This is a genomic window from Neisseria sp. 83E34 (genome assembly GCF_001308015.1).
Classification (GTDB): domain Bacteria; phylum Pseudomonadota; class Gammaproteobacteria; order Burkholderiales; family Neisseriaceae; genus Neisseria.
On record NZ_LGYH01000005.1, the window covers coordinates 113,530 to 171,200 of the forward strand.

The following is a 57,671-nucleotide window of genomic DNA, read 5'->3' on the forward strand; positions in this document are numbered from 1 at the left end:
TGTGATTAAAGAGATACTCGCCCCAGCCCGGGCACTGGATGTAAAGAATAGTAATATAAAAATGCCTGTCTGAAAACGAGCCACGCGGGTTTCTGCGAAGCTGAAGCTTTTTCAGACAGGCATTGTTTATCAGTCGGTTGAGTCTTAGATCGTACCTTGCGCTTTAATCCGTTCGGCACTTTCCAGCTTGCTCAAAGCGGAAAGATACGCTTTGGCCGTCGCCACCAGCACATCGGTGTCGGCACCCTGACCGTTGGCCACACGGTTGCCGCGTGCAAGGCGCACGGCTGTTTCGCCTTGGCTTTCCGTGCCCTGCGTTACCGCATTAACTGAATAAAGCTGCAAGTTCGCGCCGCTTTGAACAATGCTTTCAATCGCTTTAAAAATCGCATCAACCGGGCCGGAACCTGTGGCAGAAGCGTGTTTTTCTTCGCCTTTCACGCTAAACGTGATTTCGGCACGCGGCTCTTCGCCGGTTTCGGTTGAAATGCGTTGCGAAATGAATTTGTAGCTTTCCGCCATGCCCGCCAATTCGTCCGACACCAGCGCGTGCAAGTCTTCATCGAAAATTTCGCGTTTTTTGTCGGCCAGCTCTTTAAAGCGGGCGAACGCAGCATTCAAAGCTTCTTCGCTCTCAAGCTGAATGCCCAAATCGGCCAACTTGGTTTTAAATGCATTGCGGCCGGAAAGTTTGCCCAAGCTCAAACGGTTGGCCGCCCAGCCTACTGATTCGGCCGACATGATTTCGTACGTTTCACGGTGTTTCAACACACCGTCTTGGTGGATGCCTGATTCATGGGCAAAAGCATTGGCACCCACAATCGCTTTATTCGGCTGAACAGGATAGCCGGTAATGGTGGAAACCAGTTTGGACGCAGGCACAATCTGCGTGGTGTCGATACCGGTTTCAAAACCAAACACATCGTGGCGGGTTTTCAGCGCCATCACGATTTCTTCAATCGAGGCATTGCCCGCACGCTCGCCCAAGCCGTTTACGGTACATTCCACTTGGCGCGCACCGCCCAAAACGGCGGCCAGCGAATTGGCAACCGCCAAGCCCAAGTCGTTATGGCAGTGTGCCGACCATACTACTTTGTCGCTGCCCGGTGTTTTTGCAATCAATTCGCGGAAAAAGGCTTCGGTTTTGTGTGGCACCGAATAGCCCACGGTATCGGGGATATTGATGGTGGTGGCGCCCGCTTCAATTACCGCGCCGCAGATTTCCGCCAGAAAATCAATTTCCGAGCGCAATGCGTCTTCGCATGAAAACTCCACATCGTCCGTGTATTCTTTGGCGATTTTCACGGCTTTCACCGCCGCTTCAATCACCTTTTGCGGCTTCATTTTCAGCTTATATTCCATGTGGATCGGGCTGGTGGCGATAAATGTGTGGATACGGCGGTTTTGCGCCGGTGCGATGGCTTCGCCTGCTTTACGGATATCGTTTTCCACCGCACGCGCCAGCGTGCAGACAGTTGCACGGGTCAGCGTTTTGGCGATTTCGTTAACGGCTTCAAAATCGCCAGGGCTGGCTGCCGCAAAACCCGCCTCAATCACGTCTACACCCAATTTCTCAAGCTGGCGTGCAACACGCAGTTTTTCCTCTTTGGTCATTGCAGCGCCGGGCGACTGCTCGCCGTCGCGCAGAGTGGTATCGAAAATAATGATGCGGTTATTGGTTGGCATAGCGGGTTTCTCCAGTGTGGTTTGTTGGTTCATAAATGCATTCAAATCAAGCGGACGGCCTTGTGCTTCGGCCAGCGCACTTAGCTTTTGCAGCTGGTTAAGCGGCATCGAGCCGCGTGTGCGCCATTTATAGATTGCGGCGGTACTGGCCGCATTATCAGGATCGTATTTTTTCAGCGCTTCAGCCAGCGCATTCACGCCGCCGAAATAGGCAATTAATCGGTCAATATCCAGTTGCATGCTTTACCTGTCTAATATCATCGTGGTTTGTTGCTGCCGATTATACGCAAATTAGACAAAACAGCAATCGTTTTATTCTTTTTTTATAAAATTTCTAATTTTATAAAAAAATATTTATACATATTGTCTAATAAAATTTTCAGACAGGCATTTAAATCATCTTAAAAACAAACAGTTAAAATAAGGCAAACCAGAAAAACAATAAATAAATTGTTGCAGCAACATTTTTTGCATGCGGCGTTCATTGTTATATACTCTTTTCATCTTCTTTCTACGCCAAATTTATGTCGCACTCTGCATCCTCTCACCATCAGCCCCCTCCCTCTCTCGAATGGCGCACAGAAAGTACGCAAAAAGCACCTCAAGCCATTGTCAGCGTTCAAGAGTGCAGCGCAGATGCTGTGTTAAAGCGCGCTTATGCCAACACCGCCACGCTTTGGCAGGGCGATTTCCACAATGCCAAACAAGTGCTGGCCGCCATCAAAAAACGCCTGCGCAAACCCGCCGCTAAAAATAAAACCAAACCCGAACAGGCGGCAGAAATCTTCCACAAACACCGCATGCAACAGGCACAACAAGCACGCCTCATCAATATGCTGGCGGTCGAAATCCAGCCCGGTTTCACGCTCAAACTTTCACGTGCACCGGATATACGCGCCGCGCTTTTAGAAGTGTACGGCGAGGGAAATACCCAGCCCTTCCTGCTACCGCTCAACCAATTACTCGGCTTTATCGGCGCACACGAATGGCATAAAAAGGGGGTGGACATCGTCGCGCTGGGTGCCCGCATTCATGTTCCGTTTGGCGTATTTTCCCCTCTGCGCGGCGAATACCTCGACTTAATCGCCCAAGCGCCTCTGCCGCCAAACTGCCGCACCGCCTTCGACATCGGCACAGGCAGCGGCGTGATTGCCGCACTACTCGCCCAACGCGGCATTCCGACCATTACCGCCACCGACACCAACCCGCGCGCCATCGCCTGCGCGCGTGCCAACTTCGAGCGCTTAGGCCTGTCTGAAAAAATCCTTTTGCAACACGCCGATTTATTCCCATCCGAAAAAGCCGATTTAATCGTGTGCAATCCGCCCTGGCTGCCCGCAAAACCCACTTCCGCCGTTGAAACCGCGCTCTACGACCCCGATAGCGCCATGCTGAAAGGTTTTTTAAACGGCGTTGCAAAACATCTGAACGAATCGGGCGAAGCATGGCTGATTATGTCCGACTTAGCCGAGCATTTGGGCCTGCGGCCCTCTGATGAATTGGCCCAAATCATCGGCAATGCCGGTTTGCAGATTATCGACACAATCCGCACCAAACCCCTGCACAACAAAGCACACAACCCACACGATCCGCTCGCTTTCGCCAGGCTCCGAGAAATCACCCGCCTGTACCGTTTAAAGAAAGTCTGAGTGGTGTTATTCGTACATTTTCAAAAATGAATAAAATCGCAATTAAAAAGCTTTTTCACAGAAAATATGCGTATTTTTCTATATTTTGCTGGACATTTAACAGCAAAATATAGAAAATAGATTATTAAACAAACAACCGGTTATGCCGTAAAACCTACCGTTCAAAATTTCTCTCTGCTGCTTTATCCAAGCAACAGCAAACCCTATCTATATTACGATCTAAGGATAAAAAATGGACTTACGCAAACTGAAAAAACTAATTGATTTAGTTGAAGAGTCAGGTATCGCCGAAATTGAAGTAACCGAAGGCGAAGAAAAAGTTCGCATTACCCGCTCCACTGCTGCACAGCCTGTTTACGCAGCACCTGTTCACCATGTTGCCGCCGCAGCGCCTGCCGCACCCGCACCCGTTGCCGCTCCGGCAGCAGCCGCACCCGCTCCGGCCGCCGATTCGGCAAACGCACAAAAATCACCTATGGTCGGCACTTTCTACCGCGCGCCAAGCCCTTCTTCCCCGCCTTTTGTGGAAGTGGGCCAAAGTGTGAAAGAAGGCGACACACTCTGCATCATCGAAGCCATGAAGCTGATGAACGAAATCGAAGCCGAAAAATCCGGCGTAATCAAAGCCATTCTGGTCGAAAACGGCCAGCCTGTAGAATATGGCGAACCATTGTTTGTCATCGAATAAAATTCTTTTCAGACAGGCATGATGCCTGTCTGAAACATTCTCACAGCATATCTATTTGCCCGTGCAAATACCTATCTTCCGAAGGAATTATTCATGCTGAAAAAAGTATTGATTGCCAACCGTGGCGAAATCGCACTGCGTGTATTGCGCGCCTGCCGCGAGCTGGGTATCGCCACCGTAGCCGTGCATTCCGAAGCCGATAAAGACAGCCTGCATGTCAAACTAGCCGACGAATCAGTCTGCATCGGCCCGGCGCCCTCGCCTCAAAGCTATCTCAACATCCCCGCTCTGATTTCTGCGGCGGAAGTAACCGGAGCCGACGGCATTCACCCGGGCTACGGTTTTCTGGCTGAAAACGACCGTTTTGCCGAGCAAGTAGAACGCTCCGGCTTCACATTTATCGGCCCGCGCCCCGAAACCATCCGTCTGATGGGCGACAAAGTGTCTGCCAAACACGCCATGATTGAAGCCGGCGTGCCTTGCGTTCCCGGCTCTGACGGTGCGTTGCCCGAAGATGATAAAGAAATTCTGAAAATCGCCGATAAAGTGGGCTTCCCCGTAATCATCAAAGCCTCCGGCGGCGGCGGCGGACGCGGTATGCGCGTGGTTGAGAAAAAAGAAGACCTGCTCAAATCAGTGGAAATGACCCGCACCGAAGCCGGCGCCGCGTTCGGCAACCCCATGGTTTACATGGAGCGCTATCTGCAAAAACCGCGCCACGTTGAGATCCAGGTTTTGGCCGACGAACACGGCAATGCGATTTATCTGGGCGAACGCGATTGCTCCATGCAGCGCCGCCATCAGAAAGTCATCGAAGAAGCACCCGCCCCCGGCATCACTCAAGCCGAGCGCGAAAAAATCGGCGAAGCCTGTGTGGCCGCTTGTAAACGCATCGGCTACCGCGGCGCAGGCACGTTTGAATTTCTGTATGAAGACGGCGAGTTTTTCTTTATCGAGATGAACACCCGCGTGCAGGTTGAGCACCCTGTAACCGAGCTGGTAACCGGCATCGACATCGTGCAGGAACAATTGCGCATTGCCGCCGGCCTGCCTTTGCAATACACGCAGAAAGACGTTCAAATCAAAGGCCATGCGTTTGAATGCCGTATCAATGCGGAAGACCCATACACATTCATTCCCAGCCCCGGCCTGATTGAAAGCTGCCACCTGCCCGGCGGTTTGGGCGTGCGTATCGACAGCCATATTTATCAAGGCTACCGCATCCCGCCCAACTACGACAGCCTGATCGGCAAAGTCTGCGTGTTGGGCAAAACCCGCGAACAAGCCATCGCGAAAATGTTGGTTGCATTAGACGAATTAGCCATTACCGGCATCAAAACCAACACCGCCCTGCACCGCGACCTGTTTATGGACGCAGGTTTCCAAAAAGGCGGCGTCAGCATCCATTATCTCGAACAATGGATGGCCGAACACAAAGGCAAAAAATCCTAAAGACCCAACCCGCCTAAGCCCGCTTAGGCGGGCTTTACATTTTTCAGACAAGCATCCTCACCCAAAACCATCACAGGAGATGCCTGTCTGAAACCACGAAAACACACTATGAACCGCTCACTTACTTTACTTTTCTGCACATTCTTATCACTGGCCGGCGCCGTCAGCCATGCCCAAGATATTCCCAGCACATTCCGCGGCAAATGGGTTACCAACTGGGAAGGCAAACCCACCGCCAAAGAAGCCCGCGACTATTGCAAGATGCCCGACATCGAAACCGCCGTTGCATTAACCATCCGCAAAAACACCATGACATACGGCTATTGGGAAGCAGGCGAAGATGTTGACCGCTTGCGCTACACCCGCCGCACCCCCACCGTCATCAAAGGCACGGCGCGCTACACCCAATCAGGATTCGACACCGATGAAAACGGCGACCTGCTCGACACAGAGCGCGTGTTCCGCCGCAATATCAGCTTAGCGCTGAAAAACGGCAAACTGGTCGAATTATTTCTCGATCACACCCCCAAGCCTACTTGGAGAAAACGCATCTGGCACCGCTGCAAATAACCAATGCCCGTCTGAAAAGCTTGCCCATCGCGCCATCCATTTAAAACTCTACTGACAAGCTTAATATGGTTAATAGCTCAATACTCCGCCGACGCTCGAGGATATTAAGTTTCACAGCCATATAGGTTAAAATACAGGCAACAGAAACACCCCCGGACACATCTTATGGCATATCAACAAATCACCATTTTCGTACACGAACGCATCGCCGAAGCCCTTTCCGATGCCCTGATGGAGCATGGCGCGCTTTCCACCGCCATCGAAGACGCCTACGCAGACACCGATGAAGAAGAAGCCATCTTCGGCGAGCCGGGTATGCCTACCGGCCAAATATGGCAGCGCAGCAAAATCATCGCCCTATTCAACAAACAAGACGATGTTTCAAACATTCTCGCCGCCGCATCACAAGCCATCAACATCGAGCCGCCCGCATTCGAATCCGAGCTGCTACCCGAGCAAGACTGGGTGCGCCTCACACAATCCCAGTTCGATCCCATCAAAATTTCCGACCGCCTGTGGATCACCCCGTCATGGCACGCCGCGCCCGATACCAACGCAGTTAACCTCCAGCTCGACCCCGGCCTCGCATTCGGCACCGGCAGCCACCCTACCACCCGCCTTTGCCTGCAATGGCTGGATCACAACCTGAAAGGCGGAGAATCCGTTTTGGATTACGGCTGCGGTTCCGGCATTCTGGCCATTGCCGCCCTCAAACTCGGCGCAGGCAGCGCAACCGGCGTGGACATTGACGAACAGGCCATTCTCGCCAGCAAAGGAAACGCCGTTCAAAATAAAACGGCAGCCGATTTCTACCTGCCCGACGAATTGCCCGAAGGCAGCTTCGATATCGTGATTGCCAACATTCTCGCCAATCCGCTGCGTATGCTCGGCGACATGCTGGCCTCGCGCACCAAAACAGGCGGGCGCATTGTGTTATCCGGCATTCTGGAAGAGCAGGTTGAAGAAATGAGCGGCATTTACAGCCAATGGTTCGACATCGTTCCGGCTCAAATCGACAACGGCTGGGCCTGCTTGAGCGGTACCAAACGGTAATCCTACCCGCTTGAATATGCCTGTCTGAAAAGCAGTTTTTCAGACAGGCATTACTTTTCAACCGGCACATCGTTTTCAAGCACTCCCCATAAACAATGCCTGTCTGAAAACACTTTCAGACAGGCATTCATATCGTTATAGCCAACCAACTTACATAATAACAACACCGTCATACTCGGGTTTGACCCGAGTATCTCCTAAAGTTACTGGAACTCAAGATACTCGGGGGTAAACCCGAGTATGACGAGTGTACTATTTTTAAGTTGATTCGCTATACACTCTGCTAAAACAAAGCTTCAAACCGCAACAGCGCGCCCACATGATGGCTGCGGTTTCGCTTCTTATCGTTCAGATAATTGACCTCGGTCTGCACAAACAGCCAGTCTTTCCACACCGGCTGGCGCCAGCCGGCAAACGGGCCGTAACTGTTGAGTTTGGCTTTGCGGTTTTTGATATCCCCTCCCGTATAAACGCCGTAGTTCAACCGCCTCATACCTTCCAAATCATGTTGGCGGTAAAGGCTGTTGCCCCAAGTCCACAGCTCTTCGTTATCATGCTCATACTGCACGTGCAGTTGATTGGCGATAAAAGGCTTGTTTTCCTCTCCGTGGCGTATTTCCCAGTTGGTACGCGCATGATGTTTGCTGTCCAGCCCGTAGCGGTAAATTTGTTCGACACGGGTATCCAGCTTCGGATTCAGCACCCATTCCTTGCCCAACTTGGCACGCGCGTATATATCGTCGCCGGAGCGCACACCCAGGTCAAAATCGGTTTCTATACCCAAACGCTTGGTTAAATCCGACCAACGCAAAGCCAATGAAGCGTTATCGTCCCTGCTTTGGCGGCGGTCGAACGTTTTGCTCGAATGGCGCGGCTGTTCGCTGTAAACATGCGCATTTTGCTGCGGCTCGTCATCCAGCGAGTCGTCACCGAATATCACATTCAGGCGCTGCTCCAACACCGGCAGCCGCACACGCCCGCGCACACGCGGCTTCACGGAAAAATCATCGTATTTGTTCCATTCCGTATCCAACATTACCCGCAAGTTTGCACTGGCGGGGCGGTTTGGATCGGGCGTACCGAACCAGCCGTCCATATTGTGCGCCAAACCGCGTATGCCGCTCTGCACCGAACCGCGCTGGCGGTCTATCCAAGTATCCTCTTCGACCGCACCCATACCATCCGCCCACGCCGGCCATGCGGCCAAACCCAGCAGCAAAAGTGAATAATCACGGATTCTGTTCATGCGTTTTCTCCTTTTAGAAAAGGTATTTTGATTCTAGCAGCTTAAACATAATGCCTGTCTGAAATTTTTTCAGACAGGCATTATGTTTAATTGCTTCTAAACACACTGTGACAGGATTTGCAGCTTTCCCCTGTTTTCGCATAGGCTGCTTTGATCGCTTCAAAATCGCCGCTTTGCGCTTTCGCATTCAACTCATCCACCGCGGCAATGAATTTTTCCTCTTCCGCTTTGAATTCGGCGGGTTTCTGCCACACCGTCGGCAACGTGTAACCGTTGCCTTCCGGATCGTTTTGAAAGTGCTCGAAAGGCTTGCGCGCGTTTTGTGCAAACGCGGCGGCGTTCGCCCGGAATTTTGCCGCATCAAAATCTTCCTCACCTTTTACCACTTTACCCATGCTCAGATATTCAGGCATCATGCTTTTAAACGCCGCGGTGCGCGATTCCGAAACCGGCCCTCTCGCACCTGCGCCCTCCCCGCTGCCGCCGCAACCGGCCAGCAATAAAACACCTGCGGCCAACGCCGGTAATAATTTGATATTCATTTTGTGTTCCTTCAATACTTAGAGTAATCTTTCAGCTTGCGTATAATACCCGAAAACACGTTAAGAAAAAGGAGAAAATCATGGCTGTTTTAATCACAGGCGCATCGGCCGGTTTCGGCAAAGCGATGTGCGAAACCTTTGTTAAAGCAGGCTTCAAAGTCATCGGTGCGGCGCGGCGTTTGGACAAACTGCAAGATTTGCAAAAAACATTGGGCGCCGGTTTTTACCCGCTGCAAATGGACATGGCCGACACCGCCTCCATTGATGCCGCCCTGCAAAGCCTGCCTGAAGATTTTGCCGAAATCGACTGCCTCATCAACAATGCCGGTTTGGCACTGGGTTTGGACTTCTCCCCCGAAGCCGATTTCAACGACTGGCAGACCATGATTCAAACCAATGTGATCGGCCTGGCCTACCTTACCCGCCAAGTGCTGCCGCAAATGGTGGCGCGCAAAGACGGCTACATCATCAATATCGGCTCCATCGCCGGCACCTACCCCTATCCCGGCGGCAATGTCTACGGCGCCACCAAAGCGTTTGTGCGCCAGTTTTCCCTCAACCTGCGCGCCGATCTGCAAGGCACCGGCGTGCGCGTGAGCAATGTCGAGCCGGGCTTGTGCGGCGACACCGAGTTTTCCAACGTCCGCTTCAAAGGTGACAACGAGCGCGCGCAGAAGCTCTACGAAAACGTACAATTCATCAGCCCGCAAGACATCGCGAACACCGCCTTCTGGCTCTACAACAACCCGAAGCATATGAACGTGAATTCCATCGAAATCATGCCCGTGGCGCAAGCATTCGGCCCGCTGCCGGTAACCCGCGGCTGACGGATTGCCTTTACCGAATGCCTGCCTGAAAATACCTTTCAGACAGGCATTCGGTTATAATGAAACACCCTCGTTCATGATTATTCAGGCCTGCAGAAAGCAAACGGATGAACCAAAAACAAAAAATCCTCAACCGCTGCCGCGAAACCGGCGCCCAAGTTACCGCGTTGCGCGAGCAAGTGCTCGACTTGGTTTTACAGCAAAGCGGCGTGATCAAAGCCTACACCGTTTTATCGCTGATGCAGCAGCAAAGCGACACACCCGTGGCCCCGCCCACCGCCTACCGCGCGCTCGATTTCTGGGTGGAGCAAGGCGTGTTGCACAAAGTAGCTGCCGTAAACGGCTATGTTTTATGCAGCCACGCGCAACACGAATGCAGCAGCCATTGCCATGAAGATTCAATCAATCCGCACCATAGCGCCTTCATTTTGGTGTGCACCGAATGCGGCGCGGTTGACGAGCAATCGCTCAGCAAAGAATGGGCCGCACTGCAAAAAGCCGTGGCCGCCAGCGGCTTTGCCGTAAAAGAAGAACATGTGGTACTCACAGGAATATGCAAACAATGTCAAAAATAAAAAAAGCCAAAGTCCACCTTATTTCGGGCTTTCTCGGCACTGGCAAAACCACTGCCCTCAAAAGCCTGATGGCACAAAAAAATCCTGATGAAAAATGGGTGATTCTGGTGAACGAATTCGGCGAAATCGGCATCGATGGCGCCGTGTTAAGCGACAACGGCATCCCCGTAGCGGAAATCGCCGGCGGCTGCCTCTGCTGCGTGGCCGGCCCGCAGATGGGCAACACCATCAACCGCATGGTTACCGGCAACAAACCCGACCGCATCCTGATCGAAGCCAGCGGCCTCGCGCACGCCGCCACTGTAATCGACGAGCTCAAAGCCCCGCCTTTCGACCAAATGCTCGAAATCGGCGCCGTGTTTACCGTGGTTGACCCGCGTCAGTTTACCGACCCCGATTACGCCCAACAGGCGCTTTACAAAGACCAAATCGGCGTATGTGACGTGCTGGTCGCCAGCAAAACCGATTTGTGCACACCCGAACAAATGGCGGCATTCCGCGAGCAGGCGGCCAAACTGTTTCCGCCCAAAGCCAAAGTGGTTGAAGTGGACAACGCGCAAATGGACATCGCCTGGCTCGACATTCCCGTGGTCGAAAAATCGCGCTACCGCATCAAAGCCCTGCCGGACAACACCATGGGTTTCCAATCACAAGGCTTCACTTTCCCCGCCGACCGCGATTTCGACGGCGAAAAACTCACCAATTTTTTCAACGACCTGCCCAAAATGACCGAAGGCCTCGTGCGTGCCAAAGGCGTGTTCCGCGTACTCGGCACTTGGGTTTGGCTCAACTGGGTTGACGGGCAATGGGGAGCCAACCAAGTTTCATGGCGCCGCGACAGCCGCTTCGAACTGATTGCCAAATCGTTTGATGCCGATGCGATTGAGCAAAGGTTAAACGACGCATTGGAATAAGCTTTACACCCCAAACAACATGCCTGTCTGAAAGATTTCAGACAGGCATGTTCATACTTATCGCCATACAAAGCTTAAGGCTGTTTTGATTGAAGCTTAACACCGTCAACCGGCCGGCTCAGTCAAATCCACACACAAATACTTCAATTCCAGATATTCATCCACACCGTATTTGCTGCCCTCCCGCCCCAAGCCGCTTAATTTCACGCCGCCAAAAGGCGCGACTTCGTTGCTGATTAAACCGGTATTCACGCCGACCATGCCGTATTCCAGCGCTTCGCCTACCCGCCATTGGCGGGCTGTATTTTCCGTATAAAAATAAGCGGCCAGGCCGAATTCCGTATTATTGGCTGCGGCTATCACTTCTTCTTCGGTTTCAAACCGGAATACGGGGCATAAAGGGCCGAAAGTTTCCTCGGCAGCCACTTTCATACTGGCATTCACATCGCATAACAAAGTCGGCTCGAAAAAAGTGCCGCCCAAACTGCTACGCTTGCCGCCGGCCAAACATTTTGCGCCTTTTGCCAACGCATCTTCGATATGTTCTTCCACTTTGGCAACCGCTTTTTCATCAATCAACGGCCCCTGGTTTACGCCCTCTTCCAAGCCGTTGCCCAATTTGAACGCGGTCATGCGCGCCGCCAGTTTGCTGCAAAACGCATCATAAACCGAGGCGTGTGTATACACCCGGTTCGTGCAAACACAAGTTTGGCCGCTGTTGCGGAACTTGCTGGCCAATACGCCTTCCACAGCTTTATCCAAATCGGCGTCTTCAAACACAATAAACGGCGCATTGCCGCCCAGCTCCAAGCTGAGTTTTTTAATCTGTGGTGCGCTCGCTTCAAAGATTTTGATCCCGATTTCAGTCGAACCGGTAAAGCTGATTTTGCGCACGGTTTCACTTTCGGCAAATGTTTGACTGATTTCGCCTGCGTTACCGCTCACCACAACCAGCAGAGCCTGCGGGATGCCCGCTTCGTATGCCAATACTGCCAGCGCATAAGCGCTCAACGGTGTGAGGCTGGCCGGCTTAACCAACATCGCACAGCCTACTGCCAAAGCCGGAGCCGCTTTGCGGGTAATCATTGCGGCCGGGAAATTCCACGGCGTAATGGCGGCGGCCACGCCGATCGGCTGGCGGAGCACCAACATTTTCTGCGTGGGTTTCACACTGGTCAGCACTTCGCCGTCGATACGCCGCGCTTCTTCGGCAAACCAGCGGATAAAGCTCGCCGCATAATCGATTTCGCCGCGCGCTTCCGTGAGGCTTTTGCCCTGTTCCATCGTCATTAGCCGGGCGAGGTTTTCTTTATTGCTTTTAATCAAACCATACCATTGCCACAAAATATCGGCCCGTTCCAATGCGGTTTTGGCCGCCCAAGCTTTTTGCGCTGCGGCTGCGCGTTTAATCAACGCATTGAGCGCGGCTTTATCGGTTTTGCGCACGTAAGCCAGCGTTTCGCCTGTGGCCGGGTTGTTCACTTCAATTCCCTCTGCCAACGGGGAAAACGAAACATCGGGATGCATTAATAATGGTTTTATCGTTTCCATATACCCTCCAAATGGTTATGCCTGTCTGAAACCTCTTTCAGACAGGCATCATCATGAAAGCGGATGCGCTTTAATAGTTGAACCACTTAATCACACGGGTGTGCTGTTTTTAAATTGATTCTCTATCGCGCAGGTTGCATCCATCATACGCCCCACGGAATCGGCATGCAATTTATCGGCCGAGTATGATGCCGCAGTAAAGAGCAGAGAGCATCACAGCGATTCATGCTATATTTGAGGCCTGTCTGAAAAACATTTTCAGACAGGCCTTTTTCATTTTCCCGATACACCCCATGAGCAAACACATTCTTCTCGGCATCAGCGGCGGTATCGCCGCCTATAAATCCTGCGAACTCGTGCGCTTGTTGAAAAAACAAGGCCACCGCGTAACCGTTGCCATGAGCCGCGCAGCGGCGGAATTCGTATCACCGCTAACCTTTCAGGCGCTCAGCGGCAGCCCCGTTTTATCGGAAACACACAGCGGGAAATTCGGCGGCAACGGCATGGCGCATATCAACCTTACCCGCGAAGCGGATATTTTTCTGATTGCACCCGCCAGCGCCAACACCATCGCCAAAATTGCCAACGGCATTGCCGACAACTTGCTGACCAACCTCGCCGCCGCGCGTAAATGCCCGCTGGCGGTTGCGCCCGCTATGAATGTGGAAATGTGGTTCAACCCCGCCAACCTGCGCAACATTTCCCGGCTTCAGGCCGACGGCATCACCGTGTTCCAGCCCGCATCCGGCGAGCAAGCCTGCGGCGAATTCGGCGTGGGGCGTATGCCCGAAGCAGCCGAGCTAGCCGAGTTGCTGCCCGATTTATGGGCTGAGAAATCCTTGCAAGGCAAAAAAGTGCTGATTACGGCCGGTGCCACTTTTGAAGCTATCGATCCCGTACGGGGCATCACCAATATTTCCAGCGGCCAGATGGGCATGGCGCTCGCCCGCGCCTGCCGTGCTGCCGGCGCCGAAGTTTCGCTGATATACGGGCAGATTCAGACAGGCATTCCCGCAAGTTTGGCGCATACCGAACAAGCCATCAGCGCCGAAGGCATGTATCAGGCGGTAATGAAACAAGTGCCGCAGCAAGACGTGTTTATCTCGGTGGCCGCCGTGGCCGATTACAAAGTCAAAAACAGCAGCACGCAAAAATTAAAAAAAGAAAGCGGCAAACCGCCCGTAATCGAACTGGCCGAGAACCCCGACATCCTCGCATCCGTTGCCAAGCTCGACAAGCCGCCTTTCTGCGTGGGCTTTGCCGCCGAGAGCGAAAACATTATCGAACACGCCCGCGCCAAACGTTTGCGTAAAAACATCCCCATGCTGGTGGCCAACGATGTGGCCGTAGCAATGGGCAAAACGGTCAACCGGATTACCATTATTGACGAAGCGGGCGAAACCGCATTTCCCGAAACCGATAAAAATCAGGCAGCAGCAGCGATTGTGGCCCGGCTGGCAGAATTGCTGTCACCCGCAACCCCTGTCTGAAAAATAAGCCCATAGGCCAACCATCAAATCTGAACGGTTTATTGCCGCCCGAACTTGGGCGCGCATAAAACATTGCCAATAGAAACGTTTCAACTGCCAGCCGTAACCGGCAATGCCTGTCTGAAAACCGCCAAAAGCCTTTCAAGCTCCGTTAAGCATGTTTCAGACAGGCATTGATAGCGATTATGAACCCACGCAAAATCATCCATATCGATATGGACGCGTTCTATGCTTCAGTAGAACTGCGTGAACAGCCGCATCTGAAAGGGCTGCCCGTAGTCGTGGCTTGGGAAGGGGCGCGCTCGGTGATTTGCGCTGCGTCTTATGAAGCCCGCCGCTTCGGTTTGCACTCCGCCATGTCGGTTGCCGCCGCCAAACGGCTCTGCCCGCAAGCCGTGTACATTCCGCCGAATTTCCCGCTTTATCGCGACATTTCGCAACAAATCCATGCTATTTTCCGGCAACACACCGATTTAATCGAACCTTTGTCGCTTGACGAAGCCTATCTCGACGTAACCCAAAATTTTCAGAATATCCCTTACGCCAGCCAAGTTGCCAAAACCATACGCACCGAAATTTTCCGGCAAACCGGGCTTACGGCTTCTGCCGGCGTGGCGCCGAATAAATTTTTAGCCAAAATTGCTTCCGATTGGCGTAAGCCGAACGGGCAGTTTGTCTTGCCGCCTAAGCAAGTGGCAGAATTTTTACACACCCTGCCGCCGGAAAAAATCCCCGGTGTGGGCAAAGTAACCCGCCTCAAAATGCAGTCTTTAGGCATCAATACAGTGGGCGACCTGCTGCGTTTCGAACGCGGCGAATTGGCCAATCTGTTTGGCAAATGGGGCTACCGCCTCTATGATCTGGCGCGCGGCATAGACAACCGCCCCGTCAAGCCCAGCCGCGAACGCGTGCAGATTTCCACTGAAATCACACTGCCCGAAGATTTGCCGCTCAATCAAATCCTGCTGCACTTACCACACCTTTCCGATGATTTATGGCAACAGGCCGCGCGTAAAAAAGCGGCCTTCCGCAGTGTAACGCTCAAGCTGAAAACTGCTGACTTCCGCATCATCACCCGCTCGCAAACATTTTCCTCCCCTCTGTCCGATGCCGCGTCGCTCTTGCAGGCAGCGCATCAGATTTCCACTCGCCTACCGCACACCCTCCACGCCACCTACCGCCTAATCGGGCTGGGCGTGAGCCATTTGGTACCAGACAACCAACAAACCATGCTGTGGTCTTAAATGCCGCCATACGGCAAAATTAAATTTCACAGCTATACAAAACATAAAATATTAAATTTCCCAGTTACAAAATATTTTCAAAAACACCCAAAAATTAAAACATGTTCAATAAAATCATATATTTGTAAATATGCTATAATATGCGCACCAAATATAAATAAAGCGCTTAACGCTTTATCCGTATTTGCTGTCATTGCGACCAAAGGTCACTCACTAAAAACAACCATGCCGACACCTGCACGGTTATACACTACAAATGAAAGGAGCAGACATTGACCGCCAAATCCCCCTCCCCCAAACCACACAAAGAAACATCATTCAGGGACGCATCGCAAGCCCCCTCACCGATTAAGTCAGACCAACCGGATACCCGAATCGATAAATTTACCTTTTTCGGAGTATTGTTCATTCTTCTCGGCGTAACACTGCCTTTAATTGCCTTTCCCGAGCAGGGTGCCGAATGGGTGGCGCAAACCAAAAATTTCGTTACCAACAAACTCGGCTTCGCCTATCTGGCCTTCGGCATTGTTTCCGTTATTTTTGTGATTTACATCATCTGCTCCGACATCGGCAACATCAAACTGGGCCGGCCGGAAGAAGACATCGAATACAAGACCAGCTCCTGGGCCGCCATGATGTTTTGCGGCGGTATCGGCGCCAGTATTCTTTACTGGGGCATTCTTGAGTGGGCTTATTATTATCAAGGCCCGCCTTTCAACGTCGAACCCAAATCGCCGGATGCTGTCCGCTGGGCATCTTCTTACGGCATTTTCCACTGGGGTCCGGTAGCTTGGGCGATTTACATGGTGCCCGCCATCGGCATCGCCTATTTCAGCCATGTGCGCAATTCGCCTGTTTTAAAAGTGAGCCACAGCATGATGCCGCTCTTAGGCGAACGCCTCGCCCGCAGCAATTTGGGCAAGCTGGTTGATGTGTTTTTCGTATTCGGTATGATAGGCGGCGGAGCCACCACCCTCGGCCTGGCCTCTCCCATGATTACCGAAGGGTTGCACACGCTGCTTGGCACACCCAACTCCATCCATATGCAGCTGGGTGTCCTGCTGGTTACCACCATGATTTTTGCCTACAGCGCATATCAAGGCATGAAGCAAGGCATTCAGAAACTCTCCAACATCAATTTCTATCTTGCCATTGGTTTTGTTATTTTCGTCTTGATCTGCGGCCCCACCGTATTCATTCTCAATACAGGCATCGAGTCCGTCGGCCGCTCGATTACCAATATCGTGCCCATGATGACCTGGACCGAAGCTTTCGGCGAATTCGGCAACCACGGTTTCAAACAAACCAATTTTCCGAAAGACTGGACCGTGTTCTATTGGGCGTGGTGGCTGGTTTATGCCCCTACCATCGGCCTCTTTATCGCTAAAATCTCACGCGGTCGCACCATCCGCCAGATGACGGCAGGCTCCATCTTCTTCGGCTCGCTCGGCTGCGCCGTGTTTTTCATCGTGTTGGGCAACTATGCCATGTATCTGCAATTGAGCGGCTCGCTGGATGTAGTGTCGATACTCAACAACCAAAGTGCCAACGCCGCCATCTTCGCCGTATTGAACACTCTGCCGATGGCAAAAATCGTGATTGCCACATTTGTGTTTTTGGCAATTTTGTTTACCGCCACCACATTCGATTCGATTTCCTACATCCTCGCTTCCGTGGTGCAACACGAAGTAGATGACGAACCACACCGCTGGAACCGCCTCTTCTGGGCATTCTCACTCTGCTTTATGCCCGCCGCACTGATGTTTCTCGGCGGCTTATCCACCCTGCAAACCGCTTCGATTTTCGCCGGCGCGCCGCTGCTGATTATCATGTCGCTCATGATGGCTTCCATCATCAAAGCCGCCAAATACGACCTGCATTACCAGCCTGATTACTCGCTGCGCACCATCCACATCGAAGAGCTCCCCGACAACGCCCCGTGGGAACACGGCGAAACTTCAGAAGCACCCGAAGGTTCCGTATTGGCTCAGATGGCTATCTACGAAGAACAACGCCAGCAACAGCTACAGGCGCAACAGGAAAAAGAATCATCATAAAGCGTTGCTCTCCCGCTTAATACAACAATGCCTGTCTGAAAAGCCGTTTCAGACAGGCATTGTGTTGATGGTCTTATAAGTGGATTACGGTGTGAAGCCTATAGTTAATCCACTTACATAATTAAAGATACCGTCATACTCGGGCTTAACCCGAGTATCTTGAGTTCCAATAATGTTGTGAGATACTCGGGTTAAGCCCGAGTATGACGAGTGTACTATTTTTAAGTTGATTCACTATAACCCAACCTATGCTTCAGAAAGTTTGATTTTTTAATCTAACCCGTTCTTCCCATATTTCCCTAGGCACAGAATAAACATTTTCGGCCTCATCCTCGGTTAAATCGCTTATTCCTTTCATAAACAGATTTGGCCAACTGTCATCTTCAGGGATATAGGCAAAGCGCATATTTAACTTTCCGGAATCTGATAAACTGATATGGCAATGCGTCCATGGTTCGTTTTTAAAAATTGTACACTTCTGTAATTGTTCTAATAATGTATTGATATTATCCTCTATCTGTTCTATGGGATTATCAAATCCACTATAAAAACTTTCTTCACCATTATCTTTATTGATCCAATGAGCACCTGCTTGTTTCATGTCATCATAAAACATTCCGATATAAATAACTTCTAAAGCATCAAACGGCGTAATAGACCAAAGTAATTTGCCAATTTGCTGATAAATAATTTGATCATCTGTAAACATTTTTATATTCCATATTTTCCGATAGAAGTATTTTTAAACTCACTTAAACGCCGTTTGAAAACAAGATAAATTTTCATGCGGTTTCAATTAATGATTGAAGATACAATGAACAACATAACAAAACGCCGGTAAGCTTCAACTTACCGGCGCCGAAATGAGGGTGGCGAGCCTAGCCCCTGGCACTGATTCCTCAGAGTGGGCTGCTAGCTTCCGCTCCTGACCCGTTGCTCCAAATTACCATGCAGGGAGACCCGCCGTAAAGAAAGCGAATTATATTGGGTTTGCAGCAAAATGCCAAGCGGTAAATGGCAATTTCGCCGCCCGATCCTTATGCCTGTCTGAAAACGGGCAACGCAGGTTTTCTGCAAAGCTAAAACGGTTTTTCAGACAGGCATAAAAAACTTCACCAATTGCCAAGCCGCCCAAGCGGCAACCAACAGGCCGGTTATCAGACGGATGCTGCGCTTTTGCAACAAATCTTTCAATTGTGCGGCAAACCAGCCCATAGCCAGCAGGTTCGGCAGGGTGCCAAGCGCAAACGCCAGCATATACAGCCCGCCTTTGGCCGCACTGCCGCTGCCCAAAGCATAAAGCGAGGCACTGTAAACCAAACCGCAAGGCAGCCAGCCCCACAAAAGCCCCACGCCGAAACAGGCCGGAACACTTTTAATGGGCAATAATTGATTCAAAACCGGATTCAAGCGCCGCCAGATGGGGCGGCCTAAATTTTCAACTTTCCGCACGGCACCGGAAAGCCCCGCCAGATAAAGCCCTAAAAACAACAGTAAAACATTAGCCGCTATCAGCAAACCGTTTTGCAACACTCGTGTTTGGTCGAGCGAAGCACCGACTTGGCCGAGCGCACCTACCAGTATACCGATCAAGGTGTAGCTGCTTATCCGCCCGAGATTAAGCAACACAATCAGCCAAAAGCGGTTGATATGCGGCGGCAACTGAAGCGCAAACGCCGAAGACAGCGAGCCGCACATGCCCACACAATGCCCGCCGCCGAAAAAGCCGATGATAAAAAGGGATAAAAGGGTGATATGGTCGCTCATGGTTTGGTTGGTGATATATTTGGTTGGATGCTGCTTCGGGATACAGGCCCTTATTGTAGCGGCTTTTGAGTTTAATCAAATCCGGCGCATCATTTAATTCGTTACCGTCATGCAAAACTGTTTATAATGCCTGTCTGAAACAGCCTATGGCTTCAGACAGGCATTATCGCCAAACGGCTGTTCGACAGCCAAGCCTTTTATCAAAAATTTCACTTAACGCACTGTTATCAGGTAAGATGGTGCGTTTTTATTATTTACTGTTTTATGTCGCCGAAAATTTACCCGCTTACCCACCGCCAAAACACTGCTGTGATTGTGTCCAGCATGGTTATGGCGGGGTTTGGCCTGATGTGGGTGCTGATCGGACTAAACCTTCTCGCAGGCGGCGGCCACACGCAGAAATACATGCTGTTTGCCCTGCTCACAGTTTTATTATATTTTTCCTATATTACTTGGCGTTCCGCACGCAAACACCGCGCCAAAGCCGACAGTCTGCGCCTTTTGGTAATGATGGACGAAATCGGCATACGCTGGCTCTATTATGACGCATATAACGCAGCGATTTACGACTATAAAGAAGATGATGACGAGCGGTGTTATGTGCAGCAAGATATGCCGTGGAAAAGCATTCTCGATGCTTATGTTGAGCACCCGAAATACTACCATACCATAGGCAAGCTGGTGGTAGAGCTTAAAGGCGAGGATGACCGGCCGGTCAGATGGGAGCTGCCGCTCAATTATTTTGAAGACAAAGAAATCGCCCAGTTATTTGTAGACGAAATGCTGTATATGCTGGTGATTACCAGATAGGCACACTTAAAACTTTTCAGACAGGCATTGATGCCTGTCTGAAAAGTTTTGAAGCGGAGTTTTTATGTTGTTGGACATCAACCGCCACTCTCCGGCGGTTTTCAGAAAAGAAACAAAATCACTGATTGCGCTGGCATTACCCATGATGCTGGCGCAAATTGCTGCGGTAGGTGTGGGCTTTGTCGACACGGTTATGGCGGGCTCCGCGGGTAAAGACGACTTGGCCGCCGTGGCGTTGGGCAGCTCGGCCTTTGTTACCGTATTCATTACCTTTATGGGCGTGATGAACGCGCTCAATCCCATTCTCTCCCAGCTGTTCGGCGCAGGAAAACATGCCGAAGTAGGCGAAACCGGCAGGCAGGGCCTGTGGTTCGGACTGCTTCTCGGTTTGGCCGGCATGGTACTGTTACTGGCTGTTATCAAGCCATTCATGTGGTATCTGACTTTATCGGACAATGTGGAAACCATGTTGGCGCAATATCTTTTTTTCGTAGCGCTCGCCATGCCCGCTGCTATGCTACACCGCTCGCTGCACGCTTACGCCTCCAGCCTGAACCGCCCCAAGCCGATTATGTGGGTTAGTTGGGCGGCATTGTTTCTGAATATCCCGCTCAATTATATGTTTGTGTACGGCAAATTCGGCATGCCCGAGCTTGGCGGCGCAGGCTGCGGCTTGGCTTCGGCTCTGGTGTTTTGGTTCAACGCAATCGCCTTGTGGTTGTATGTGAAAAAAAACGCTTATTTCAAACCGTTCGGATTAAGCGACGGCTTTTCCCGGCCGGATTGGGCGGCCTTGAAACAAATCTGGAAATTGGGCTGGCCGATTGGCTTGTCTTTCTTTCTGGAAGTAAGCTTGTTTTCGTTTATCGTATTTTTAATTGCCAAATTCGGTGAAGACTATGTCGCAGCGCAGCAAGTAGTTATCAGCCTAACCAGCGTGATTTACATGATTCCGCAGGCCGTCGGCGCCGCAGCAACGGTGCGCGTGGGTTATACTTTGGGAAAATTGCAAAAACAGCGTGCCCGCTATATCTCAGGTGTATCTATGGTATTGGGCGCGGTTTTGGCCGTATGCACGCTGCTTCTGCTGACCTTGCTGCGCCACCCTCTGGCAGCCATGTATACCGACGATGCCGGCGTGTTAGCGATTGCCACGCAAGTGCTGCTGTTTGCCGCCGTTTTCCAGCTGGTTGACTTCACACAATGTATCGCTTCTTATGCCTTACGCGGCTATAAAGTTACCAAAGCGCCCATGGTCGTACATGCCATCGCTTTCTGGGGGTTAGGGCTGCTGCCCGGTTATATTTTGGCCGATGCCGCCGGCATGGGCATCTACGGATACTGGACCGCATTGGTACTCTCGCTCAGCGTAGCGGCTTTTGTATTGGTGTGGCTTTTGGAAAAACACAGCCGTCAAATGGCGCAACGGAGCCGCGCATGAATATTGAGCACAACATTGATCTGCAACCCTTCAACACTTTCGGCCTGCCCGCCCGGGCGCACCATTTTATCGAATTAACCGACGCACAAGACTTACCCGAATTATGCCTCCTGCCCGAATTTAAGCGAGACACCGTATTGTGGCTAGGCGGCGGCAGCAACATTTTACTCACAGAAGACTATCCCGGTTTGGTCGTTAAAATGGCCAACACCGGCATACGCGAAATCAAGCGTGAAAATGGCTTGGCCTATATCGAAGCACAAGCAGGCGAGGTATGGCACGATTTTGTATTACACACAATCAACATGGGCTTGAGCGGCTTGGAAAACCTGAGCCTGATTCCCGGCACAGTCGGCGCATCGCCCGTACAGAATATCGGCGCATACGGCGTAGAGGTGAAAGACGTTATCCAATCGGTGCGCTGCTTTGATTTAGACACTCAGCAATTTATCGAGCTGGATAACGCCGCCTGCCGCTTCAGCTACCGGGAAAGCCTGTTCAAGCAGGCAGGCAAAGGACGCTATGTGATTGTTTCCGTGGTGTTCGCATTAAAAACCGAATTCTCACCCAATATACGCTACGGCGATTTGGCCGCAGTGTTGGATGAAACCTGCGGCAGCCGCGCCCCCGAAGCCATAGACGTTTCCCGAGCAGTGTGCACCATCCGTTCGGCCAAATTACCCGACCCGAAAGTGTTGGGCAACACGGGCAGCTTCTTCAAAAACCCCGTTGTATCCTCCGAACAGGCAGCCAAACTCGCTGAACAATATCCCAATATGCCCGCCTACCCGCAGGCCGACGGCTCGGTCAAACTCGCGGCTGGCTGGCTGATAGACCAATGCGGCTTAAAAGGCCACACCATAGGCGGCGCGGCCGTGCACGATAAGCAAGCCTTGGTTTTGGTTAACAAAAATCACGCATCGGCAGAAGATGTGCGCCAACTCGCACTGTATGTCCGGCAAACCGTATCCGATAAATTCGACGTAACCCTACATACAGAACCTGTGTGGCTGCCGGAAAAAAACGCGCTTTAACAGACTCTAAAGCACTCAAACCGTTTCCCCATCAAACGGCAAGCCGCAGAAACAACATAAACACCCACAAAACAAATGCCTGTCTGAAAACAAGCAACAAAGGGGCCAAGAAGCTAAAACCTTTTAGCCCGGCAACAAAATAAGTTACACTTCATCATATAAATACAACCGTTCCAACCAATAAAAATATCAAAGCGAGATTCTATGAGCATCAACCTAAAAAACCGCCATTTTCTCAAACTCCTTGATTTCAACCGCGAAGAAATCAACTACCTGCTTGATTTATCCGCCAAACTCAAAGCCGACAAAAAAGCAGGCTGCGAAACCCGACAGCTACAAGGCAAAAACATCGCTTTGATTTTTGAAAAAACCAGCACCCGCACGCGCTGCGCCTTTGAAGTGGCCGCCCACGATCAAGGCGCCCAAGTTACCTATCTCGGCCCCAGCGGCTCCCAGATCGGCCACAAAGAAAGCATGAAAGACACCGCCCGCGTGCTCGGCCGCATGTACGACGGCATCGAATACCGCGGCTTCGGCCAAACCATCGTAGAAGAATTGGCACAATATGCCGGCGTGCCCGTGTTCAACGGCCTAACCGACGAATTCCACCCCACCCAAATGCTGGCCGACGCCCTTACCATGCGCGAACACAGCGACAAACCGCTCAACCAAATCGCCTACGCCTATGTGGGCGATGCCCGCTCCAATATGGGCAATTCCCTACTGCTTACCGGTGCCCTGCTCGGCATGGACGTGCGAATCGGCGCCCCTAAACACCTTTGGCCGGCCGAAGAACTCATTAACAAAGCACACGAATTAGCCCAACAAAGCGGCGCACGCGTATTGCTTACCGAACACGCCGAAGAAGCCGTAAAAGCCGTTGACTACATTCACACCGATGTTTGGGTATCCATGGGCGAGCCTGAAGAAGCATGGAAAGAACGCATCACCCTGCTCAACCCGTTCCGCGTCACTCCCGAGCTAATGGCCGCTTCTAGCAACCCAAAAGTCAAATTCATGCACTGCCTGCCCGCCTTCCACAACCGTGAAACCACCGTAGGCGAATGGATCTACCAAAACTTCGGCCTCAACGGCGTGGAAGTGACCGAAAGCGTGTTTGAAAGCGAAGCCAGCATCGTATTCGACCAAGCCGAAAACCGCATGCACACCATCAAAGCCGTGTTGGTTGCGACGATGGGAGGTTAAACTGCGTAACAAAACAAAAATACCTGTCTGAAAAGATTTCCACGGGATTTTTTCAGACAGGCATTGCATCTTGCCATATTCAATAAGCAATATTAAACCAAGCCGCCTGATTGAAACTTAGGCGGCTTTTCGTTTTCCGAAGAAGTAAATGCTTGTCTGAAAAGATTTCCATAGAGTTTTTTCAGACAAGCATTTTCAATTTTAGTCAGTCTAAACAATAAATTTCAACTGTATTAAATTAATCTAATTTAAATAAAATAACCAATGTTATTAAACACTTGAAAATATTTGAAATTAATTTAATTGGGTGTTATTTTGGTTTTTGATTGATTATAAAAAATCATGGCTAGTCTAGTAGTTTTTATTATAGTATTTCAGTAAAAACATAATAATTTCATAGTTTTTAATTGAGTTTTTAGAATTATGTTAACCATAACCATTTTTGTATATATTATTTCTAACTTTTTATATAGAAAATTAACAAAAGAACTTAAGGCGGAATTGAATTTCGAATCCGATTCAAGTTTTGATATTTGGGATATGGTAAAAGAAGAGAGCAAAAAAGGGAATGTGAAAGCAATAATAGCTGCTGTTTGTTATATATTAGAAATTCTTTGTATGTCTGTTGTAGGAATTATGTTTTTATTAATGAATATATAAAAATTAGAATTTTTTATTTTATAAAGTTAGGAAAAGCTATGGGTATGCAAAATAAACTTGATATAGTTGTTAATGGTATAGCATTAAAAGATAGTTTTAAATATGGAGATATTCCAGGAGGTGTCGCAGCATTAGGAGGTATGGCATCAACTGCTCATAGCAAAACAACAGCCATAGTATTTTCATGGTTGGCCGTTGCAGGATCTTTCACATCACTAGCTGATAAAACTGCAAACAACCAAGGGATTAAAGTGTCTGACGTGATGGCAACCCAAGCAGCTTTGGGAAGTTTGCTAGGCAATGCTGCGCAATATGCGGGAGATGCCATCGGTTCAAGGAATAAAGCAGCGGGTAAAGCTTTGGAAACAGTGGGGAATGCTAATAGCAAATTAGCTTCAGCCTATGCCGCCAGCGCATTAGCTTTAAATAAAACTAAGGCTGATTTAGCTGTATGGGATCCCCATGATAGGACAGGGCTACCTAAAATTACGGATTTGGACGCTAGCACTGAAACATTAAAAAAAACAGGCGACATCTTAAAAGATAATGTTAAATCTGAATTTGAGAAATCGTTTAATGATGTGAAGGATATTGTTAGAGATATAGATAAAGGAGGTAAAGATTTATTAGATAAAGGAGGAGAGGCTATATTGCCCACATTATTAGATATTTCTAAAACACTAGATAAAGCTCTTGATCCGAATACTTGGAAAGAGAAAGCTAGAGAATTTTTTGAAGAAATTGATAAAGGATGGGCAGAGCTACGAGAGGCGATGGAACAAAAACTGTTGCCTAAAATTCTTGATTGGGCTTCAGACTGGGGAACAAAAGAAAAACACTGGTGCACCCCTGAAGACTGGAAAGAATGGCAAGATGCCAACCGTAGCGGTAAATTCCATGTCTTACGTCCAGATCCGCTAACACTTGACCTCGATGGTGACGGCATAGAAACCGTCAGCACCAATGCCTATAAAGGCGCGCTTTTCGACCATGATAAAGACGGCATTCAAACCGCCACCGGCTGGGTGGCTGCCGACGACGGTTTTTTGGTTATCGACCGCAATGAAGACGGCATCATCAACAACGGCAACGAACTCTTCGGCGACAACTACACACTGAAAGACGGCAGCAACGCACCAACAGGCTTTGCCGCTCTGGCCGAATTCGACAGCAACGGCGATGGTGTGGTGGATGCCAAAGACGAAAACTTCGCCAAACTGCGCGTATGGCGCGATTTGAACCAAGACGGCGCCAGCCAAAAAGACGAACTGTTTGCTTTGCAGGATGTGAATGTACAGTCCTTAAATGTGGCGCATCAAAATGCTAACAAAAATCTGGGAAACGGTAACCGCTTGGCACGCTAAGGCAGCTATACCACCTTAGACGGCAAAACCCAAAAAATGGGCGATCTGCTTTTGGCCGACGATCCGATCTACAGCCGCTTCACCGATACGGTGGAAATGACCGAAGAGCAAGCCAAAGCCGCCAATTTGCGCGGTATGGGCAGGGTGCGCGATTTGCGTGAAGCAGCAGTGTTATCCGAAGAATTGGCCGCCGATCTAAAAGCCTATTCGGCAGCCGAAACCAAAGAAGCGCAAAAAGCCATGATCGACGGCTTGATCGACAAATGGGCAAAAACCGATCCGCTTTACGGGCAGGGTGTGCAGTTTTCGGCACCTTATATTCAAACTGCCAATGAAGGTAGGGCTATTGTTCGTGCCGGTGATACTGGTAATGGCAATATGACGGTTAGCGGCATTTTATTGGATCCGCCAAAAGAATACCTCGACCTGATTGATTCCGCCCTCGCCAAAATTGCTGCGCTGGATTCTTTTACCGGCCGCAAGTCCAACACCATTTATGTAACCTCAAATCAGGAAATCGCCAATTTCCACCACACCTCAACCTTAAGCTACAACCAGCTTGCCGAAGGCGTGTATAAAGGACTGTTGTTCCAAACCCGTTTGAAACCTTATTTGGAAGAAATCAGTTTTACTATTGAAAACAACGAATTCAAACTGGATTATTCTAAGGTTTTGGCTAAATTCAACGAAGTACACGCCAAAGACCCGCAAAAAGCATTTGTGGATTTGGGCGAATTTATTGCCTACGGCAAACCAGGCGCAGATTTAGGCGGATTGTCGGGATTGTTTGCGGAGTATGTTTTCAAAGCATCCGAAGCAGGCCATTGGGAAAAATATGCAGAAGCTTTGGGCAAAGATGCTTTGGACATCCAAAAAGGCACTGAACAGAATGATTCTTTGAGCAGTAAAAAATCATTTAATTACTTGTCGGGCGGAGCAGGTGATGATTCGCTTAGCGGGCAAAGTAGTATTGATATCTTAGACGGCGGCTCGGGTAACGACAAACTTTACGGTTATGGCGGTGCGGATACACTGTTCGGTGGAACGGACAACGATTATATGGAAGGCGGCAGCGGAGCAGACACCTATGTATTTGCCAAAGGCAACGGTCAGGACGTGATTTATGATAGTAGTTCTGACGGTAAGGAAGACACCATCCGCTTAAGCGACATCACCGTAGCAGAAACCAAATTCCGCAAAGACGGAGCCAATCTGATTTTATCGGGTTACAACGGTACCGATTCGGTAACGGTTGAAAATTTCTTCAGCGGCGGTTCTTATGAAATCGAGCGGTTTGAGTTTAAAGACCAATCCGTTACATTGGAGGAGCTCCGCAAAAACGGCATGACTTTCACCGGTACGGACAGTAATGAAACAATCAGCTCATGGAGTGGTAAAAGCATTATTTATGCCGGTAAAGGCAACGACAGTATCTCAACATATAATGCAGATGATATTTTAGACGGCGGAGAAGGCAACGACACCTTAAGCGCCGGAGGCGGTAACGACGTATTGATCGGCGGAGCGGGTAACGACTACTTGGAAGGAGGACGTGAAGCCGATATTTATGAATTTGCCAAAGGGCACGGTCATGATGTGATTTATGAAGACGACGGCAATGGCTACTCAATCGATACGATCCGTTTAAATAATATTATGTTGGCGGAAACTAAGTTTACCGTAAAAGAAAACAACTTAATTTTATCTGGCTATCACGAGGGCGATTCCATTACAATTAAAGACTTTTTCCCAGCCAGCAAACATCAAATTGAAGCATTTCAGTTTGAGGATAAGCTCGTAACCCTTGCAGAATTTTCTCAAGAAGGAATCAAATTAGAAGGTACCAATGGTGATGATTCGATGAGTATGTATCATTGGTACCATACAACATTCTCTTATCAAACTTCGGTTGATGCCGGAGAGGGTAATGATTTTGTTTCAACAGCTGATGCAACTGACTTTTTAGACGGCGGTGCCGGCGATGATACCCTCTATGGAAACGGAGGAGATGATACGCTTGTCGGTGGAGCCGGTAATGATTATTTGGAAGGAGGCAACGGTGCCGACACTTATGTATTTGAAAAGGGGCACGGTAAAGACGTTGTTTGCGGTAAACCGGACGGGGATATGATCCAGTTAAATGATGTTACTTTACAAGAAGTGAGGTTTTCCAAAAATAATAAAGATTTAATCCTGTTCGGTTACAATGAAAACGACTCCATCACACTTAAAGACTTTTTCGTGAATATGTCTTATGAAATTGAAAGGTTTAAATTCAAAGATCAAGAAGTGGTTTTCTTTGATCTGATAAGAAGTTATGAAGGTGTGAAATTGGAAGGTACTGACGGTGATGATTCTATCAGCTTCAGCCCAACCCGCTGGCTCGGGAAAGGTATCGTTGATGCAGGTGATGGAGATGATACGGTTACGGGAACCACAACAGCAGATATATTAGAAGGCGGTGCGGGAAATGATAAGCTTTACGGTAAGTTGAGCGTAGATAAATTGATTGGCGGAACAGGTGATGATTATTTAGAAGGAGGAGAAGACGGAGATATTTATGTATTTGCCAAAGGGCATGGACATGATGTGATTTATGAAGGCAAGGACAAATCAAAAGATGAAATGATATTAACGGATATTAATCTTGATGAAACTCAATATCGTAAAGACGGCAATGACTTAATTCTATTCGGTTATAACGAAGGGGATTCAATTACTGTTAAAGATTTCTTTTCAGACATTAATCATCAGATTGAATTATTTGAATTTAAAGATGAGTCGGTGTTCGCGCCCGAGTTTGATAAGTATCTCAGTACCGGAAACAATATGACGAATTCTATGTCTGTATTCAGCTTTAAATATGATGAGGAGAAAACTTCGTTAGAAGCTGTAGTTGGTTAATTGCTTGAAATCTAATCAATACCTGTCTGAAAACAGTTTTGGCTTCGCAGAAACCCGCGTCGCTCGTTTTCAGACAGGCATCGTTATTCATCTCCCAAATGCTTTAACGGCAAGCCCGTAAGCACTCTTTCACCAGTTCCGACCCGCGGTAAACCAAGCCGCTATACACTTGTACTGCGGCAGCACCCAACCGCATTTTCTCCGCCGCATCGCCGCCCTGCATAATGCCGCCCACGCCGATCACCGGCAGTTTGCCGTCAATCTGTGCCACCAATTCTTTCAACACGGCATTGCTTTTTTCCCGAACCGGCCGGCCGCTCAAGCCGCCGGCTTCGTTTGCCTGTTTGTGGTTGCCCAGAATGGTTTTGTCTATGGTGGTATTGGTGGCGATGATGCCGTCCATTTCCACTTGTTTTACCACATGGACAATGTCGGCGATTTGTGCGTCATCCAAATCAGGCGCGATTTTCACGGCCAGCGGTACATATTTGCTGTGCTGCGCGGCCAGATTGGCCTGCTTGTTTTTCAAAGCTTCGAGCAGCGCACTTAATTCGTCGCCTCCCTGCAGCGCGCGCAGGTTTTTTGTGTTAGGCGAGGATATGTTTACGGTGATATAGCTTGCATGCGGATAGGCTTTTTCCAGGCAGATTAAATAGTCATCGGCGGCCTGTTCAATCGGGGTAACGGCATTTTTGCCGATATTGATACCTAAGATTCCTTGAAATTTGCTGCGTTGAATATTGCGTATCATCGCGTCGATGCCGTGATTGTTGAAACCCATGCGGTTGATTATTGCCATATGCTCCGGCACACGGAACAGGCGCGGCTTGGGGTTGCCTTCTTGCGGTTTGGGCGTAACCGTGCCGATTTCGATAAAACCGAAACCTAATGCGGCCAACGCGTCAATGTGTTCGCCGTTTTTATCCAAACCGGCCGCCAAACCGACGGGATTGGGCAGGCTCAAACCCATAAGCCGGGTGGGGTTGGTTTGATTGTCGGTTTTGCCGAGTATACCGAGACGGTAGGCCTTGTCCAATGCGGCCAGCGTAAAATGGTGGGCTTTTTCGGCATCGGTTTGAAACAGAAACGGTCGCAAAAATGAATACATGGCACTTGGCTTTCATAAAGAAACAGGATAAGCACATTTTAACCGAATAATGCCCGTCTGAAACGGCTTTCAGACAGGCATTATTACTGCTTCGGCGAATCAATTCAAAACAGTTCCTTCGCCGCAGCGCAATAAAAAACCGGATTCTCAAAAGAATCCGGATTCAGCAAATCCTTGCGGCTGCTTATTTTTTCTTCAGGGTAGCAGGTGCGCTAGCAGCATCTACAGGCGCGCTGGCAGCGTCAACAGGAGCGCTGGCAGAACCTACTTTTACAGGTACATCGCCTTTAGGAGCAGCCAAAACCACACCAGACACTAAAGCAGCAGCAACGATAGCAACATATTTTTTCATAAGTTCTTCCTTCTCTATTAAAGTTACAATTCACATTTTTTGATAAAACAACATAAAACTTATGCTATTTGCAAGATAAGAATGTATTCAGAGTAAAAAGTTCCTGTTTTTTCAGATTTAAACGGTTTTTACATTTCCCAAGCCATACCCAAACAATAATGCCTGTCTGAATAATTTCAGACAGGCATTATTGTAGAAACAACAGCTTATCCCAAGCTTACCATCTCCAATTGTTCTAAGCTTCTACCCAAAAAACGCTCCCCGATTGTTTGGAAACGTAAAGGAATATCGCTCACATAAAAACGGTAATCTGCCTGCATACCGCCATTATCATTGAGCAAACCGTTCTGCGCCAACGCCTGCGCGGTCGCTTCGGCAGTGGTTAAAGCCGAATCCACCAGCGTGATGCCCGGCGCTTCCTCGCGCAAAAGCGGCTTGAGCAGCGGATAATGCGTACAGCCCAACACCAGCGTATCAATGTCTTCCGCCAAGAGCGGTTTCAGATATTCGCGTGCCGTGAGGCGGGTTACCTCATGATCGAGCCAGCCTTCTTCCACCAGCGGCACAAACAAAGGGCAGGCCTGCGACTGCACGCGCGTTTGCGGATTGTGCAAATGAATGGCGCGGGCATAGGCATTGCTGTTGACCGTGGTGTTGGTGGCAATCACGCCGATACGGTTGGTTTTCGTAACCGCAAGCGCCGCTTCCGCGCCGGCGGTAATCACATCCAGCACCGGCATATTGCCTGCCATCTGGCGCACACGCTGGCCTGCCACCGCAGCAATGGTGTTGCACGCAATCACCAGCGCCTTCACTTCGTTTTGCAGCAGAAAATCGACAATCTGCGCCGTAAACGTTTCAATCGTGGCACGCGATTTCACGCCATACGGCACGCGCGCGGTGTCGCCGAAATAAACAATATTTTCCATCGGCAAACGCTCCATCAGCGCGCGCACTACGGTAAGCCCGCCCACGCCGGAATCAAATACACCGATAGGACGCTGGTTGATTGTGTTCATAAATTCGCTCTTAACTTTTCAGCAGCAAGACAAACGGTTAATCGGAAAGCTGCTATTGTACACCGATTCGCCGACGCAATTTTAATCAAATTTAGCAATCGGCAAGGGTTTGCAAAGCGTGCCAATTCACGCATAATTAGCATTTTATAAAGTTTCAACCTATTACATATGGCGTTTTCCCAACCACACACCGTTTTTCTGCCCGATGAAGCGGCTACCGCCGCACTGGGCGCCGCATTCGCCCCGGCGTTAACGGCGCCTTTGGTGGTTTATCTTCAAGGCAGTTTGGGGGCAGGGAAAACTACATTCACACGCGGCCTTTTGCGCGGCACAGGCTATACCGGCACGGTAAAAAGCCCCACATACGCCTTAGTCGAATCTTATCCGCTGGATAAATTCACCCTGCACCATTTCGACCTCTACCGCTTTGCCTCACCCGAAGAATGGGAAGACGCCGGGCTGGACGAGCTTTTCGGCACCGACAGCGTGTGCCTGATCGAATGGCCGCAACAAGGCGGTGCACTGGTGCCCGCGGCCGACATTACCGTAAATATCGAGCATCAGGAAACCGGCAGATTGTGCACGCTAACCGCCCACACCGCTGCCGGCCGGCAAAGTTTGGAAACATGGAAAAAAAATTAACCCGCCGCCAAATCGTCCGAGGCGCAGCAGCCAGCCTGCTTTTAAGTGTGTCGCCTATTGCCTTGGGCAAAAAGGCCGCACCGCAATTTATTGCCGTGCGCATTTGGCCTGCCAGCGCCTATACCCGCCTCACCATCGAAGCCAGCCAGCGGCTCGAATACAAATTCTTCACGCTGGATAACCCGCGCCGCCTGGTTATCGACATCAGCGGCGTTACGCTCAACAGCGCGTTGCAAGGGCTGGGCAGCAAAGTCCAAAGCAACGACCCGTATATTTCCGGCATCCGCGCGGGGCAGAACTCGTCTAACGTAGTGCGCGTGGTAATTGATTTGAAAACAGCGGTCAACCCGCAGGTATTCGGCCTGAATCCGGTCGCCAATTTCAAACACCGCCTGGTGGTCGACCTCTACCCGACCGTCGCACCTGATGCACGCGACCCTTTGATGGCGCTTTTGGAAGACTATTCGCAAGGCAAAATCACCAACCAAGGTACCGGCAGCGGAACGCCGCCCGTGCAGCAGCCCGACACCGCCGATTACGAACCTTCCGCACCATCCAGAGGCAGGAAGCGCCAAGCCATTGTGGTGCTTGATCCCGGGCATGGCGGTGAGGATCCGGGCGCAATCGGCCCGAGCGGCCTGCGTGAGAAAGACGTGGTGCTCGCCATTGCACGCATGGCTAAAAAACGATTGGATTCAATGGGCTATAAAACTTACCTCACGCGTAACGAAGATGTATTCATACCGTTGGGCGTGCGTGTGGCCAAAGCGCGCAAATTGAAAGCCGACGTATTCGTTTCCATTCACGCCGACGCTTTCACCAGCCCCAGCGCACGCGGCACAGGTGTGTATGCGCTCAGTACCAAAGGCGCCACCAGCGCGGCGGCCAAGTTCCTCGCTCAAACACAGAACAATGCCGACTTAATCGGCGGTGTACGCTCCGCAGGCAACCGCCACGTCGACAACACCATTCTCGACATGACCCAAACCGTAACCAACAAAGACAGCCTCATCCTAGGCGAGGGCGTACTGGGCGAGCTGGGCAAGCATAACAAACTGCACAAAGGCCATGTCGACCGCGCCAACTTCGCTGTGTTGCGCGCGCCGGATATTCCATCGATTCTGGTGGAAACCGCGTTTATCTCCAACCCGACCGAAGAGCGTATGCTGGCGGGCAACAATTTCCGCGAAAAGTGCGCCGATGCCATTTCCGGCGGCATCAAATCCTATCTGGCAAAAGCAGTATTACGCCGTTAACCTTCTGAAACACCAATGCCTGTCTGAACATTTTTCAGACAGGCATTTGCTATATAAACCTGACTTTTATGACTCCCGAACATCTGCTCCACATCGACCGCGAACACATTTGGCACCCCTACGCAGCCATGCCCAACACCCTGCCCGTGTATCCCGTTTCACACGCGCAAGGCTGCACGCTCACGCTGACCGACGGCACGCAGTTGATAGACGGCATGTCATCATGGTGGGCCGTCATCCACGGCTACAACCACCCCCGCCTGAACGCCGCCGCGCAGGCGCAGCTGGAAAAAATGTCGCATGTGATGTTTGGCGGGCTGACTCACGAACCTGCCACACGTTTGGCAGAGAAACTCGTTACCCTGCTGCCGGAAAGTCTGAACACTATTTTCTTTGCCGACAGCGGCTCCGTCGCCGTAGAAGTGGCCATGAAAATGGCATTGCAATATCAGCAGGCAAAAGGCCTGTCTGAAAAGCGCCGCTTCGCCGCCGTCCGCTCCGGCTACCACGGCGATACTTGGCACGCCATGTCGGTGTGCGACCCCGTTACCGGCATGCACGGCCTGTTTGGCAGCAGCCTGCCCGTGCAATATTTCCTGCCCCAACCCGCCGCACGTTTTCACCAACCCTGGCAGCCCAAAAGCATGACGCCTTTGCGCAACCTGCTGACCGAACATGCCGACACCATCGCCGCGCTGATTTTAGAGCCCATCGTGCAAGGCGCCGGCGGTATGTATTTCTATCATCCCGAATATCTGCGCCAAGCCCGCCTCCTGTGCGACGAACACGGCGTGTTGCTGATATTCGACGAAATCGCTACCGGCTTCGGCCGTACCGGCAAGCTGTTTGCCCTTGAACACGCTGCCACCACACCCGACATCATCACGCTCGGCAAAGGGCTGACCGGTGGTTATCTCACGCTGTCCGCCACCGTTACTACCAAACAAGTGGCACACACCATCAGCCGAAGCGCCTCATCCTGTCTGATGCACGGCCCCACCTTTATGGCCAACCCACTGGCCTGCGCCATTGCCGCCGAAAGCATAGACCTGCTAATCGAAAGCGGTTGGCAAAACCGAGTCAACGCCATCGAGGCCTGTCTGAAAACCTTGCTCGCGCCTGCGGCACACTGGCCTATGGTGAACGACGTGCGCGTGCTGGGCGCCATCGGTGTGATTGAACTAAACGAACCGGTAAAGATGCACACTTTACAGCCCCGCTTCGTTGCCAACGGCGTGTGGGTACGGCCGTTTGGCAAACTGGTTTACATCATGCCGCCTTTTACCATCAGCCAAGAAGAGCTTGCCCGCTTGGCAGAGGGCTTGCTCAAATCATTGCAGCAAGAATACGGGGTGTAGCATGCAATATTTCCAAAGCCGGCTCGAACAATTGGCGGCGCAAAACCAACTGCGCCGCCTTTCCCGCATTCCCGAGTGCCGCCTCAATTGCAGCAGCAACGATTATCTCGGTTTAAGCCGATCCGCCGAATTACAAACCGAGTTCCTCAATCGTTTTTCAGACAGGCATTTGCCTGCATTCGGCAGCACCTCATCCCGCCTGCTCACCGGTAATTCCGAATATCACGAAGCGCTCGAAGCCACGCTTCAACAAGCCTACGGCCGCCCCGCCCTGCTCTTCAACAGCGGCTACCACGCCAATATCGGCATCCTGCCCGCCATCGCCGACAAACACACATTGATTCTGGCCGACAAACTGGTACACGCCAGCCTGATAGACGGCACCCGCTTATCCGGCGCACCCTACAAACGCTTCCGTCATAACGACACCGTCCAACTCGCCCGCCTGCTTAACGAGCATGCCGCCGAATACCGCCATATCATCGTCGTAACCGAAAGCATTTTCAGCATGGATGGCGATTTCGCCCCACTCGCCGAACTCGTCCGCCTTAAAAACCAATACAATAATATATTGATTTATTTAGATGAAGCTCATGCCGTGGGTGTGTACGGCACAAGCGGCTTAGGGTTGGCGGAACACGATGCCTGTCTGAAAAGCATTGATATTTTAGTCGGCACTTTCGGCAAAGCCGCCGCCTCAATCGGCGCTTATGCCATTTGCAACAATACTTTGAAAACCTACCTCATCAACACCATGCGCCCGCTGATTTTCAGCACCGCCCTGCCACCGATAAACGCAGCATGGTCGGATTTCGTGTTTCAAAAATTCCCTTTGTGGCAAGCAAAACGCTTACACCTCAACCACATCTCAACCAAATTAAGAACCGCCGTCCGGCAACGCGGCCTGCCCATGCCCAGCCAAAGCAATGTTGTGCCCTATATAGTCGGCAGCAATCGAAAAGCCGAACAACTGGCGGCACAGCTGCAACAACAAGGCTGCTACGTTTTACCCATCCGCCCGCCCACCGTTCCGCCCAACACCGCCCGCCTGCGCTTTTCGCTAACCGCCGATATGCAGGAAAGCGATATCGATTGGCTGATTTCTTTATTGCCTGCCTGAAAAAGTGTGGAGCCAAACAGTGTAACCACTAATAATTTTCACTTTAATAAACAATTATTTTTGATTATCTACCCCCAAGAAATAACATCTTTCGAATAATAAAATTTTGATATAAAAATGCGTTCAATCGCTTATTTAAAATAAATAAATTGCGAATTTACCCCTTATCCGAGGAATCGGCTTGCAGATTGCATCTCCTTGTGGCACCTTGAGCACATCAATGCAAAACAGTAAGCTATAGAAACGCATTGATTATTAAACAGATTAATTTATAAAAACTACACAAGGAGCAAAACAATGGCAACACAATTCTTCATGCCCGTACAAAACATTTTGGGCGCCAACGCCTTAGCGGAAGCAATGGACGTTATTGCTGCTCTCGGTTTGAAAAAAGCCCTGATTATTACCGATTCCGGCTTGAGCAAGCTCGGCGTTGCAGAGCAAATCGGCAGCCTGTTGAAAGGCAAAGGCATCGACTATGCCGTATTCGACAAAGCCCAACCCAACCCAACCGTATCCAATGTAAACGCCGGTTTGGAGCAGCTGAAAAATTCAGGTGCCGAGTTTATCGTTTCTTTGGGCGGCGGTTCGTCACACGACTGTGCCAAAGCGGTTGCAATCGTAGCGGCAAACGGCGGCAAAATCGAAGATTACGAAGGCCTGAATAAAGCCAAAAAACCCCAGTTACCCCTGATTTCCATCAACACGACCGCCGGCACAGCATCCGAGATGACCCGCTTTGCCGTCATTACCGACGAATCGCGCCATGTGAAAATGGCCATCGTTGATAAAAACGTTACACCCCTGCTATCGGTAAACGATCCTTCTTTAATGGAAAACATGCCTGCGCCGCTAACCGCCGCCACAGGTATGGACGCATTAACCCACGCCGTAGAAGCCTACGTTTCAACCGGCGCTTCCCCCATCACCGATGCCTGCGCGGTGAAAGCCATCGAGCTGATTGCCCGCTACCTGCCCACCGCAGTACACGAGCCGAAAAACAAAGAAGCGCGCGAACAAATGGCTTATGCGCAATTCTTGGCCGGCATGGCGTTTAACAACGCTTCATTAGGTTATGTACACGCCATGGCTCACCAGTTGGGCGGTTTCTACGACTTACCTCACGGCGTTTGTAACGCCCTGCTGCTGCCGCATGTGGAGCGCTTCAACCAACAAGCCGCCAAAGAGCGTTTGGATGAGATCGGCGAAATCTTGTGCAAAAACAACAAAGATCTTTCCGGCTTGGATGTAATCGACGCCATCACCAAACTGGCGCACATTGTAGGTATTCCTAAATCACTAAAAGAATTGGGTGTGAAAGAGGAAGACTTCGATGTATTGGCCGACAACGCATTAAAAGACGTGTGCGGCTTAACCAATCCGATTCAAGCCGACAAGCAACAAATCATCGGCATTTATCAGGCCGCGTTTGATCCCGCATAAAGTTTCAAACGGTTTCTACCCGAAATACCTTAACTCCTAACTATTACCTGCCAAATGCCTATGGATTTGGCAGGCTTTTTATTGACCGCACAACAAACAATGCCTGTCTGAAAACTTTCAGACAGGCATTGTTCAAACTTAAATATCCGTTTAATCAAAAAGCATTCGAACGCGCTGACATTAAACGGTTTAACAATTAATGATGATGGCCGTGTTCGCCATGCACATGACCGTGTTCGATTTCTTCGGCAGTAGCCGGGCGAACATCCTCAACCGTGGCTTTAAAGCGGATTTTCATACCGGCCAAAGGATGGTTTCCATCCATCACCACTTTACCGTCTGCCACATCTGTTACACGGAACACAATCACACCAAATTCCGGATCATCCGCTTCAAACATCATGCCTACTTCAGGTTTAGTAGGAAGCACATCGGCATGCTCAATACGAACCAATTGAGCATCTTGCTCGCCAAACGCCTCATCCGGCTGCATGACCACATCTACCGTATCACCTACTTTTTTCTCGTGCAGCGCTTCTTCCACCAAAGGGAAAATACCATCATATCCACCGTGCAAATAAGCAATCGGCTCTTCGGTTTTATCAATTAATTGATCATTGGCATCAAACATCTCATAATGCAGCGTTACCACAGTGTCTTTTACAATACTCATCTGTATATATTCCCTCGGTATTAATTTAGGTTTGAGCACGCATTGTAACACACCCCAACCAATAAACACGATGTCATATAAAGCAAAGCTTTTTCAGTAATTTGTTATATTCCGTATCAGTATCCAAATGAAGATTCAACCATAATTAAGGGCTGCTTAGCAGTAAAAAACAAGATGCTATTAAATAGCCATAATATTCCTATATTATTGTGTTTTATTATTGTGTTTGTTATGCTATAAACTGCTGTTGCCAATCAACAACACAATCTATGCAAAGACTGCTGTTTTATTTCATGACAGCATAATTTTACACTTCATCACAACAAAATAAACTATTGAAATTAATCGATAAAAAAATATCAATTCTGTAAATATGAAATTATTTCACTTAAACAGGGAACTCTTGAGGCCTTATTACTGACTAATCTGCCATAATCCAAAATTAAGCACGTTTACTTGAACTGATTGCATTGCAATCAGCGCTCGTGCATAATTACGGAAAATTCAGTAATGAATTTGTAATCAAATTTAGTTAGGCATTTAATATGTTTAACCTTTTGATGGTTTTAACTCCCTTAATTGATCAAATAAGAGAAGGTACATTAAAATGAAAAAAACTTTGTTTGCTGCTGCCCTGATGTCTTTGGCTTTGGCTGCCTGCGACACTAACAAACCGGCTACCCAAGCTGCTAGTGAAGCTGCTGCTTCTGCCGCTTCCGTAGCTGAAACTGCCGCTGCTTCTGCCGCTTCTACAGCTGAAACCACTGCTGCTTCTGCTGCTTCTACTGCTGATGCTGCCGCTTCTAAAGTTGAAGCTGCTGCTGATGCTGCCGCTTCTAAAGTTGAAGCTGTTGCCGATGCTGCCGCTTCTAAAGTTGAAGCCGCTGCTGCTTCTGTTGCTTCAGCTACTAAATAAGCAAGTGCATATTATTCTTTAAGTTTTTAAGAATAAACAAAAACGGAATGCTTTAAAAAGCATTCCGTTTTTGTTTTCAGACAGGCATCCAATTTATAAAGCCGAAAACTGAATACTACCTAAGCGGTAAAGCAAAACTGTAGGACATCAAGCTCTTAGCCATTCAAATGTCTGTCTAAAAAACTTGAGCTTTCAACCCTCTATCTATTAATATGACGGTTTTATCCCACAGAACACACTCCATGCCCGTCAGCAACCCTTTCTCTAGCCTTAAAAACCTGCTGGACGCATCTGAAATAGTAACCGACCCCATTCCCCTGCTCACAGACCAGCGTAGCCGCTACACCGGTTCGGCCGATATCGTACTGCAACCTAAAAGCATTGAAAACGTGCAAAAAATCATGCGCTTTTGTTTTGAACACAAAATTCCCGTTACCCCGCAAGGCGGTAATACCGGATTATGCGGCGCAGCGGTTCCAAATGGCGGTGTACTTTTGAATTTAAGCAAACTTAACCGCATCCGCGATATCAACCTTGCCGACAACAGCATAACCGTTGATGCGGGCTGCATCCTGAAAACCGTACAAGAAACCGCCGAAAAAGCAGGTCGGCTTTTCCCGTTGAGCTTGGCCAGTGAAGGCTCCTGCCAAATCGGCGGCAACATTGCCTGCAATGCGGGCGGGCTGAATGTTTTACGTTACGGCGCGATGCGCGATCTGGTTATCGGTTTGGAAGTTGTACTACCTGCTGGTGAACTCATTGAGCATCTTACCCCTTTGCACAAAAATACCACCGGCTATGATTTGCGCCATTTATTTATCGGCAGCGAAGGCACATTAGGCATTATTACAGGCGCCACGCTTAAGCTGTTTGCCCGCCATCAGAGCAGATCCACTGCTTGGGTGGGCATACCTGATATAAAATCCGCCGTACGTCTTCTGTCTCTTGTACAAGCCAGCTTTGCCGAACGCTTAATCAGCTATGAGCTCATCAGCAATTTTGCATTAACATTGTCTTCAGAATTCAGCAAACTCAGCCCGCCCACCCAAGCGCCTTGGCATGTGTTAATTGAATTGGCCGATTCTCTACCCCATCAGAATTTGGACGACATCCTGGCCGAATTTCTTTATGAACAAGGCTTTGAGAATGCCGTATTGGCGCATTCCGAAGCAGAGCGTATGGATTTATGGATTTTGCGTGAAAATATTTCCGCTTCCCAACGCAGGCTCGGTGCCAACATCAAACACGATATTGCTCTGCCGATTAAACATACCGCCGAATTTATCGAACGTTGCGCTGCAGCTTTAAAAGCGGCTTACCCCGAAATCCAAATCGTCGTATTCGGCCATCTGGGCGACGGCAGCCTACATTACAATACCTTCCTGCCGCAGGTTTTAAGTAACGAAGTGTATCGATACGAAGATGCCATTAATACCATCGTTTACAATCATGTTATTGATTTAGAAGGAACCATTGCTGCAGAACACGGCATCGGCCAAGTGAAAAACCAATGGCTGCCACAAGTACGCTCTAAGGCTGAAATTGATTTGATGCGTGCTATAAAGGCTCAGCTTGACCCTCACAACATCCTTAACCCAGGAAAACTGCTTCCCTAATTTTCAGACAGGCATTACGAACATGTTTAAAAAGCTCACTCTTCTCTGCACCTTACTGGCCGGTAGCGCGTTAGCTTCGGCTTTCAACTGGTACACGCCCGAAATAACCAGCCGCTTATGGAAAATCAGTAAAACCGGACAACCTGATTCCTATCTGGTCGGCACATTCCATATCGGCACAGCCCAACACGGCACACTGCCGCCCAAACTCGACAATATCGTCAAACAAAGCGATTTATTCATTTCCGAAGTGATCGTCCCCATCAAACCCAATCGGACGCTCACCAAAGACATCCAAGCCATGCAGAAGCAAATGTTTGACTTCAGCGGCAACACACTCAGCCAAAAAATCGGCAACCACCGCGTTCAACTGCTGACACAGCGCTTAAACAGCGCGCCCAAACTCAGCGCGTTCACCCAAAATATCGAACGAGCCGAGCCGTGGGCCGCCATGATGATGGATATGAATATCCGCCCCCAAGGCTATGAATCCGAATACGGCGTGGACTATCTGCTGAGTCAAGCCGCAATCCGCCACAACATCAAACGTGACAGCTTGGAGCGCTACACGGAGCTTCCCTATCATTTCAAAAAATTGCCCTTGTCCCGCATCATCGAGCAAATGGATTTTTCGGAGCGCTATAAAAAAGAAAGCCACGACATACTAATCAAAATGTCCGGCTTATATTACGATAAAAACTATGCCGAATTATTCCGTTTCAACGCCGATTACAACCGCTACAACCATATTCCCGATTTCCCCAAAGAAAGCATTCGCTTTTGGCAGGGCTGGCTGGAGCAGGATTTGCTTGTTTCCCGCAACCAAAAATGGATACCTAAACTCTTACAGGTATTGCCCAATCAAAAAACTCTGGTTGCCGTGGGTGCAGCGCATCTGGTCGACGACAGCGGCTTGATTCTCCAACTTCGCCGACACGGTTACACGGTAGAACCTATCGCAGAATAACCCAAAGCACACCATGGATAAAACCGTATATCTTTATACAGACGGCGCTTGCAAAGGCAACCCCGGCGCAGGCGGCTGGGGCGTATTATTACGCTACGGCAGTCACGAAAAAGAACTGTTTGGCGGCGCAGCTGAAACCACTAACAACCGTATGGAGCTTACCGCCGTTATCGAAGGGCTTAAAACCCTCAAACGACGTTGCCGTGTGGTCATCTGCACTGATTCGCAATATGTCAAAAACGGCATGGAAAACTGGATACACGGCTGGAAAAAAAACGGCTGGAAAACTTCTGCCAAAAAACCGGTTAAAAACGAAGATTTATGGCGCGAGCTTGATTTACTGATCAGCGGGCATGAAGTAGCATGGCAATGGATTAAAGGCCATGCAGGGCATCCTGAAAACGAACGTGCCGATGAACTGGCTAATAAAGGAGCTGCACAGTTTTTAAGCTGAATAGATAAACAATGCCTGTCTGAAAGTTTTGGCTTCTAAGAAGTTTCGCTTTCAGACAGGCATTGTTTTTGAAAAGCAGGCGCTTTAACACCTATTGATTTGCAATCGCCTTAACCGCATCCTCACGGCTCTCAATCACTTGATCAATCAAACCGTATTCTTTGGCCGCTTCAGCCGACATAAAATTATCACGGTCAGTATCGCGCTCCACCTTTTCTAAAGGTTGGCCGGTATGCTTCGCCAGGAAATAATTCAATTTTTCCTTAATTTTAATCAACTCGCGCGCATGAATTTCAATATCGGAAGCCTGACCGCCCAAACCGCCACTAATCAGCGGCTGATGAATCATAATCCGGCTATTGGGCAATGCAAAGCGCTTGCCTTTAGCACCGGCCGACAGCAAAAACGCACCCATACTGGCCGCTTGCCCCAAGCAAAGTGTCGACACATCGGGCTTAACAAAATTCATGGTGTCGAAAATCGACATACCGGCTGTTACCGAGCCGCCGGGTGAATTGATATAGAAATAGATGTCTTTATCCGGATTTTCGCTTTCCAAAAACAACATCTGGGCAACCACCAGATTGGCTGTGTGATCATTAACCGGACCTATCAAAAAAACAATGCGTTCTTTAAGCAAGCGTGAATAAATATCAAAAGCGCGCTCACCTCGACCGCTTTGTTCAATCACGGTAGGAATCAGGGTGTTGGCTGTAATTTCGGGAATCATCACAACTCCTTATTTAAAAAATCGGAAAGCACCAAAGCGTTGCCACTTCGGTGCTTTGTATTATTTCGGCACCGCTTGCGCGGCATAATCGGCCTTAAGCTTGTGCGCCCATTACTTCGTCAAACGACAAAGCTTTTTCATTCACTTTTGCCTTACCCAGCACATAATCCACCACATTGGCTTCCACGGCTAGAGAAGTCGGGCCTTGTAAACGTGATTTGTCTGCAAAATACCAATCAATCACTTCTTGCGGATCTTCATAGCTTTCTGCAAACTCGCTCACAATAGCTTTGATTTGTTCTTCGGTGGGTTCCAGTTTGTGCTCTTCCACCAAAGCAGCCAGAATCAGGCCCAGTTTTACACGGCGCTCTGCTTGCTCGTTAAACATTTCGGCAGGCAGATCCAGTTTGGCAGCATCGGCCATACCTTGGTTAACGAAGTTTTGTTTCATTTCCTCGGCCAAACGCTGGGCTTCTTCGCTCACCAATGCTTTCGGAACTTGCAAACCTTCGGTTGCAGCCAACAAGGCTTCCATAGCAGCTTCTTTGGTTTGCGCGTCAACGCGGCGCTTCACTTCACGCTCTACGTTTTTCTTCACTTCTTCACGCATTTTGGCTACATCGCCATCGGCAATGCCCAAAGCTTTGGCAAACTCTTCGTCCACTTCCGGCAATACCGGTTCAGACACGTTTTTCAATGTGATGGTAAACACAGCGGTTTTACCGGCTACGTCTTTACCGTGGTAATCTTCGGGGAAACTAACTTCCACGTCTTTTGCTTCGTTTTCTTTCATGCCCAAGATGCCGGCTTCAAATTCAGGCAGCATCTGACCCAAGCCTAAAACGAAAGGATAGTTTTGCGATGTACCGCCCTCAAACGCTACACCGTCGATTTTTCCTTCAAAATCAATAATCACACGGTCATCATTTTTCGCTTCGCGTTCAACGTGGTTATAGCGGGTACGTTGCTTACGCAGAATATCTACGGTTTTTTCTACTTCTTCATCGCCTACTTTGGCAGTTACTTTTTCAACTTCCTGAGCAGACAAATCACCTACTTTCACTTCAGGAAACACTTCAAAAACGGCAGCTACTTTGAGCGAATCTTTATCGTCTTGCTCTTCAACCGGCTCCAAACGGGGGAATCCGGCCACTTTCAATTCTTGCGCCACCACAGCATCATAAAATGCTTTTTGAGCCATTTCGTTCAACACTTCGTTTTGAACGCCAGCACCATACATGGACTCAACCATTTTCAAAGGTGCTTTACCCGGGCGGAAGCCATCAATACGCACACGGCGCGCGGTTTGTTTCAAACGCTTTTCCACTTCGGCATTCACTTCGCTCCAAGCCAGCGACAAGATGGCTTTGCGTTCTAAATTTTCTAATGTTTCAACAGTTACGCTCATCGTAAACCCTTAATTCTTTTTGTGTTAACAAGCAAGCAGGCGTTTGAGCCGCTTGAAAATATCCGTATGCCGCCCAAAGGCAGACAAAATTCAAAACGCAAATTGTATCATAATGTTGGTAAGAATGATACGGAAAACGGCAACGGCCTCGCGAGATGTCTTGTTGTTGGAAACCCTTTTCAGACAGGCATCAAGCTAAGCTATCCGGCCGGTTTCATTATGCGCAGAATTTCGTGCATCATGCCGTCCGGCCGTTTCTCCATCAAAGCAAATAACACATCAGATGATGATGTGATTGCCGAATTGTCGCAACATTGTTCGAGCCCCACTCTCGCCGGAGCAAGCCAATCCATTTGCGGCAAAATATAAAACAACGCCTCGTCTTTTAAAGGCAACACCTTTCCTGGCCCGAGATAACGCCCATGCCAACCGTTTGGGTTAAGCGGCGCCGACTGAAACGCTTGCCCCTCTGCGGCAAAACCCACTCCTCTCACTAGCGATACAGACAGGCATTTATCCGCCTCGATTCCGGCATCCCAAAGCGCAACTTTACCCGGCTCACAGGACGATAAAGCAAGCTGTTTTACCAACTTGGCCGCTTTGTCGGCCAGTCTGTCGGCGGCATTCAGGCCGACCATCTTGCTCGGATCGGCTTGAATGCTGCCATAATATTTACATGTTAATTCAATGTGATAGCATACACCATTAAGTTTTGCTGCATAATCCAGCGCACCTAAGGTCTGTTTACCGGATTCGTCCCGAACCGGCAAATTGCGCGCCAATAGCTGTGCATGCGGCGCACTGGCCAGCCAAAAAGCCAGCAAACTTTCGGCATAAAATCCCAAACGGTGTCCGAACGGCGCTTCGGCAGCCAGATGTTGTTTGAGTGGTTCCGGGTTGTTATCCAGCTCGAGCAAATAACGGAAGCCTTGTTCGCCCAATAGTTGGCGCACCGGCAATTCGCAGCCGGTTTCCCACAATGCGGGCGCGGTAAGAATGCTTGCCAGCGCACGTACATCTTTATCCGTAAGCCGCCACCACAGTGCGTCTAAAGCATAATTCATAATTATTCGGCTTAAATATCAAAGTTTTCAGACAGGCATAATATAGCCGGGAAAGAATCTTAAAATTTTTTTTCCAAACTCATAAACCATTGCGACTGCTCACGAGACGAAGAATCCACATTGCTGTCGATTTTGGAATAGCGGTAATCGATTTTAGGCGCTACGCCTTTCCAACGCCGCGGCTGGTAAGAAAGCGAGGCACTGGCATTGTATTCGTTGTCTTTCCTGCCGATGCCGTACAGCGGCTCCGAGTGGCTGAATTCGCGCCGGCCATACTGAACGGAAGCGCCTGCTTTAATGCCGCTTTCAAACTGGCGCGAGATACCGGTACGAAAGACTGTGCGGTCAGACGCACGTGTTTCGTTGCGCGTGAGATCGGCTCGGTAATCCGCACCTGCACTGATTGCCCATGCGCTATTGGGGCGCCATTCGGCAGTGCCGGATATGCTGTTGATGTTGCCATCATAATATTTTGCATGGTCGGGATTGTTATAACTGCGGTTGACGCTGGAAGCGGAAAGCGACACGCGCCAGTTATCGTTGAATTTATTATTGTATGCCGCAGATGCGCCGGTGTTGAGCGTGTATTTTTCGCTGCCCAGCCAGCTTTGTTCAGTGTATGGTGTAAACGACCAACTTTGTTTGCCTGCACTGCTGCGGTAGCCCGCGGCCAGGCGGACGGAACGGGTGCCACGGTCGTAATAATCCCAATAGTGCGTACCGCCGCTGGTCAGCCCTAGCCGCAGGCGGTGGTTGCCTTTCAGGCTGAAATCATGCTCGGCTCCCAGATTGTAGCGCAAAGCATCATTATTTTTGTCCGGATAACGGTCACCGGCAAGCAGTGTTTTTCGATCGCGCGGGATATACCCTTGATTATTGCGGACATGGCTCAGGCTGACAGGAAGCTGCCAAACATCGGATGCTTGCAAACGCTTGCCGAAATCACCGGCACGCGGTGCGGAGCGTGCGGCAGAAAGATTGTTGATCGTAGCCGCCCGGGCTTCCTGCCAATCAGGGCGTTGAGCCAACACGCGACGGTATAAGGCTTGCGCCTGCATATATTCGCCTTGGCTGCTGCGCCAGCGGGCTTCTGCATAATCTGCGAACACTTGATCAGCCAGAAAGCGGCTGCGGTATTGCTTAAGCAACTCGGGCATATTTTGCCAATCTTGTTTGGCAAGCGCGGCTTCCAGCTCGGATTTCAGCTCGCTATCGGAAGGTGGCGCAGCTTCTGTCTGGCGGTACGGCAAGTCCGAAGCTGGCCGTAATTCGCCATCCGCGGCAACAACTCCTCGGAACGAAGAAAATAAAATCAATAGCAAGACTGCACGCTTCATAACAAATATGCAAATAGGATTTTTAAAAAAGAATTGTGCCTAAAGCTTGGGCGTAACACAAGTATGTCGGATTTTCGGTTGTGAAACAGGGTTGTTTTAAGTTGGAAACCACAATAGAAATGCCTGTCTGAAAAGCTTTTCAGACAGGCATTCAGTATAAGTAAAAGACTGTTTACAAGCCGAAGTTAGGCTGCACCAGCGCACATTTTTGGCGTTCCCGGCGACTGCGGCGGCTGCGCCCCGCAATTTTGCCGCAGGCGGAACCGGCGTCTTTTTCTTCTGAGCGGCGACTGCGTGATTCGCTTCCTGAACCTGCTCGTTCGGCACGCTCGCTTCTCTCGCTTTTTTCACGGCGCGGGGTGCGTTGTTGCGTTTGGCTTTCTGCTGCATCATTGCCCCAACGCGGCTCGAAGCCCTCAATCCGTTCAAGAGGGATATCGTTGCCGGTCAGCGCTTTGATGGCTTCAAACATCTTCTGCTCGTTTTCACCCATCAAAGAAATCGCCACACCGTCGGCACCTGCGCGGCCTGTGCGGCCGATTCGGTGCACATAATCTTCCGGCTGGGTGGGCATTTCGTAGTTAATCACAAAAGGCAGCTCGGCAATATCCAAACCGCGTGCGGCAACATCGGTAGCCACCAGAACACGCAGACTGCCTTCTTTAAAAGCGTTCAGCGTTTCCAAACGGGTTTGCTGCGATTTGTCGCCGTGGATAGATTGGGCGGAAATCTCGCTGCGCACCAGATTGCGGGTAACTTGGTCAACGCTTTGCTTGGTTTTGCAGAACACGATCACTTGATTCATGTTCAAATCCACAATCAAACGCTCCAGCAAGCTGCGTTTTTTGGCGGTATCAACCGCGATCACGTGCTGCTCCACATTGGCATTGGTGGTGTTTTGCGCAGCCACTTCGATTTGCTCGGGGCGGTTCATAAAATCATTGGCCAGTTTGCGGATGGCCGGGGCGAAAGTGGCGGAAAACAGCAGGGTTTGCCGCGGTTTGGGCAGCATTTGCATGATGGTGCGGATATCGTCGATAAAGCCCATGTCCAACATACGGTCGGCTTCATCAAGCACCACGATTTCCACTTTGTTCAGATTGATGTTTTTTTGTTTGACGTGGTCAAGCAGGCGGCCGACGGTGGCCACGACGATTTCGCAGCCTGCGCGCAGCTCGGCGGTTTGCTTGTCCATGCTCACACCGCCGAATAAAACGGTATGGCGCAGCGGCAGGTTTTTGATATAGCCCTGCACGTTTTGGTCAATCTGGTCGGCCAACTCGCGTGTGGGCGTCAACACCAGCATGCGCACCGGATGCATGGCGGGCGAAGTGCTTGCTGTGGCATAGCGTTTCAGCCGCTCGAGGCTGGGCAGCATAAATGCGGCGGTTTTTCCGGTGCCGGTTTGGGCTGCGGCCAGCAAATCGTGGCCGGCCAAAGCTTTGGGAATGGCGGCTTCTTGAATGGGCGTGGGGGTTTCATAGCCCTGTTCGGTAAGTGCGGAAACGATTTCGCCGCCCAAGCCGAGTGCAGAAAATTGATTCACGTTGTTCTCCGTTGGAATAAGTGTTGTTACGCCTGATGCGCTGATAGGGAGAAAGTGAAATATTATGACACACTTTGCCTGTATCCGCCTGTATTGTGCTCAATTTGCTCAAGTATGCTCACTTTACTGGGTAGGCGCAAAGGTTAAATAATTCAAGGTATTGTTTTTATAACGCTTTCAGACAGGCATTATCCAGTTTTATAACATTTCTTTTCATTTTATTACTCATATTGGTTTTCAATATATTTTTCCAGAAATAGCAGGCACTTAAATGTATTTCGGCAGCCGCTGCGGCCAATTTTTACACTGACCCAAAGAAACTAATAGCCAATGCCGCACTCTGAAAACGAAGTGTTTACGAAGATAAGTAAACCTTGATATTTCAAACCAAATGAAGGAACTGTGATTATGATGAATAAAATGCTGATTGCCGCTATCTCTGCCGGCCTGATGCTGAGCGCCTGCTCTTCGATGGGCGGCAAAGACAAAGCTCAGGCTAAAGAACAAGCGCCTCAAGCCAGCGTAGAGCAGGCTTTACAAGAGTGTAAACAAACTGTTGGCCAAACTGCCGACCGCGCCGCTTTCGACGCTTGTATGAAATCTAAAGGTTTCGAGCGTCCGGCTCCTCAGGCTCCGGCTCAACCTTAAGCCGAACCTAAAAAAATCGTGTGTGCAAACAGCCCTGTTCCTCCGGCAGGGCTGTTTGTTTTGCCGTATTTGGAACGGAGCAATGCCTGTCTGACAGCGTTTCAGACAGGCATTGCTTAATCAACACCATACTTGTGCAACGATACTCCTGACAGAAACTGACACATCCTGTTTTTATAATGCCTGTCTGAAAAACTTTTACAAACAGACATAGCAAGGAGGCAGCATATGAAAACATTCACGCTTTACACCGTTAACCCGTCGCGCGGCAGCATGGTTCGCTGGATGCTTGAAGAATGCGGCGCGGATTATGATACGGTTACCATGTCGTTGGGTGAGGATTTGAAAACACCCGAGTATCTGGCTGTCAACCCGATGGGCAAAGTGCCTGCGCTCAAGCACAAAGGCGAAGTGCTCACCGAAACCGTCGGTATCATCACTTACCTTGCCGAGCAATTTCCTGAAAAACACCTGATTCCCGAAGCAGGCTCGGTTGAACGCGGGCAATATTACCGCTGGCTGTGTCTCTCGCTACATCTGGAATACGCGGCGGTGGATAAATGGCGCGGTATCAGCAACAATGATATGCAGCAGCAAAGTATAGGCTATGGCGACTTAAACACTGTTTTAAATACCCTGCGCCAACATCTGCAAGGCAGAGAATATATGATAGGCAGCCGCTTCAGTGCGCTGGATATTTATTACAGCGGCCTGTTGGAATGGTTGATTGCCCACACACAAATCATCCCTGCCGAACCTGTGTTTACCAAATATATGTCGCGCCATCTTGCGCGCCCTGCATTTGCCCGAGTGCAGGAATTGGAAAAACCGTAAAACCACACTATGACCCGCTCCGAACGCCTGCTGATTCTGCTGCACCTTCTGCGGCAAAGCCGCTACCCTGTTTCCGCCGACCAGCTTGCGGCGCAACTGGATATCAGTGCACGCACGGTTTACCGCGATATTGAAACGCTGCGGGCTCAAGGTGCGGAAATCGAAGGCGGCGCGGGCGTGGGCTTTGTGTTGCAGAAAGCGGGCTTTGTGCTGCCGCCTTTGATGTTTGACGAGAACGAAATCGAAGCGGTAGTGTTGGGCATGCGCTGGGTGGTGGCCAATGCAGACGGCGCATTGGCCGAATCGGCCAAATCCGCGTTAAACAAAATAGACGCAGCGCTACCGCAAAGCCTGTCTGAAACACTGGGCAAGCAAGCGCTCTACCCTGCTTCTGCCTGCCAAAACAGCTATTCCGAGCAAGAACATTCTATTTTGGAAACCATCCGGTTCGCCCTGAGAACCAACCGTCGCTTGTCTTTCGACTATACCGACGTTCATCAGCATACCAGCCGCCGCACCGTTTGGCCGCTGGCAGTGGGTTATTTCAACGAGGCACGCCTGCTGGTTGCCTGGTGCGAACTGAGGCAGGATTACCGCCACTTCCGCCCCGACCGCATCACCCATGTACGCGCCGGCGACACGTACCCTACCCCGCGCAAAATCCTGCTCGACGAATGGCAGCGCAGAGAAGGCGTGGATTTGCAGGAATTCGATTTCTGATAAAATCTCCACTCAAAAACGCAATGCCTGTCTGAAAAACTTTCAGACAGGCATTGAGATTATCAGTCTTTGTGTACCATGCAGCTTGGAGCCGGTTTACCCCCAAGCACCATCAATCTTTTTACGCCCTTTCCTAAACCAAAACACATAGCTCACCGGCAACCAAAGCAAAGCCAACATGCCGCCAAACAAAAAGCCCAAGTCCGGCGCAATCATCTTCCCGCCCCACACATACAAGGCCACGGTAATCACCACACTGTAAAACAGCCATGCGCCGATATTAAGCAGCCAATAATTGCGCACGTTCACTTTCGGGTTCCACACCAGCCAAATCAGGCTGTAAATACTGGTTAAAAAACCGCCTGCCGCATAAGCGACCATCAGGTAATCTCTCGGGCGGGGGAACAGATTCATGGATAGGGTTACACCCCAAATCACAGCCATGGGAATCGCATGCAGAATAACAATCGGCAGCAACAGCTTCAAACGGTTCATCATAATCAAGCCTGTATCTTCTGTTTAATCATCATCGGGCTGATGCCTGTCTGAAAGGTTTCAGACAGGCATGGCTTATTTCAGGTTTTTCTTTACTGTATTAAAAAAACCCCTCAGCAAATCAATATCTTCGGTTTCCGTTCCGGCACGCGCAAACAAACTCTGCATGCGGCGCATCATGCGCTCGCCGTTGCGGCGGTTGAAAAAGCCGATATCTTCCATCAAACTTTCCATATGCTTGACCATGCCCGCAATCTGCTCATGGGTAGCCGGATGGGTTTCCGCTGCAAGGTGGTCCATCGGCAAACCGACTTGGCTGAAGATTTCATAGCTCACTACCTGCACGGCTTGTGCCAGATTCAGTGAAAAATAATCCGGATTCCCGCTGATAGTCATCAGTCGGTTGCAGCATTGCACTTCTTCAATGCTCAAACCAAATGTTTCATTGCCAAATACCAAAGCCACTTTGTGCCCGGCCGCCGCCGTTTGCAGCAACTCAGGCGCCAACTCGCGCGGGGTTTGCAGCGGCGCAGTCAGCTCGCGCTTACGGCTGGTCAGCGCGCAGCTAATCACAGTATCCGATACGGCTTCTTCCAAAGTGGCAAAAATGCGCGCGTTTTCCAACACATCCACCGCGCCGGAAGCCAAAATAAAACTTTCCTCCGGCAATGTAAAACTTCGCGGGTCGGCCGCATCAAATTGCGGCGGTTCGGCCGTCATCGGCGTTTGCATCAATTGGGGGGCTACAAGATCCAGATGATGCAGGCCCATGGTTTTCATTGCGCGCGCAGCCGAACCGATATTGGCAGGATGGCTGGTGCGGGTTAATACGATGCGTATATTGCTCAGATAATCGGGAATAGTCGGTTTTGTCATTGTATCTAGTGGTTATTTTTCCAATCAGGCGTATAATACGGCTTTCAAACAGCAAAAGGCCAGCCGCCTGCGCTGAACCTGTTCTTTAAAAATCGTTAAACGTTTGCCCGCCCGTTATTCCCAAGCCGGCTTCTTAAAGCAATGACTGTTTTAAAATGATTCGGCTCTATTGTAACGGCTTGCCGCAATATTTTATATAGGATATCCCGATGAACCCGATTCTCAACACCGCTCTGAAAGCCGCCCGTAAAGCGGGCAGCATGATGACCCGCGCTTCCAATAATCTTTCCAACATCAAAATAGACAGCAAAGCGTTTAACGATTTTGTTTCCGATATCGACCGCGAGTCCGAGCGCATTCTGATTGAAACGCTCAAAGAAGCTTATCCCCATCATAAAATCACCACCGAAGAAACCGGCGCACACGGCAATGCCAAAGCCGAATACGAATGGATTATCGACCCTTTGGACGGCACTACCAATTATCTGCACGGCCATCCGCAATATGCAGTTTCTATGGCGCTGCTGCATAAAGGCCAGTTGCAGGAAGCCTTGGTGTTCGCCCCCGAACGCAACGATTTATACATGGCATCCCGCGGCCAAGGCGCGCTGTTAAACGACCGCCGCATCCGCGTTTCTTCCCGTATCGACTTAAACCAATGCCTAATCGGCACGGGCTTTCCCGTAGTCGACCAAAGCATGATGGATGATTATCTGAACATTCTGCGCGCTTTTCTGGAACGCACGGCAGGCGCACGCAGAGAAGGTGCCGCCTCACTGGATTTATGCGCACTGGCTTGCGGCCGCTTTGACGGTTTCTTCGAATTCAACCTGAAACCTTGGGATATTGCCGCCGGTGCACTGATTGCCAAAGAAGCCGGTGCCATCATCACCGATATGCAGGGCGAGCAAACTTGGCTGGAAACCGGTAACATCGTAGCCGCCAATCCGAAAGTTTTGGCGCAAATGCTGCACATTATCGGCGCACATCTGAAATAATTGAATAACTGCTCCGGTTCAAAAGGCTGTCTGAAATTGATTTTCAGACAGCCTTTTCCCACACGACGCCAAATCCATTACAATACCTGAAATCATCGTTCTCCAAGTGCATAAGGCAACACCATGATCGCAATCATCGGCGGTAGCGGCCTAACCCGCCTGCCCGAAATCAACATCATACACCGGCAAATTATCCGCACACCTTACGGCCTACCCAGCTCTCCCGTCATCACCGGCAGACTGGGCAGCCATGAAATCGTTTTTCTGGCACGGCACGGCCTCGACCACACGCTCGCACCGCATGAAATCAACTACCGCGCCAACATTTGGGCACTGGATTCACTCAACGTGAGCGGTATTATTTCCGTATCCGCCGTATCCGCCCTAAACGGTTTGCCCGTCGGCGCATTGGTGCTGCCCGACGATTTAATCGACTATACCTATGGCAGAGGCGACACTTTTTTTGAAGGCTCAAATTGCGAAGTAACCCATATCGACTTTTTCCATCCTTACGACGCTGAGCTACGGCAACGTCTGCTGGAGCATGCCAAGGAGCGGAACATCACCATCCATTATCAGGCTGTATACGGCTGCATCCAAGGACCGCGCCTACCCACTCAGGCAGAAGTGCGGCGTTATAAAAAAGACGGTGTAGATATTCTGGGCATGACCGGCATGCCCGAAGCCTCACTGGCCCGCGAACTCGATTTACCTTACGCGCACCTCTGCGGCGTTATCGGCAAAGCCGGTTGCGAAAACGAATCGCCTGACTTTAGAAACAATCAAGAGCACCATGCGATGCAGAGCATCCGTCAACTTTTAGTGAATATGTAACCCAAGGAAAGCTGTTTGATATGCAATGCCTGTCTGAAATCAAAATCGGTTTAATCTCCACCAGCGACCGCGCCAGTAAAGGCATTTACGCCGACGAAGGCATTCCCGCATTGAAAAGCTGGCTGAAACGCGCCGTAAAAAACCCAATCCGTTTCAGTGAAGCGCTGATTCCCGATGAACAACCAGAAATCGAAGCCACACTCAAGCGCATGGCCGATGAAGACCGTTGCGATTTAATCTTTACCACAGGAGGCACCGGCCCCGCCCTGCGCGACATCACACCCGAGGCTACCCTTGCCGTTATCGATAAAGAAATGCCCGGTTTTGGCGAACAAATGCGCCAAATCAGCCTGCATTATGTGCCCACTGCCATCTTATCCCGCCAAACCGCCGGCATCCGCGGCAAATGCCTGATTGTTAACTTACCCGGCCGCCCAAAAGCCATTGAAGAAACGCTTGGCGGCGTACGCGATGAATCAGGCAATATTGTGGTGCACGGCTTATTCAGTGCCATACCTTATTGCATAGATTTAATCGGCGGCGGCTTTATCGAGACCGATGAAACTGTGTGCAAAGCATTTAGGCCGAAACAGAAATAAAGCAAATACTTTATATATAATAATGAGTCCACTTAGGAATAGTATGTAACAGCGCCGTCACACTGGCTTGACCCGAGTTGACGAGTGTGCAAAATAATAAAAATGCCTGTCTGAAGTTTTCAGACAGGCATTCGGCTTATGTATGAACCAGTTTATTTCTGCTCATTGCCCTCAGAAACCCGACCAATGATTTCGGCCAAAGTTTCACTCATATCCAGCCACATTATAGCAATCCGGGTTGGCCTAAAGCAGGGTCGCTTTCGCGGGCGGCGATGGCATCTGCCACGCTCAGGCCCAAGGCTTTGGCTACGCCTTCACCGTAAGCCGGGTCACAGGCATTACAGTTGCGGATGTGACGGTATTTGATGAAGTCCGGCGCATCACCCATAGCAGCGGCTGTGTTGTTGAACAAGGTTTCTTTTTGTTCGCAGCTCATCAGGTTGAACAACGCGCGCGGTTGGCTGAAGTAGTCGGCGTCGTCTTCGCGGTAGTTCCAATGTGCCGCATCACCGTTGATTTTCAAAGGCGGCTCGGCATATTGAGGTTGCTCTTGCCATTGGCCGAAGCTGTTCGGCTCGTAGTGCAAGTTGCTGCCGTAGTTGCCGTCAACGCGGCCGTAACCGTCGCGGGCATTGCTGTGTACAGGGCAGCGCGGTGCGTTTACCGGAATTTGGTTGTGGTTTACGCCCAAGCGGTAGCGTTGCGCGTCGGCATAGTTGAACAAGCGGGCCTGCAACATGCGGTCGGGCGATACGCCGATACCGGGAACCAAGTTGCTCGGCGCAAAAGCAGACTGCTCGACATCGGCGAAGAAGTTTTCAGGGTTGCGGTTCAACTCGAACTCGCCCACTTCGATCAGCGGATAGTCTTTTTTCGGCCATACTTTGGTCAAGTCAAACGGATGGTAAGGCACTTTTTCGGCATCGGCTTCAGGCATGATTTGTACATACATGGTCCATTTCGGGAAATCGCCTTTCTCGATAGACTCGTACAAGTCGCGCTGGTGGCTTTCGCGGTCGTTAGCAATAATGGCAGCAGCTTCTTCGTTGCTCAGGTTTTTAATGCCTTGCTGGGTGCGGAAGTGGAATTTCACCCAGAAACGCTCGCCCGCTTCGTTCCAGAAGCTGTAAGTGTGCGAACCGAAACCGTGCATGTGGCGGTAAGAAGCAGGAATACCGCGATCACTCATCACAACCGTTACTTGGTGGAAAGATTCGGGCAGCAGCGTCCAGAAATCCCAGTTGTTGGTAGCAGAGCGCATATTGGTGCGCGGATCGCGTTTAACCGCTTTGTTCAAATCGGGGAATTTACGCGGGTCGCGCAGGAAGAATACGGGCGTGTTATTACCCACCATATCCCAGTTGCCTTCTTCGGTATAGAATTTCAAGGCAAAACCGCGGATGTCGCGCTCTGCATCGGCTGCACCGCGCTCGCCGGCTACGGTAGTAAAGCGGGCAAACATTTCGGTTTTTTTGCCAACTTTGCTGAAGATGGCCGCGCGGGTGTATTTGGTAATGTCGTTGGTTACAGTGAACGTGCCGAATGCGCCGGAACCTTTAGCGTGCATACGACGCTCAGGAATCACTTCGCGTACGAAGTTGGCCAGTTTTTCGTTCAGCCACAAATCTTGCGCCAACAAGGGGCCACGCGGGCCGGCAGTCAGGCTGTTTTGGTTGTCAACAACGGGCGCGCCGTTGTTCATCGTTAAATGGGTTACAGGACATTTGCTCATGGTTTGCTCCTTTTATCAGCAATGGGTGGTTATGTTTATTTGTTTGAAAGCGTAAAAATAACAAGTATCTTCGGTATTCATATCTTGGTATTTCATTTTATTTCCCTCTTCGGGTAAATCATGGGGCGAACTATAGCAAAAAATTTTTGCTATGAAAACTATAAACCAGATTTAGAATTTAAATTATTTATGATTATTCCAATGTTGATATAAAAAATTACTTATTAAAAATAATGATATATATTTACCTTCAAATAGCCGGTACATATTGAGGGTTAATCCGCGAAGGCTGGGTTAATAATGATACAGTAAAAAAACCTGATATTCGATATAAGGAAAACGCAGTCTTAGATAGCCCTCTAAATTCAAATAGCATATCACAGTAATTACTTAAGAAAATATCGTGAAATATTAAGTTTCTTAGCTACATCCTCAATCATGCCTGTCTGAAAACAATCTTTGCCGAAACTAAAACTTTTCAGACAGGCATTTGACATTACGCTAAAATAGGCGCACTTAATCTTTTGTTTTCAAGGATATTCCCCAAATGACCACACCACTGACCATTGCGTTTTCCATAGACGGCAACCACCCCATCGATATTATCGGCAGAATGTGCAACCGCCACGGCCTGATTGCCGGCGCCACCGGTACTGGTAAAACCGTGACCCTGCGTAAAATGGCGGAAACTTTCAGCAATCAAGGCATTCCGGTATTTTTAGGCGATGTGAAAGGCGATTTGTCGGGCTTGTGCCACGCCGGAGAAGGCGGAGGAAAAGTGGGCGAACGTATGGCCGAATATGGTTTGGATTCATCCTATTTAAGCGCATTTCCGGTGCGCTTTTGGGATGTATACGGCGAAACCGGCATTCCCGTGCGCGTAACCATTTCACAAATGGGCCCGATGTTGCTCTCCCGCTTAATGAACCTGAACGACACGCAAGAAGGTCTGCTCAATCTGGTGTTTAAAGTGGCCGACGACAACGGCTGGCATTTAATCGACTTGAAAGACTTGCGCGGCATTCTGCAACACGTTTCGGATAACGCCAAAGAATACCGCTCACAATACGGCAATGTGTCTGCCGCCAGCGTGGGCGCCATTCAGCGCCAGCTTCTGGTGCTTGAAAACGAAGGTGCCGAGCGTTTCTTCGGCGAGCCGGAGCTGAACCTGCAAGACTGGATGCAAACCGAGGGCGGCAAGGGCGTTATCAATATTCTGAATTCGGAAAAACTGATGCGCAGCCCGCGTATGTATAGCGCATTTTTATTGTGGTTTCTGGCGGAATTGTTCCAAACGCTGCCGGAAGTAGGCGATTTGGATAAACCCAAATTCGTGATGTTTTTCGATGAAGCGCATCTGATGTTTGACAACGCTGCGCCCGCTTTAGTGGAGCAGGTCGAGCAAGTGGTTCGGCTCATCCGTTCCAAAGGCGTGGGCGTTTATTTCGTTACCCAAAACCCGTTGGATTTGCCCGACGCCATTCTGGGCCAGCTCGGCAACCGTGTGCAACATGCCTTGCGTGCCTTTACCCCGCGCGACCAGAAAGCCGTGCGTGCTGCTGCCGATACATTCCGCAGCAATCCCAATTTAAAAGTGGCCGAAGTGATTACCGAATTGGGAGTGGGCGAAGCATTAGTATCTTTTTTGGATGAAAAAGGCATGCCGGGTATTGTGGAACGCGCCAATGTGATGCCGCCGCAATCCCAGCTTAACCCGATCAGCGCAGACGAACGCAACAGAATGTATCAAACTGATACGCTTTATACCTCCTATAAAGATGCCATCGATAATTACTCGGCCTATGAAGCTTTACAAGAATTAAACACACAAAAAGCAGCGGAAACGCAAGCTCAGGCAGAAGCAAAAGAACAAGCAAACACAGCCAAAAACCAACCTGCTGAAAAAGACGGCATTGTTGGCGGTTTTCTTGGCGGGTTGTTTGGGAGCCGCAAAAAATCCAATCAAGGCATGGCTTATGACTTGGCCGACTCGGTTGGCGATCAGCTTAACAAACAAGTTACACGTGCTATTTCCCGCAGTATCATGGGTGTGATTAAAAATATGATGAAGTGAGCTATATAAAGAGAATGCCTGTCTGAAAACTCTTTCAGACAGGCATTCTCTTTATAGTAGATCAACTAAAAAACAGTACGTTCGTCATACCGGCTTAATTACGGAATTGCTCCAAAAATGCC

53 protein-coding genes and 1 other RNA gene (1 of these 54 running past the window's edge) are annotated in these 57,671 nt (G+C 49.9%); 34 read left to right on the plus strand and 20 right to left on the minus strand.

The genetic code is table 11. The features are described from left to right. Positions 1–144: 144 nt before the first annotated feature. Entirely contained in the window at positions 145–1,926 is a 1,782-nt protein-coding gene (locus AKG09_RS06470; RefSeq protein WP_054618638.1) for a 2-isopropylmalate synthase, read from the minus strand. 284 nt (positions 1,927–2,210) lie between these two features. Between AKG09_RS06470 and AKG09_RS06475 the strand changes: the two genes are divergently transcribed. The 5 genes from AKG09_RS06475 (at position 2,211) to prmA (ending at position 7,098) form a co-directional block, all read left to right on the plus strand. After that, on the plus strand, positions 2,211–3,335 hold the full coding sequence (locus AKG09_RS06475) for a class I SAM-dependent methyltransferase (protein ID WP_054618639.1): 1,125 nt from the start codon (positions 2,211–2,213) through the stop codon (positions 3,333–3,335). A 232-nt stretch (positions 3,336–3,567) separates the two neighbouring features. Next, positions 3,568–4,023: an acetyl-CoA carboxylase biotin carboxyl carrier protein gene (accB, locus tag AKG09_RS06480; RefSeq protein WP_054618640.1), complete on the plus strand. Its 456-nt coding sequence runs from the start codon at positions 3,568–3,570 to the stop codon at positions 4,021–4,023. Positions 4,024–4,116: 93 nt separating this feature from the next. Next, complete coding sequence (accC, locus tag AKG09_RS06485) at positions 4,117–5,475, plus strand: acetyl-CoA carboxylase biotin carboxylase subunit (protein ID WP_054618641.1); 1,359 nt, start codon at positions 4,117–4,119, stop codon at positions 5,473–5,475. A gap of 108 nt (positions 5,476–5,583) precedes the next feature. After that, positions 5,584–6,045 (plus strand): hypothetical protein, encoded by a 462-nt coding sequence (locus AKG09_RS06490; protein ID WP_054618642.1) that lies wholly within the window; start codon positions 5,584–5,586, stop codon positions 6,043–6,045. A gap of 165 nt (positions 6,046–6,210) precedes the next feature. After that, entirely contained in the window at positions 6,211–7,098 is an 888-nt protein-coding gene (prmA, locus tag AKG09_RS06495) for a 50S ribosomal protein L11 methyltransferase (RefSeq protein WP_054618643.1), read from the plus strand. 283 nt (positions 7,099–7,381) lie between these two features. Here the strand turns inward: prmA and AKG09_RS06500 are convergent, their stop codons facing one another. Both AKG09_RS06500 and AKG09_RS06505 read right to left on the minus strand, forming a co-directional pair. Continuing rightward, a complete protein-coding gene (locus AKG09_RS06500) occupies positions 7,382–8,344 on the minus strand; it encodes a hypothetical protein (RefSeq protein WP_054618644.1) in 963 nt (320 codons plus the stop codon). Positions 8,345–8,430: 86 nt separating this feature from the next. Beyond that, positions 8,431–8,886, minus strand: a complete 456-nt coding sequence (locus tag AKG09_RS06505; RefSeq protein ID WP_054618645.1) for a cytochrome c — start codon at positions 8,884–8,886, stop codon at positions 8,431–8,433. Between the two features lie 80 nt (positions 8,887–8,966). Between AKG09_RS06505 and AKG09_RS06510 the strand changes: the two genes are divergently transcribed. The 3 genes from AKG09_RS06510 to AKG09_RS06520 all read left to right on the plus strand — a co-directional run bounded on the left by AKG09_RS06510 (position 8,967) and on the right by AKG09_RS06520 (position 11,202). Continuing rightward, complete coding sequence (locus AKG09_RS06510; RefSeq protein WP_054618646.1) at positions 8,967–9,713, plus strand: SDR family oxidoreductase; 747 nt, start codon at positions 8,967–8,969, stop codon at positions 9,711–9,713. Positions 9,714–9,820: 107 nt separating this feature from the next. Next, the gene (locus AKG09_RS06515; protein ID WP_009117346.1) at positions 9,821–10,288 is read left to right on the plus strand and encodes a Fur family transcriptional regulator; all 468 of its coding nucleotides are present in this window, start codon (positions 9,821–9,823) and stop codon (positions 10,286–10,288) included. After that, positions 10,276–11,202 carry a GTP-binding protein gene (locus AKG09_RS06520; RefSeq protein ID WP_009117347.1) on the plus strand — a complete coding sequence of 309 codons (927 nt, stop codon included), beginning with the start codon at positions 10,276–10,278 and terminating at the stop codon, positions 11,200–11,202. The genes AKG09_RS06515 and AKG09_RS06520 overlap by 13 nt, the downstream gene beginning before the upstream one ends. 105 nt (positions 11,203–11,307) lie before the next feature. Here AKG09_RS06520 and AKG09_RS06525 read toward each other — a convergent pair whose 3' ends face one another. Continuing rightward, positions 11,308–12,753 (minus strand): NAD-dependent succinate-semialdehyde dehydrogenase, encoded by a 1,446-nt coding sequence (locus AKG09_RS06525; protein WP_054618647.1) that lies wholly within the window; start codon positions 12,751–12,753, stop codon positions 11,308–11,310. Between the two features lie 293 nt (positions 12,754–13,046). Between AKG09_RS06525 and coaBC the strand changes: the two genes are divergently transcribed. From coaBC to AKG09_RS06540, 3 genes are all read left to right on the plus strand, one after another. After that, complete coding sequence (coaBC, locus tag AKG09_RS06530) at positions 13,047–14,243, plus strand: bifunctional phosphopantothenoylcysteine decarboxylase/phosphopantothenate--cysteine ligase CoaBC (protein WP_054618648.1); 1,197 nt, start codon at positions 13,047–13,049, stop codon at positions 14,241–14,243. Between the two features lie 185 nt (positions 14,244–14,428). Further along, on the plus strand, positions 14,429–15,487 hold the full coding sequence (dinB, locus tag AKG09_RS06535) for a DNA polymerase IV (RefSeq protein WP_054618649.1): 1,059 nt from the start codon (positions 14,429–14,431) through the stop codon (positions 15,485–15,487). Positions 15,488–15,759: 272 nt separating this feature from the next. After that, positions 15,760–17,544: a BCCT family transporter gene (locus tag AKG09_RS06540; protein ID WP_054618650.1), complete on the plus strand. Its 1,785-nt coding sequence runs from the start codon at positions 15,760–15,762 to the stop codon at positions 17,542–17,544. Positions 17,545–17,797: 253 nt separating this feature from the next. On the opposite strand, the gene AKG09_RS11895 is transcribed toward AKG09_RS06540, so the two are convergent. From AKG09_RS11895 to AKG09_RS06550, 3 genes are all read right to left on the minus strand, one after another. Next, a complete protein-coding gene (locus AKG09_RS11895) occupies positions 17,798–18,253 on the minus strand; it encodes an immunity protein YezG family protein (protein WP_054618651.1) in 456 nt (151 codons plus the stop codon). A gap of 159 nt (positions 18,254–18,412) precedes the next feature. Continuing rightward, an RNA gene (gene ffs, locus AKG09_RS11650) (signal recognition particle sRNA small type) lies at positions 18,413–18,509 on the minus strand. A 127-nt stretch (positions 18,510–18,636) separates the two neighbouring features. Beyond that, entirely contained in the window at positions 18,637–19,311 is a 675-nt protein-coding gene (locus tag AKG09_RS06550; RefSeq protein WP_054618652.1) for a sulfite exporter TauE/SafE family protein, read from the minus strand. Between the two features lie 264 nt (positions 19,312–19,575). Here AKG09_RS06550 and AKG09_RS06555 point away from each other — a divergent pair, with 264 nt between their 5' ends. The 7 genes from AKG09_RS06555 to AKG09_RS06585 all read left to right on the plus strand — a co-directional run bounded on the left by AKG09_RS06555 (position 19,576) and on the right by AKG09_RS06585 (position 28,730). Next, complete coding sequence (locus tag AKG09_RS06555; RefSeq protein WP_054618653.1) at positions 19,576–20,121, plus strand: hypothetical protein; 546 nt, start codon at positions 19,576–19,578, stop codon at positions 20,119–20,121. A 64-nt stretch (positions 20,122–20,185) separates the two neighbouring features. Beyond that, the gene (locus AKG09_RS06560; RefSeq protein WP_054618654.1) at positions 20,186–21,562 is read left to right on the plus strand and encodes an MATE family efflux transporter; all 1,377 of its coding nucleotides are present in this window, start codon (positions 20,186–20,188) and stop codon (positions 21,560–21,562) included. Beyond that, positions 21,559–22,596, plus strand: a complete 1,038-nt coding sequence (murB, locus tag AKG09_RS06565; protein ID WP_054618655.1) for a UDP-N-acetylmuramate dehydrogenase — start codon at positions 21,559–21,561, stop codon at positions 22,594–22,596. The genes AKG09_RS06560 and murB overlap by 4 nt, the downstream gene beginning before the upstream one ends. 210 nt (positions 22,597–22,806) lie before the next feature. Then, positions 22,807–23,802, plus strand: a complete 996-nt coding sequence (locus AKG09_RS06570; RefSeq protein ID WP_054618744.1) for an ornithine carbamoyltransferase — start codon at positions 22,807–22,809, stop codon at positions 23,800–23,802. Between the two features lie 423 nt (positions 23,803–24,225). Next, positions 24,226–24,462 (plus strand): hypothetical protein, encoded by a 237-nt coding sequence (locus AKG09_RS06575; protein WP_054618656.1) that lies wholly within the window; start codon positions 24,226–24,228, stop codon positions 24,460–24,462. A gap of 140 nt (positions 24,463–24,602) precedes the next feature. Continuing rightward, the gene (locus AKG09_RS06580) at positions 24,603–25,826 is read left to right on the plus strand and encodes a hypothetical protein (RefSeq protein WP_054618657.1); all 1,224 of its coding nucleotides are present in this window, start codon (positions 24,603–24,605) and stop codon (positions 25,824–25,826) included. 36 nt (positions 25,827–25,862) lie between these two features. Further along, positions 25,863–28,730: a calcium-binding protein gene (locus tag AKG09_RS06585; protein WP_054618658.1), complete on the plus strand. Its 2,868-nt coding sequence runs from the start codon at positions 25,863–25,865 to the stop codon at positions 28,728–28,730. 103 nt (positions 28,731–28,833) lie between these two features. Here the strand turns inward: AKG09_RS06585 and AKG09_RS06590 are convergent, their stop codons facing one another. From AKG09_RS06590 to murI, 3 genes are all read right to left on the minus strand, one after another. Further along, on the minus strand, positions 28,834–29,838 hold the full coding sequence (locus AKG09_RS06590) for a quinone-dependent dihydroorotate dehydrogenase (protein WP_054618659.1): 1,005 nt from the start codon (positions 29,836–29,838) through the stop codon (positions 28,834–28,836). A 184-nt stretch (positions 29,839–30,022) separates the two neighbouring features. Continuing rightward, a complete protein-coding gene (locus AKG09_RS11900; protein ID WP_156320810.1) occupies positions 30,023–30,190 on the minus strand; it encodes a hypothetical protein in 168 nt (55 codons plus the stop codon). A 206-nt stretch (positions 30,191–30,396) separates the two neighbouring features. Continuing rightward, positions 30,397–31,209, minus strand: coding sequence for a glutamate racemase (murI, locus tag AKG09_RS06595; RefSeq protein WP_054618660.1), 813 nt, complete (start codon positions 31,207–31,209; stop codon positions 30,397–30,399). 168 nt (positions 31,210–31,377) lie between these two features. Here murI and tsaE point away from each other — a divergent pair, with 168 nt between their 5' ends. From tsaE to AKG09_RS06620, 5 genes are all read left to right on the plus strand, one after another. Continuing rightward, on the plus strand, positions 31,378–31,851 hold the full coding sequence (gene tsaE / locus AKG09_RS06600) for a tRNA (adenosine(37)-N6)-threonylcarbamoyltransferase complex ATPase subunit type 1 TsaE (RefSeq protein ID WP_054618661.1): 474 nt from the start codon (positions 31,378–31,380) through the stop codon (positions 31,849–31,851). Continuing rightward, positions 31,836–33,107: an N-acetylmuramoyl-L-alanine amidase gene (locus tag AKG09_RS06605; protein ID WP_054618662.1), complete on the plus strand. Its 1,272-nt coding sequence runs from the start codon at positions 31,836–31,838 to the stop codon at positions 33,105–33,107. Before tsaE ends, AKG09_RS06605 begins: the two co-directional genes overlap by 16 nt. 68 nt (positions 33,108–33,175) lie before the next feature. Further along, complete coding sequence (gene bioA / locus AKG09_RS06610; protein ID WP_054618663.1) at positions 33,176–34,465, plus strand: adenosylmethionine--8-amino-7-oxononanoate transaminase; 1,290 nt, start codon at positions 33,176–33,178, stop codon at positions 34,463–34,465. 1 nt (position 34,466) lies between these two features. After that, complete coding sequence (locus tag AKG09_RS06615) at positions 34,467–35,585, plus strand: 8-amino-7-oxononanoate synthase (RefSeq protein WP_054618664.1); 1,119 nt, start codon at positions 34,467–34,469, stop codon at positions 35,583–35,585. A 297-nt stretch (positions 35,586–35,882) separates the two neighbouring features. Next, positions 35,883–37,028, plus strand: a complete 1,146-nt coding sequence (locus AKG09_RS06620) for an iron-containing alcohol dehydrogenase (RefSeq protein WP_054618665.1) — start codon at positions 35,883–35,885, stop codon at positions 37,026–37,028. Between the two features lie 196 nt (positions 37,029–37,224). On the opposite strand, the gene AKG09_RS06625 is transcribed toward AKG09_RS06620, so the two are convergent. After that, on the minus strand, positions 37,225–37,701 hold the full coding sequence (locus AKG09_RS06625) for a peptidylprolyl isomerase (RefSeq protein ID WP_054618666.1): 477 nt from the start codon (positions 37,699–37,701) through the stop codon (positions 37,225–37,227). Positions 37,702–38,308: 607 nt separating this feature from the next. Here AKG09_RS06625 and AKG09_RS06630 point away from each other — a divergent pair. From AKG09_RS06630 to rnhA, 4 genes are all read left to right on the plus strand, one after another. Then, on the plus strand, positions 38,309–38,617 hold the full coding sequence (locus tag AKG09_RS06630; RefSeq protein ID WP_054618667.1) for a hypothetical protein: 309 nt from the start codon (positions 38,309–38,311) through the stop codon (positions 38,615–38,617). A 242-nt stretch (positions 38,618–38,859) separates the two neighbouring features. Next, entirely contained in the window at positions 38,860–40,233 is a 1,374-nt protein-coding gene (locus AKG09_RS06635) for an FAD-binding oxidoreductase (RefSeq protein WP_054618668.1), read from the plus strand. A 22-nt stretch (positions 40,234–40,255) separates the two neighbouring features. Beyond that, positions 40,256–41,200, plus strand: coding sequence for a TraB/GumN family protein (locus AKG09_RS06640; RefSeq protein ID WP_054618669.1), 945 nt, complete (start codon positions 40,256–40,258; stop codon positions 41,198–41,200). Between the two features lie 13 nt (positions 41,201–41,213). Further along, the gene (gene rnhA / locus AKG09_RS06645) at positions 41,214–41,654 is read left to right on the plus strand and encodes a ribonuclease HI (RefSeq protein WP_054618670.1); all 441 of its coding nucleotides are present in this window, start codon (positions 41,214–41,216) and stop codon (positions 41,652–41,654) included. A gap of 91 nt (positions 41,655–41,745) precedes the next feature. Here rnhA and clpP read toward each other — a convergent pair whose 3' ends face one another. The 5 genes from clpP to AKG09_RS06670 all read right to left on the minus strand — a co-directional run bounded on the left by clpP (position 41,746) and on the right by AKG09_RS06670 (position 47,784). Further along, on the minus strand, positions 41,746–42,384 hold the full coding sequence (gene clpP, locus AKG09_RS06650; protein WP_054618671.1) for an ATP-dependent Clp endopeptidase proteolytic subunit ClpP: 639 nt from the start codon (positions 42,382–42,384) through the stop codon (positions 41,746–41,748). A gap of 94 nt (positions 42,385–42,478) precedes the next feature. Further along, positions 42,479–43,792: a trigger factor gene (gene tig / locus AKG09_RS06655; RefSeq protein WP_054618672.1), complete on the minus strand. Its 1,314-nt coding sequence runs from the start codon at positions 43,790–43,792 to the stop codon at positions 42,479–42,481. A 200-nt stretch (positions 43,793–43,992) separates the two neighbouring features. Further along, on the minus strand, positions 43,993–44,856 hold the full coding sequence (locus tag AKG09_RS06660; protein ID WP_054618673.1) for a DUF1853 family protein: 864 nt from the start codon (positions 44,854–44,856) through the stop codon (positions 43,993–43,995). 59 nt (positions 44,857–44,915) lie between these two features. After that, positions 44,916–46,193: a surface lipoprotein assembly modifier gene (locus AKG09_RS06665; RefSeq protein WP_054618674.1), complete on the minus strand. Its 1,278-nt coding sequence runs from the start codon at positions 46,191–46,193 to the stop codon at positions 44,916–44,918. A gap of 172 nt (positions 46,194–46,365) precedes the next feature. Beyond that, positions 46,366–47,784, minus strand: coding sequence for a DEAD/DEAH box helicase (locus tag AKG09_RS06670; RefSeq protein WP_369814089.1), 1,419 nt, complete (start codon positions 47,782–47,784; stop codon positions 46,366–46,368). A gap of 363 nt (positions 47,785–48,147) precedes the next feature. Here AKG09_RS06670 and AKG09_RS06675 point away from each other — a divergent pair, with 363 nt between their 5' ends. From AKG09_RS06675 to AKG09_RS06685, 3 genes are all read left to right on the plus strand, one after another. Continuing rightward, positions 48,148–48,387: a hypothetical protein gene (locus tag AKG09_RS06675; RefSeq protein ID WP_231623911.1), complete on the plus strand. Its 240-nt coding sequence runs from the start codon at positions 48,148–48,150 to the stop codon at positions 48,385–48,387. Between the two features lie 228 nt (positions 48,388–48,615). Next, positions 48,616–49,221 (plus strand): glutathione S-transferase family protein, encoded by a 606-nt coding sequence (locus AKG09_RS06680; protein WP_054618676.1) that lies wholly within the window; start codon positions 48,616–48,618, stop codon positions 49,219–49,221. A gap of 9 nt (positions 49,222–49,230) precedes the next feature. Then, complete coding sequence (locus AKG09_RS06685; protein ID WP_054618677.1) at positions 49,231–49,941, plus strand: YafY family protein; 711 nt, start codon at positions 49,231–49,233, stop codon at positions 49,939–49,941. A gap of 96 nt (positions 49,942–50,037) precedes the next feature. Here the strand turns inward: AKG09_RS06685 and AKG09_RS06690 are convergent, their stop codons facing one another. Together AKG09_RS06690 and AKG09_RS06695 are read right to left on the minus strand one after the other, a co-directional pair. Then, the gene (locus tag AKG09_RS06690) at positions 50,038–50,439 is read right to left on the minus strand and encodes a hypothetical protein (protein ID WP_054618678.1); all 402 of its coding nucleotides are present in this window, start codon (positions 50,437–50,439) and stop codon (positions 50,038–50,040) included. Between the two features lie 72 nt (positions 50,440–50,511). Then, on the minus strand, positions 50,512–51,312 hold the full coding sequence (locus AKG09_RS06695; protein WP_054618679.1) for an RNA methyltransferase: 801 nt from the start codon (positions 51,310–51,312) through the stop codon (positions 50,512–50,514). A 209-nt stretch (positions 51,313–51,521) separates the two neighbouring features. Between AKG09_RS06695 and AKG09_RS06700 the strand changes: the two genes are divergently transcribed. The 3 genes from AKG09_RS06700 to mog all read left to right on the plus strand — a co-directional run bounded on the left by AKG09_RS06700 (position 51,522) and on the right by mog (position 53,743). Further along, entirely contained in the window at positions 51,522–52,310 is a 789-nt protein-coding gene (locus AKG09_RS06700; protein ID WP_054618680.1) for an inositol monophosphatase family protein, read from the plus strand. Positions 52,311–52,433: 123 nt separating this feature from the next. Further along, positions 52,434–53,144, plus strand: a complete 711-nt coding sequence (locus tag AKG09_RS06705; RefSeq protein WP_054618681.1) for an S-methyl-5'-thioinosine phosphorylase — start codon at positions 52,434–52,436, stop codon at positions 53,142–53,144. A 20-nt stretch (positions 53,145–53,164) separates the two neighbouring features. Further along, positions 53,165–53,743: a molybdopterin adenylyltransferase gene (gene mog, locus AKG09_RS06710; protein WP_054618682.1), complete on the plus strand. Its 579-nt coding sequence runs from the start codon at positions 53,165–53,167 to the stop codon at positions 53,741–53,743. Positions 53,744–53,966: 223 nt separating this feature from the next. On the opposite strand, the gene AKG09_RS06715 is transcribed toward mog, so the two are convergent. Further along, on the minus strand, positions 53,967–55,475 hold the full coding sequence (locus AKG09_RS06715; RefSeq protein ID WP_054618683.1) for a catalase: 1,509 nt from the start codon (positions 55,473–55,475) through the stop codon (positions 53,967–53,969). Between the two features lie 547 nt (positions 55,476–56,022). Between AKG09_RS06715 and AKG09_RS06720 the strand changes: the two genes are divergently transcribed. Continuing rightward, positions 56,023–57,549 (plus strand): helicase HerA-like domain-containing protein, encoded by a 1,527-nt coding sequence (locus AKG09_RS06720; RefSeq protein WP_054618684.1) that lies wholly within the window; start codon positions 56,023–56,025, stop codon positions 57,547–57,549. 94 nt (positions 57,550–57,643) lie between these two features. Here AKG09_RS06720 and AKG09_RS06725 read toward each other — a convergent pair whose 3' ends face one another. Beyond that, positions 57,644–57,671, minus strand: the final stretch of a protein-coding gene (locus tag AKG09_RS06725; protein WP_054618685.1) for a DUF3360 family protein. It continues 1,445 nt past the right edge of the window; the window shows 28 of its 1,473 coding nt (coding positions 1,446–1,473); its start codon lies beyond the right edge, outside the window; its stop codon occupies positions 57,644–57,646.

Coding starts and splice junctions, on each gene's coding strand:
- tig (WP_054618672.1), bottom strand. CDS start 43,792: ATGAGCGTAACTGTTGAAACATTAGAAAATTTAGAACGCAAAGCCATC.
- AKG09_RS06505 (WP_054618645.1), bottom strand. CDS start 8,886: ATGAATATCAAATTATTACCGGCGTTGGCCGCAGGTGTTTTATTGCTG.
- AKG09_RS06700 (WP_054618680.1), top strand. CDS start 51,522: ATGAACCCGATTCTCAACACCGCTCTGAAAGCCGCCCGTAAAGCGGGC.
- coaBC (WP_054618648.1), top strand. CDS start 13,047: ATGAGCAAACACATTCTTCTCGGCATCAGCGGCGGTATCGCCGCCTAT.
- AKG09_RS06560 (WP_054618654.1), top strand. CDS start 20,186: ATGTTGTTGGACATCAACCGCCACTCTCCGGCGGTTTTCAGAAAAGAA.
- AKG09_RS11895 (WP_054618651.1), bottom strand. CDS start 18,253: ATGTTTACAGATGATCAAATTATTTATCAGCAAATTGGCAAATTACTT.
- bioA (WP_054618663.1), top strand. CDS start 33,176: ATGACTCCCGAACATCTGCTCCACATCGACCGCGAACACATTTGGCAC.
- AKG09_RS06590 (WP_054618659.1), bottom strand. CDS start 29,838: ATGTATTCATTTTTGCGACCGTTTCTGTTTCAAACCGATGCCGAAAAA.
- AKG09_RS06515 (WP_009117346.1), top strand. CDS start 9,821: ATGAACCAAAAACAAAAAATCCTCAACCGCTGCCGCGAAACCGGCGCC.
- AKG09_RS06585 (WP_054618658.1), top strand. CDS start 25,863: ATGGGCGATCTGCTTTTGGCCGACGATCCGATCTACAGCCGCTTCACC.
- AKG09_RS06640 (WP_054618669.1), top strand. CDS start 40,256: ATGTTTAAAAAGCTCACTCTTCTCTGCACCTTACTGGCCGGTAGCGCG.
- AKG09_RS06555 (WP_054618653.1), top strand. CDS start 19,576: ATGTCGCCGAAAATTTACCCGCTTACCCACCGCCAAAACACTGCTGTG.
- rnhA (WP_054618670.1), top strand. CDS start 41,214: ATGGATAAAACCGTATATCTTTATACAGACGGCGCTTGCAAAGGCAAC.
- AKG09_RS06520 (WP_009117347.1), top strand. CDS start 10,276: ATGTCAAAAATAAAAAAAGCCAAAGTCCACCTTATTTCGGGCTTTCTC.
- murB (WP_054618655.1), top strand. CDS start 21,559: ATGAATATTGAGCACAACATTGATCTGCAACCCTTCAACACTTTCGGC.
- AKG09_RS06575 (WP_054618656.1), top strand. CDS start 24,226: ATGTTAACCATAACCATTTTTGTATATATTATTTCTAACTTTTTATAT.
- accB (WP_054618640.1), top strand. CDS start 3,568: ATGGACTTACGCAAACTGAAAAAACTAATTGATTTAGTTGAAGAGTCA.
- AKG09_RS06625 (WP_054618666.1), bottom strand. CDS start 37,701: ATGAGTATTGTAAAAGACACTGTGGTAACGCTGCATTATGAGATGTTT.
- tsaE (WP_054618661.1), top strand. CDS start 31,378: ATGGCGTTTTCCCAACCACACACCGTTTTTCTGCCCGATGAAGCGGCT.
- murI (WP_054618660.1), bottom strand. CDS start 31,209: ATGAACACAATCAACCAGCGTCCTATCGGTGTATTTGATTCCGGCGTG.
- AKG09_RS06490 (WP_054618642.1), top strand. CDS start 5,584: ATGAACCGCTCACTTACTTTACTTTTCTGCACATTCTTATCACTGGCC.
- AKG09_RS06715 (WP_054618683.1), bottom strand. CDS start 55,475: ATGAGCAAATGTCCTGTAACCCATTTAACGATGAACAACGGCGCGCCC.
- AKG09_RS06685 (WP_054618677.1), top strand. CDS start 49,231: ATGACCCGCTCCGAACGCCTGCTGATTCTGCTGCACCTTCTGCGGCAA.
- AKG09_RS06635 (WP_054618668.1), top strand. CDS start 38,860: ATGCCCGTCAGCAACCCTTTCTCTAGCCTTAAAAACCTGCTGGACGCA.
- clpP (WP_054618671.1), bottom strand. CDS start 42,384: ATGATTCCCGAAATTACAGCCAACACCCTGATTCCTACCGTGATTGAA.
- AKG09_RS06550 (WP_054618652.1), bottom strand. CDS start 19,311: ATGAGCGACCATATCACCCTTTTATCCCTTTTTATCATCGGCTTTTTC.
- AKG09_RS06705 (WP_054618681.1), top strand. CDS start 52,434: ATGATCGCAATCATCGGCGGTAGCGGCCTAACCCGCCTGCCCGAAATC.
- AKG09_RS06675 (WP_231623911.1), top strand. CDS start 48,148: ATGATGAATAAAATGCTGATTGCCGCTATCTCTGCCGGCCTGATGCTG.
- mog (WP_054618682.1), top strand. CDS start 53,165: ATGCAATGCCTGTCTGAAATCAAAATCGGTTTAATCTCCACCAGCGAC.
- AKG09_RS06525 (WP_054618647.1), bottom strand. CDS start 12,753: ATGGAAACGATAAAACCATTATTAATGCATCCCGATGTTTCGTTTTCC.
- accC (WP_054618641.1), top strand. CDS start 4,117: ATGCTGAAAAAAGTATTGATTGCCAACCGTGGCGAAATCGCACTGCGT.
- dinB (WP_054618649.1), top strand. CDS start 14,429: ATGAACCCACGCAAAATCATCCATATCGATATGGACGCGTTCTATGCT.
- AKG09_RS06580 (WP_054618657.1), top strand. CDS start 24,603: ATGGCATCAACTGCTCATAGCAAAACAACAGCCATAGTATTTTCATGG.
- AKG09_RS06620 (WP_054618665.1), top strand. CDS start 35,883: ATGGCAACACAATTCTTCATGCCCGTACAAAACATTTTGGGCGCCAAC.
- AKG09_RS11900 (WP_156320810.1), bottom strand. CDS start 30,190: ATGAAAAAATATGTTGCTATCGTTGCTGCTGCTTTAGTGTCTGGTGTG.
- AKG09_RS06680 (WP_054618676.1), top strand. CDS start 48,616: ATGAAAACATTCACGCTTTACACCGTTAACCCGTCGCGCGGCAGCATG.
- AKG09_RS06615 (WP_054618664.1), top strand. CDS start 34,467: ATGCAATATTTCCAAAGCCGGCTCGAACAATTGGCGGCGCAAAACCAA.
- AKG09_RS06630 (WP_054618667.1), top strand. CDS start 38,309: ATGAAAAAAACTTTGTTTGCTGCTGCCCTGATGTCTTTGGCTTTGGCT.
- AKG09_RS06500 (WP_054618644.1), bottom strand. CDS start 8,344: ATGAACAGAATCCGTGATTATTCACTTTTGCTGCTGGGTTTGGCCGCA.
- AKG09_RS06665 (WP_054618674.1), bottom strand. CDS start 46,193: ATGAAGCGTGCAGTCTTGCTATTGATTTTATTTTCTTCGTTCCGAGGA.
- AKG09_RS06660 (WP_054618673.1), bottom strand. CDS start 44,856: ATGAATTATGCTTTAGACGCACTGTGGTGGCGGCTTACGGATAAAGAT.
- prmA (WP_054618643.1), top strand. CDS start 6,211: ATGGCATATCAACAAATCACCATTTTCGTACACGAACGCATCGCCGAA.
- AKG09_RS06470 (WP_054618638.1), bottom strand. CDS start 1,926: ATGCAACTGGATATTGACCGATTAATTGCCTATTTCGGCGGCGTGAAT.
- AKG09_RS06475 (WP_054618639.1), top strand. CDS start 2,211: ATGTCGCACTCTGCATCCTCTCACCATCAGCCCCCTCCCTCTCTCGAA.
- AKG09_RS06690 (WP_054618678.1), bottom strand. CDS start 50,439: ATGATGAACCGTTTGAAGCTGTTGCTGCCGATTGTTATTCTGCATGCG.
- AKG09_RS06510 (WP_054618646.1), top strand. CDS start 8,967: ATGGCTGTTTTAATCACAGGCGCATCGGCCGGTTTCGGCAAAGCGATG.
- AKG09_RS06605 (WP_054618662.1), top strand. CDS start 31,836: ATGGAAAAAAAATTAACCCGCCGCCAAATCGTCCGAGGCGCAGCAGCC.
- AKG09_RS06695 (WP_054618679.1), bottom strand. CDS start 51,312: ATGACAAAACCGACTATTCCCGATTATCTGAGCAATATACGCATCGTA.
- AKG09_RS06720 (WP_054618684.1), top strand. CDS start 56,023: ATGACCACACCACTGACCATTGCGTTTTCCATAGACGGCAACCACCCC.